Annotated in this window: 56 protein-coding genes and 1 pseudogene; 12 read left to right on the top strand and 45 right to left on the bottom strand. The window is 39.3% G+C overall.

Features of this window, described 5'->3' with window-relative positions; all coding sequences use genetic code 11:
* Positions 1-45 precede the first annotated feature (45 nt).
* Together FTV52_RS09240 and FTV52_RS09235 are read right to left on the bottom strand one after the other, a co-directional pair.
* Positions 46-402: a NirD/YgiW/YdeI family stress tolerance protein gene (locus FTV52_RS09240; protein ID WP_179988821.1), complete on the bottom strand. Its 357-nt coding sequence runs from the start codon at positions 400-402 to the stop codon at positions 46-48.
* A gap of 111 nt (positions 403-513) precedes the next feature.
* Positions 514-2,271, bottom strand: a complete 1,758-nt coding sequence (locus FTV52_RS09235; protein WP_179990673.1) for a GspE/PulE family protein — start codon at positions 2,269-2,271, stop codon at positions 514-516.
* A gap of 248 nt (positions 2,272-2,519) precedes the next feature.
* Here FTV52_RS09235 and FTV52_RS09230 point away from each other — a divergent pair, with 248 nt between their 5' ends.
* Complete coding sequence (locus tag FTV52_RS09230) at positions 2,520-3,722, top strand: DUF4010 domain-containing protein (RefSeq protein ID WP_179990682.1); 1,203 nt, start codon at positions 2,520-2,522, stop codon at positions 3,720-3,722.
* On the opposite strand, the gene tsaA is transcribed toward FTV52_RS09230, so the two are convergent.
* Positions 3,719-4,474: a tRNA (N6-threonylcarbamoyladenosine(37)-N6)-methyltransferase TrmO gene (tsaA, locus tag FTV52_RS09225; RefSeq protein ID WP_179990671.1), complete on the bottom strand. Its 756-nt coding sequence runs from the start codon at positions 4,472-4,474 to the stop codon at positions 3,719-3,721. The two genes, FTV52_RS09230 and tsaA, sit on opposite strands and share 4 nt — an antisense overlap.
* Positions 4,475-4,576: 102 nt before the next feature.
* On the opposite strand from tsaA, the gene FTV52_RS09220 reads away from it, so the two are divergent.
* A complete protein-coding gene (locus tag FTV52_RS09220; RefSeq protein WP_004972950.1) occupies positions 4,577-5,356 on the top strand; it encodes a ferredoxin--NADP reductase in 780 nt (259 codons plus the stop codon).
* 59 nt (positions 5,357-5,415) lie between these two features.
* Here FTV52_RS09220 and FTV52_RS09215 read toward each other — a convergent pair whose 3' ends face one another.
* The 3 genes from FTV52_RS09215 to FTV52_RS09205 all read right to left on the bottom strand — a co-directional run bounded on the left by FTV52_RS09215 (position 5,416) and on the right by FTV52_RS09205 (position 6,723).
* Positions 5,416-5,601: a hypothetical protein gene (locus FTV52_RS09215; protein ID WP_004972947.1), complete on the bottom strand. Its 186-nt coding sequence runs from the start codon at positions 5,599-5,601 to the stop codon at positions 5,416-5,418.
* Between the two features lie 20 nt (positions 5,602-5,621).
* Entirely contained in the window at positions 5,622-5,876 is a 255-nt protein-coding gene (locus FTV52_RS09210) for a hypothetical protein (RefSeq protein WP_004972946.1), read from the bottom strand.
* 226 nt (positions 5,877-6,102) lie between these two features.
* On the bottom strand, positions 6,103-6,723 hold the full coding sequence (locus tag FTV52_RS09205) for a cation transporter (protein WP_178318927.1): 621 nt from the start codon (positions 6,721-6,723) through the stop codon (positions 6,103-6,105).
* A gap of 75 nt (positions 6,724-6,798) precedes the next feature.
* Here FTV52_RS09205 and cadR point away from each other — a divergent pair, with 75 nt between their 5' ends.
* On the top strand, positions 6,799-7,200 hold the full coding sequence (gene cadR, locus FTV52_RS09200; RefSeq protein ID WP_179990669.1) for a Cd(II)/Pb(II)-responsive transcriptional regulator: 402 nt from the start codon (positions 6,799-6,801) through the stop codon (positions 7,198-7,200).
* 49 nt (positions 7,201-7,249) lie between these two features.
* Here cadR and arsH read toward each other — a convergent pair whose 3' ends face one another.
* From arsH to FTV52_RS09185, 3 genes are all read right to left on the bottom strand, one after another.
* Complete coding sequence (gene arsH / locus FTV52_RS09195; protein ID WP_004972939.1) at positions 7,250-7,954, bottom strand: arsenical resistance protein ArsH; 705 nt, start codon at positions 7,952-7,954, stop codon at positions 7,250-7,252.
* A 72-nt stretch (positions 7,955-8,026) separates the two neighbouring features.
* Positions 8,027-9,085: an ACR3 family arsenite efflux transporter gene (arsB, locus tag FTV52_RS09190; RefSeq protein WP_004972938.1), complete on the bottom strand. Its 1,059-nt coding sequence runs from the start codon at positions 9,083-9,085 to the stop codon at positions 8,027-8,029.
* A 4-nt stretch (positions 9,086-9,089) separates the two neighbouring features.
* Entirely contained in the window at positions 9,090-9,407 is a 318-nt protein-coding gene (locus FTV52_RS09185) for a metalloregulator ArsR/SmtB family transcription factor (protein WP_136144348.1), read from the bottom strand.
* A 98-nt stretch (positions 9,408-9,505) separates the two neighbouring features.
* Between FTV52_RS09185 and arsC the strand changes: the two genes are divergently transcribed.
* From arsC to FTV52_RS09170, 3 genes are all read left to right on the top strand, one after another.
* Complete coding sequence (gene arsC / locus FTV52_RS09180; RefSeq protein WP_179990667.1) at positions 9,506-9,934, top strand: arsenate reductase (glutaredoxin); 429 nt, start codon at positions 9,506-9,508, stop codon at positions 9,932-9,934.
* 224 nt (positions 9,935-10,158) lie between these two features.
* Positions 10,159-11,541 carry a tRNA 5-hydroxyuridine modification protein YegQ gene (gene yegQ / locus FTV52_RS09175; protein ID WP_131261785.1) on the top strand — a complete coding sequence of 461 codons (1,383 nt, stop codon included), beginning with the start codon at positions 10,159-10,161 and terminating at the stop codon, positions 11,539-11,541.
* Between the two features lie 27 nt (positions 11,542-11,568).
* Positions 11,569-11,838 carry a YfhL family 4Fe-4S dicluster ferredoxin gene (locus FTV52_RS09170; protein ID WP_004972931.1) on the top strand — a complete coding sequence of 90 codons (270 nt, stop codon included), beginning with the start codon at positions 11,569-11,571 and terminating at the stop codon, positions 11,836-11,838.
* A 236-nt stretch (positions 11,839-12,074) separates the two neighbouring features.
* On the opposite strand, the gene ahpF is transcribed toward FTV52_RS09170, so the two are convergent.
* The 8 genes and pseudogenes from ahpF to FTV52_RS09130 all read right to left on the bottom strand — a co-directional run bounded on the left by ahpF (position 12,075) and on the right by FTV52_RS09130 (position 21,449).
* On the bottom strand, positions 12,075-13,640 hold the full coding sequence (gene ahpF, locus FTV52_RS09165; protein ID WP_096901839.1) for an alkyl hydroperoxide reductase subunit F: 1,566 nt from the start codon (positions 13,638-13,640) through the stop codon (positions 12,075-12,077).
* Between the two features lie 216 nt (positions 13,641-13,856).
* Positions 13,857-14,774 carry a hypothetical protein gene (locus tag FTV52_RS09160; protein WP_131261786.1) on the bottom strand — a complete coding sequence of 306 codons (918 nt, stop codon included), beginning with the start codon at positions 14,772-14,774 and terminating at the stop codon, positions 13,857-13,859.
* A 56-nt stretch (positions 14,775-14,830) separates the two neighbouring features.
* A complete protein-coding gene (locus FTV52_RS09155; protein ID WP_104852204.1) occupies positions 14,831-15,958 on the bottom strand; it encodes a toxic anion resistance protein in 1,128 nt (375 codons plus the stop codon).
* A 30-nt stretch (positions 15,959-15,988) separates the two neighbouring features.
* Positions 15,989-16,780: a hypothetical protein gene (locus FTV52_RS09150; RefSeq protein WP_004972923.1), complete on the bottom strand. Its 792-nt coding sequence runs from the start codon at positions 16,778-16,780 to the stop codon at positions 15,989-15,991.
* A 172-nt stretch (positions 16,781-16,952) separates the two neighbouring features.
* On the bottom strand, positions 16,953-18,014 hold the full coding sequence (locus tag FTV52_RS09145; protein ID WP_179990665.1) for an RNA-guided endonuclease TnpB family protein: 1,062 nt from the start codon (positions 18,012-18,014) through the stop codon (positions 16,953-16,955).
* 174 nt (positions 18,015-18,188) lie between these two features.
* Positions 18,189-18,593, bottom strand: a complete 405-nt coding sequence (rnk, locus tag FTV52_RS09140; RefSeq protein WP_004972920.1) for a nucleoside diphosphate kinase regulator — start codon at positions 18,591-18,593, stop codon at positions 18,189-18,191.
* A gap of 163 nt (positions 18,594-18,756) precedes the next feature.
* Positions 18,757-20,010 (bottom strand): serine hydroxymethyltransferase, encoded by a 1,254-nt coding sequence (glyA, locus tag FTV52_RS09135; RefSeq protein ID WP_019836649.1) that lies wholly within the window; start codon positions 20,008-20,010, stop codon positions 18,757-18,759.
* 177 nt (positions 20,011-20,187) lie between these two features.
* Positions 20,188-21,449 (bottom strand): annotated as a pseudogene (locus FTV52_RS09130) (alpha/beta fold hydrolase).
* A 251-nt stretch (positions 21,450-21,700) separates the two neighbouring features.
* Between FTV52_RS09130 and FTV52_RS09125 the strand changes: the two are divergent.
* The 3 genes from FTV52_RS09125 to FTV52_RS09115 all read left to right on the top strand — a co-directional run bounded on the left by FTV52_RS09125 (position 21,701) and on the right by FTV52_RS09115 (position 23,823).
* The gene (locus FTV52_RS09125; protein WP_026438378.1) at positions 21,701-22,399 is read left to right on the top strand and encodes an exonuclease domain-containing protein; all 699 of its coding nucleotides are present in this window, start codon (positions 21,701-21,703) and stop codon (positions 22,397-22,399) included.
* Positions 22,400-22,508: 109 nt separating this feature from the next.
* A complete protein-coding gene (locus FTV52_RS09120) occupies positions 22,509-23,225 on the top strand; it encodes a hypothetical protein (RefSeq protein WP_179990663.1) in 717 nt (238 codons plus the stop codon).
* 229 nt (positions 23,226-23,454) lie between these two features.
* Positions 23,455-23,823: a hypothetical protein gene (locus tag FTV52_RS09115; RefSeq protein WP_371971679.1), complete on the top strand. Its 369-nt coding sequence runs from the start codon at positions 23,455-23,457 to the stop codon at positions 23,821-23,823.
* A gap of 114 nt (positions 23,824-23,937) precedes the next feature.
* Here the strand turns inward: FTV52_RS09115 and FTV52_RS09110 are convergent, their stop codons facing one another.
* Positions 23,938-24,156, bottom strand: a complete 219-nt coding sequence (locus tag FTV52_RS09110) for a hypothetical protein (protein ID WP_004972907.1) — start codon at positions 24,154-24,156, stop codon at positions 23,938-23,940.
* Between the two features lie 532 nt (positions 24,157-24,688).
* The gene (locus FTV52_RS09105) at positions 24,689-24,886 is read right to left on the bottom strand and encodes a hypothetical protein (protein WP_004972905.1); all 198 of its coding nucleotides are present in this window, start codon (positions 24,884-24,886) and stop codon (positions 24,689-24,691) included.
* Positions 24,887-25,378: 492 nt separating this feature from the next.
* Between FTV52_RS09105 and FTV52_RS09100 the strand changes: the two genes are divergently transcribed.
* Positions 25,379-26,128 carry a Fic family protein gene (locus FTV52_RS09100; RefSeq protein ID WP_179990661.1) on the top strand — a complete coding sequence of 250 codons (750 nt, stop codon included), beginning with the start codon at positions 25,379-25,381 and terminating at the stop codon, positions 26,126-26,128.
* Between the two features lie 98 nt (positions 26,129-26,226).
* On the opposite strand, the gene FTV52_RS09095 is transcribed toward FTV52_RS09100, so the two are convergent.
* From FTV52_RS09095 to FTV52_RS09000, 20 genes are all read right to left on the bottom strand, one after another.
* On the bottom strand, positions 26,227-27,852 hold the full coding sequence (locus FTV52_RS09095) for an IS66 family transposase (RefSeq protein ID WP_179990659.1): 1,626 nt from the start codon (positions 27,850-27,852) through the stop codon (positions 26,227-26,229).
* Positions 27,853-27,926: 74 nt separating this feature from the next.
* A complete protein-coding gene (tnpB, locus tag FTV52_RS09090) occupies positions 27,927-28,262 on the bottom strand; it encodes an IS66 family insertion sequence element accessory protein TnpB (protein ID WP_000619347.1) in 336 nt (111 codons plus the stop codon).
* Positions 28,259-28,642: a transposase gene (locus tag FTV52_RS09085; protein WP_019836977.1), complete on the bottom strand. Its 384-nt coding sequence runs from the start codon at positions 28,640-28,642 to the stop codon at positions 28,259-28,261. Before FTV52_RS09085 ends, tnpB begins: the two co-directional genes overlap by 4 nt.
* A 203-nt stretch (positions 28,643-28,845) precedes the next feature.
* A complete protein-coding gene (locus FTV52_RS09080) occupies positions 28,846-29,580 on the bottom strand; it encodes an SDR family NAD(P)-dependent oxidoreductase (protein WP_100357471.1) in 735 nt (244 codons plus the stop codon).
* Complete coding sequence (locus FTV52_RS09075; RefSeq protein WP_157799945.1) at positions 29,564-30,007, bottom strand: thioesterase family protein; 444 nt, start codon at positions 30,005-30,007, stop codon at positions 29,564-29,566. Before FTV52_RS09075 ends, FTV52_RS09080 begins: the two co-directional genes overlap by 17 nt.
* Positions 30,000-30,725, bottom strand: coding sequence for an SDR family NAD(P)-dependent oxidoreductase (locus FTV52_RS09070; RefSeq protein WP_158649859.1), 726 nt, complete (start codon positions 30,723-30,725; stop codon positions 30,000-30,002). The genes FTV52_RS09075 and FTV52_RS09070 overlap by 8 nt, the downstream gene beginning before the upstream one ends.
* A 56-nt stretch (positions 30,726-30,781) precedes the next feature.
* On the bottom strand, positions 30,782-32,050 hold the full coding sequence (locus FTV52_RS09065; RefSeq protein ID WP_104473350.1) for a DcaP family trimeric outer membrane transporter: 1,269 nt from the start codon (positions 32,048-32,050) through the stop codon (positions 30,782-30,784).
* Between the two features lie 85 nt (positions 32,051-32,135).
* Positions 32,136-33,500: an MFS transporter gene (locus tag FTV52_RS09060; protein WP_179990657.1), complete on the bottom strand. Its 1,365-nt coding sequence runs from the start codon at positions 33,498-33,500 to the stop codon at positions 32,136-32,138.
* Positions 33,501-33,524: 24 nt separating this feature from the next.
* On the bottom strand, positions 33,525-34,967 hold the full coding sequence (locus FTV52_RS09055; RefSeq protein ID WP_104473351.1) for an NAD-dependent succinate-semialdehyde dehydrogenase: 1,443 nt from the start codon (positions 34,965-34,967) through the stop codon (positions 33,525-33,527).
* Between the two features lie 31 nt (positions 34,968-34,998).
* Complete coding sequence (locus tag FTV52_RS09050; protein WP_228274519.1) at positions 34,999-36,384, bottom strand: sigma-54-dependent Fis family transcriptional regulator; 1,386 nt, start codon at positions 36,382-36,384, stop codon at positions 34,999-35,001.
* A 43-nt stretch (positions 36,385-36,427) separates the two neighbouring features.
* Positions 36,428-37,570 (bottom strand): iron-containing alcohol dehydrogenase family protein, encoded by a 1,143-nt coding sequence (locus FTV52_RS09045; protein WP_154320578.1) that lies wholly within the window; start codon positions 37,568-37,570, stop codon positions 36,428-36,430.
* A gap of 12 nt (positions 37,571-37,582) precedes the next feature.
* On the bottom strand, positions 37,583-38,521 hold the full coding sequence (locus FTV52_RS09040; protein WP_104473353.1) for an alpha/beta hydrolase: 939 nt from the start codon (positions 38,519-38,521) through the stop codon (positions 37,583-37,585).
* A complete protein-coding gene (locus tag FTV52_RS09035; RefSeq protein WP_179990655.1) occupies positions 38,518-39,996 on the bottom strand; it encodes an NAD(P)/FAD-dependent oxidoreductase in 1,479 nt (492 codons plus the stop codon). The genes FTV52_RS09040 and FTV52_RS09035 overlap by 4 nt, the downstream gene beginning before the upstream one ends.
* 579 nt (positions 39,997-40,575) lie before the next feature.
* A complete protein-coding gene (locus FTV52_RS09030; protein WP_016659432.1) occupies positions 40,576-42,378 on the bottom strand; it encodes a DUF262 domain-containing protein in 1,803 nt (600 codons plus the stop codon).
* A gap of 80 nt (positions 42,379-42,458) precedes the next feature.
* Positions 42,459-45,494 (bottom strand): type I restriction endonuclease subunit R, encoded by a 3,036-nt coding sequence (locus tag FTV52_RS09025; RefSeq protein WP_373683419.1) that lies wholly within the window; start codon positions 45,492-45,494, stop codon positions 42,459-42,461.
* A 56-nt stretch (positions 45,495-45,550) separates the two neighbouring features.
* Positions 45,551-46,810, bottom strand: coding sequence for a restriction endonuclease subunit S (locus FTV52_RS09020; RefSeq protein WP_179990651.1), 1,260 nt, complete (start codon positions 46,808-46,810; stop codon positions 45,551-45,553).
* An 11-nt stretch (positions 46,811-46,821) separates the two neighbouring features.
* The gene (locus FTV52_RS09015) at positions 46,822-49,182 is read right to left on the bottom strand and encodes a class I SAM-dependent DNA methyltransferase (protein WP_179990649.1); all 2,361 of its coding nucleotides are present in this window, start codon (positions 49,180-49,182) and stop codon (positions 46,822-46,824) included.
* A 163-nt stretch (positions 49,183-49,345) separates the two neighbouring features.
* A complete protein-coding gene (locus tag FTV52_RS09010; RefSeq protein ID WP_104470628.1) occupies positions 49,346-49,609 on the bottom strand; it encodes a hypothetical protein in 264 nt (87 codons plus the stop codon).
* A 12-nt stretch (positions 49,610-49,621) separates the two neighbouring features.
* Positions 49,622-50,869 (bottom strand): N-6 DNA methylase, encoded by a 1,248-nt coding sequence (locus FTV52_RS09005; protein ID WP_179990647.1) that lies wholly within the window; start codon positions 50,867-50,869, stop codon positions 49,622-49,624.
* Between the two features lie 12 nt (positions 50,870-50,881).
* Positions 50,882-51,526 carry a restriction endonuclease subunit S gene (locus FTV52_RS09000; protein ID WP_179990645.1) on the bottom strand — a complete coding sequence of 215 codons (645 nt, stop codon included), beginning with the start codon at positions 51,524-51,526 and terminating at the stop codon, positions 50,882-50,884.
* Between the two features lie 427 nt (positions 51,527-51,953).
* Between FTV52_RS09000 and FTV52_RS08995 the strand changes: the two genes are divergently transcribed.
* Both FTV52_RS08995 and FTV52_RS08990 read left to right on the top strand, forming a co-directional pair.
* Complete coding sequence (locus FTV52_RS08995; protein WP_179990643.1) at positions 51,954-52,124, top strand: YhfG family protein; 171 nt, start codon at positions 51,954-51,956, stop codon at positions 52,122-52,124.
* Between the two features lie 15 nt (positions 52,125-52,139).
* Entirely contained in the window at positions 52,140-52,736 is a 597-nt protein-coding gene (locus tag FTV52_RS08990; RefSeq protein ID WP_179990641.1) for a putative adenosine monophosphate-protein transferase Fic, read from the top strand.
* Positions 52,737-52,762: 26 nt separating this feature from the next.
* On the opposite strand, the gene FTV52_RS08985 is transcribed toward FTV52_RS08990, so the two are convergent.
* From FTV52_RS08985 to FTV52_RS08960, 6 genes are all read right to left on the bottom strand, one after another.
* Positions 52,763-52,993 carry an AlpA family transcriptional regulator gene (locus tag FTV52_RS08985; protein ID WP_092766047.1) on the bottom strand — a complete coding sequence of 77 codons (231 nt, stop codon included), beginning with the start codon at positions 52,991-52,993 and terminating at the stop codon, positions 52,763-52,765.
* Positions 52,994-53,072: 79 nt separating this feature from the next.
* Complete coding sequence (locus FTV52_RS08980) at positions 53,073-53,957, bottom strand: hydrolase or metal-binding protein (protein WP_179990639.1); 885 nt, start codon at positions 53,955-53,957, stop codon at positions 53,073-53,075.
* Positions 53,958-54,151: 194 nt separating this feature from the next.
* The gene (locus FTV52_RS08975; protein WP_179990637.1) at positions 54,152-55,210 is read right to left on the bottom strand and encodes a YqaJ viral recombinase family protein; all 1,059 of its coding nucleotides are present in this window, start codon (positions 55,208-55,210) and stop codon (positions 54,152-54,154) included.
* Between the two features lie 188 nt (positions 55,211-55,398).
* Positions 55,399-56,433: a DUF932 domain-containing protein gene (locus FTV52_RS08970; RefSeq protein ID WP_179990636.1), complete on the bottom strand. Its 1,035-nt coding sequence runs from the start codon at positions 56,431-56,433 to the stop codon at positions 55,399-55,401.
* 22 nt (positions 56,434-56,455) lie between these two features.
* The gene (locus FTV52_RS08965) at positions 56,456-56,734 is read right to left on the bottom strand and encodes a hypothetical protein (protein ID WP_179990634.1); all 279 of its coding nucleotides are present in this window, start codon (positions 56,732-56,734) and stop codon (positions 56,456-56,458) included.
* A 104-nt stretch (positions 56,735-56,838) separates the two neighbouring features.
* On the bottom strand, positions 56,839-57,558 hold the full coding sequence (locus FTV52_RS08960; RefSeq protein WP_373683418.1) for an inovirus-type Gp2 protein: 720 nt from the start codon (positions 57,556-57,558) through the stop codon (positions 56,839-56,841).
* Positions 57,559-57,671: the final 113 nt, after the last annotated feature.

Genomic DNA, 57,671 nt, shown 5'->3' with positions numbered 1-57,671 from the left:
AATCAGTTTTGTGTAGCAACTAATGCTGTTTTACACAGCGTAGATTTAGAAACGAACTTGATCCACATCTATTTCAATACGTTTTGTAGGCTTGTGATCAATATCCACTTCACCAATTAAGGTAACAGGCGTTTTGGCAGAAACTGCTTTGCCATTCCATAAGTCATCATCAATATCGACCGTAATAGTGCCTGTGTTATCACGGAACTGATATTTTTCATCACCAATAGATTTCACCACATAACCTTTTAACTGCACTTTGCTGTCATCTTTCAGGCTTAAAGCTTGTTTTACAGTTACATTTTGATGTAGTGCTTGGGTGTTAATGCTGTCGTTTGCCATGGTGATTGAAGCCATTGCCATTAAACCTGCCATCAACATTGCTTTCATTGTAAATTTCATTGCTTCACCTTTTTGTGTTGCTCATTTCGTTATGGTGATTAAAACAAAGCAAGATGAGCTGAATCTTAAGATTTCCATTTTTTAAAATTCATCGTAAAAAGTTTGAATCTGCTAATTTAATGGCACGACTCGCAACACTTCCTCTAAAGTGGTCATGCCTTCTAAAACTTTGCGTGCGCCTGCAATACGCAACGGTTCAATGCCCTCTTTTTTAGCTTGCTGACGTAATTCATTTAAATTGGCATTGGCGCTGATGAGCTGTTTGGTATCTAAACTTAACGGCATAAACTCATAAATTCCGACCCGACCTTTATAGCCCGTTTGACGGCATTCATCGCATCCAACAGGTTTAAACACTTGTGCAGGCATTTCCATAATGTAATCGAAGGTCAAATGTTCCCAATCTTTTTCATTTATTGAGCCTTCTTGCTTACAATGCGGACACAGTTTACGCACCAAACGCTGTGCCAAAACGCCTAAAATTGTGGCAGCTGTCAAAAATGGCTGTACGCCCAAATCATGCAAACGAGTCAAACTTGAAGGCGCATCATTGGTATGCAGTGTCGATAAAACCAAATGCCCCGTCAGTGCCGCTTGAATTGCCATATTTGCGGTATCCTGATCTCGAATTTCTCCGACCATAATAATGTCAGGGTCTTGACGCATTAAGGCACGCACACCATCGGCAAAACCTAAATCAATTGCAGTATTCACCTGCATTTGGTTAAAACTCGGTTCTAACATTTCAATCGGGTCTTCAATGGTGCAGACATTGACTTCATCGGTAGCCAATTGCTTTAGCGATGAATACAGCGTGGTGGTTTTACCCGAACCTGTAGGGCCTGTAACCAAAATAATGCCGTGACTATGTGCAGTCAGGGCATGCCATTCATTCAACAAACGACTATCAAAACCCAATTGCTGAAAACTGCGTACCAATACTTCTGGGTCAAAAATACGCATCACCAGTTTTTCGCCAAACGCCGTTGGTAAGGTCGATAAACGCAGTTCAGTTTCTTGTCCTTTTGGAGTTCGGGTTTTTAAACGTCCATCTTGCGGTTTACGTTTTTCGGCTACATTCATACGCCCTAAAATTTTAATCCGTGAGATGACTGCGGTAAGCGTATTGGCAGGCATGTTATAGATGGTGTGCAACACGCCATCAATACGAAAACGTACTTTGCCTGTGTCTTTACGTGGTTCGAGGTGAATATCGCTTGCGCCTTGTTCAAAGGCAAATTGCAGCACCCAATCGACCAACTTCACAATATGTTGATCATTGGCATCTGGGTTTTGGGTATCGCCCAATTGCAATAAAGCCTCGACCCCTTTATTTTCACGGTCGTGTGCAGAAGATTTTTGTGATGAATGTACTGCACGACTCACTTGGTAATATTCAATCAAATAGCGCTGTAATTGATCTGGGCTGAGTAAAACCCGCTGAATTTTTTTGGGCAATAAACTATGTTCTAAGTTGGCAACCCATTCTTTTTTATAAGGTTGATCTGTCGCAATTAATACCGCATCTGCAGTCACTTCCACCGCTAAAATACGGTTACGCAGCGCAAATTCCTGCGACATCACAGCAGTTAAAGCGGCAACATCGGCTTTTAACGGATCAATAATATAGAATGGCAAGCCTGATTTATCAGCCAGCCATTGGCATAAACGGTTTAAAGTTAAAGTGGTTTGGGGATGACTTTGATCGACCAAATTAAAGTTGGCAATCCATTGTAACGGATGCCATTTTAATTGATCACGTTGACGATGCGTGGTTTGTACCAAAGCCTGATCACGTTCGGTAATTTTACGATCTTTGACTAATTGTTCTAAGCACCAAGTACTGTCTATTTCAAAATTAAAATTCATTGTTATATGCCCCAAAATCTGGGTTTACTATAGCAGAGTTTGCTTTCAGGGCTGAATGACTTCTTTAATACAGTAATCTTGTATGGTTCGATTAAGCCATAATTTTAGAGTGAAAATAGATTCATAAATGGCGATAAACACAATTCAAATATATGATGTTTAAAATAACACCTTGTATTTGGAATGTTGCTGTGGATTTTCTGACTCCTCCATCTTTGGTTACAACCAATTTTCCCGAACTGCTCACCATGTTTGCAGCAGCACTTGGCTGTGGCTTACTGATTGGATTAGAGCGTGAACGCAGTAAAAAAAATGGACAACATCACCGTTTTGCAGGCGTACGTACCTTTGGAATTTGTGCATTATTAGGTGCCATTTGCTTCTTATTGGGCACGAGCATTGCCATTGTGGGTGCGTTGATTGTTGGGGGAATTGGCTTATATTCCCTCAAAAATCAAACGGAAGATGACCCCGGCGCTACCACCGAACTTGCCTTCGTGATGACCTATTTTATTGGTGCATTGTGTTTATGGAATATTCCATTGGCAGCAGGTTTATCGGTTATTTTGACAGGTTTACTCATGACCAAGCACACCATGCATGGCATTGTCAGTCAGTGGATTACCGAAGCTGAACTACGTGATGGCTTGTTTTTACTGGCTTTGGTGTTAATTGCCTTGCCACTGACGCCTAATACTGCACTATGGGGCAATGTGCTTAATCCTTATGTGATTTTAAAATTATTGATTTTAATTCTAAGTGTGCAGGCTTTGGCGCATATCGCCAAGCGTTTACTCTCAAGCAGCAACGCCCTCATATTATCTGCAATTGCTTCAGGTTTTGTATCAAGCACCGCAACCATTGCCAGTTTAGGCATGGAAGTACGCGCAGGTCGTGGCGACGCACGTGCCAATGCAGGTGCAGCGCTGATGTCTTGCGTGGCAACTTTAGCGCAAATGTTGATTATTGTGGCGGGTGTCAATCTGATTTGGTTTAAGTTATTAATTATTCCAAGTTTGGTCGGAATCGCGATTTTGGTTGTAGCGGGTGTCTGGTTGCTCAAAAAACATAAAAGTACGACAACAGCAAAACCTGAAGCCGACACCCGTATGTTTAGCCTTAAAGAAGCCGCTATTATTGTGGCGACCTTAACCGCAATTCAAGCGATGGTATACGGCTTGGAACAAACCCTTGGGGATGCAGGTTTAATCATTGGTACCCTGCTCGCCTCGTTATTTGAGGTTCATGCCGCAATTGCAACCGTGGTGATGCAAGGTCCACCGAGCCAGCAGGTACTTTTGTATGCCTTAATTTTAGGTGTGGTGGCACATGCGATTGCCAAATGCGTCAATGCCGCGCTCATTGGTGGTTTGCGCTTTGCACTGTATTTCGCCCCTGCCCAAATTCTGCACATGCTGGCGTTGGTGGCTATTTTATATATGCTGGTTTAATCGACAGCGATTAAAACAATTTTTAGGATATGCACTGCGTGCTGATCAACACGGAAACTGACATCAAAATCTGCAAAATTCATGGTGTAAATTCGTTCAGCATCATCCTGATATGCAGGTCGTGGATCTAAAGACAAGACCTGTTCCAATTCCTGCACAATTTGTGGTTGCAATACGCCTGAGCCGAGTAACTGATTTTTTTGCGCTTCTGCTGTGTCCATCCATAGCACTGTTTTTCTTATGGGTTCATCTTGCGCATAACCACTTTGTGCATCAGGCACAGCATCTGAATATTGGATATAAGGTTTAATATCCAAAATAGGCGTGCCATGCAGTAAATCTGCCCCTGTCACATAAACTCGCAGTGACTTACCCACTTTTTTGACCTGTTTAAATTGCACCACAGACAAACCAATGGGTGCAGGTCGATACATGCTGCGCGTCGCAAACACACCTATTTTTTGATTACCACCCAAACGTGGCGGACGCACTTGTGCACGAAAACAGGGGTTTTGCTGTTTCTGTACGGTTGGATGAGCATCGGTTTGGTTTTTATTGTCGTGAAATTGCCAGATTAACCATAAGTGACTAAACGCTTCGATCCCTTGAAATGCCAACACATCGTTATAAGGCGCTTGCATTTCAATATACGATTCGACCTGTACCAGATTTGGTTGACGAGGAATACCAAATTTTTCTCGGTAGGGAGAGTGCATAAATCCGATTATTGGCATTTTTAGATCAGTCTTCATCACTTTTTCTGATAAGCTCAATTAAATATATTCAGTTTATAGAGAATGATTTTAGATTAGAATAGCAAGCTGTTCTAATTTGATAATTTATTGAGACCTTTAATGGCTGCTTTCAACGTCGAAAAGATTACTCACGTACACCACTGGAATGACACTTTATTCAGTTTTAAAACGACTCGCGATACCGCACTACGTTTTAAAAACGGTCAATTTGTGATGATTGGTCTGGAAGTAAATGGCAAGCCTTTAATGCGCGCTTACTCGATTGCCAGTGCTAACTATGAAGAAGAGCTAGAATTCTTCTCAATTAAAGTACCTGATGGCCCTTTAACGTCTATTTTACAAAAAGTAAAAGTGGGCGATGAATTGCTGGTTTCTAAAAAACCTACAGGCACTTTGGTACTGGATGATTTAAATCCTGGTAAAAACCTATACTTACTTTCTTCAGGTACAGGTCTAGCTCCATTTTTGGCAACCATCCGCGACCCTGAAACTTATGAACGCTTTGAAAAAGTGATTGTGGTTCACGGTACACGTTTCATTTCTGAATTGGCTTATCAAGATTTAATTCTAAATGAATTACCAAATCACGAGTTTTTCCAAGAACTTGGTATTCGTGAAAAACTGGTATATTACCCAACCGTTACACGTGAAGAATATCCAAACCAAGGACGTGTGACCACGGCAATTGAATCGGGTGAAATCTTTGAAAAAATTGGTTTACCACGTTTTAACCCTGAAACTGACCGTGCCATGTTATGTGGTAGCCCTGCATTCTTAAAAGATGTTGCAGCATTACTTGACCAACATGGTTTAAAAGAATCACCACGTATGGGTGAATTGGGCGATTACGTGATTGAACGTGCTTTCGTTGAAAAATAAAAGCTGTTGAATCTAAAAAAACCGAGCTAAATAGCTCGGTTTTTTGTCATTAGCATCAATTAACGTACACTGCGACCTTCTTGGTTAGCACGTCCTTCACAGTGTGCACCACCACCAATTACAAACCCACGCTCTGCCTGACATGAACCAATCATACGACCACTCGAATCATAAGTTGTCACTTTTGAAGCACAACCTGTCATCAAAATAGCCGCTGTTAATGCGATTAAACTAGAAATTTTCATTGTATTACCCCTCTAAAAAATTAGTCTTGTTGCAGTGAAATCTGCGAATTATTTGGTATGGTTGGCAATAAACCCGTGCGCTCATCTACTTTAGAATAGTTAATGCCTTGTATGTTGGCACCACCATAACACACAGCTTTAGCCCCCAAAATAAAGCCCTGTGTAGCGACACATGAACCAATCACTTGCCCTGCAGTATCATAAGTCACTACTTTAGAACTACAGCCAGCCAAAGCAATCAGGCTTGCTATAGAAAATAATTTAATTAGTTTCATTTAACCCTCAATTTAAAAAAAATTAAATATTATTCATCGTGTAAATTATTTTTAAATACATCAATTTATTTTTAATTTTAGTTATATATTATTTTTTGTAAATAGCAATTTGGAATAACTTATCGTTATTTTTACTTCAAATTTTAAAATTATTGCGACTACAAAAAATTAAAAGCACTCCATCTAAATCACTCAAATCAGATGGAGTGCTTTTTACGTTTATTCTTTATTCTGGTACATTTATTCTTCGTTCAGCCAAAGCTTGCTGAATCACATGATACCCCGCTGTTAAGCCCAAACTCGCCATAATCACGGCTACCACAAGATCTGGAATCAAACTACCCGTACCAAATACACCCACTGCCGCCAAAATAACTGCGAAATTACCAATCGCATCATTACGGCTACATAACCACACCGATTTCATATTCGAATCACCATCTCGAAATGCATATAAAATCAATGCAGTAACCACATTGGCTAATAAGGCGATGATCCCAATAATACCCATGGTTATGGCTTCAGGTGGAATACCCTGTATATAGGCATAGATAACCTTGCCCATCACCACCACACCAAACAAGGCCATCGTGATGCCTTTGACCAAAGCCACAGTAGCACGCCAATACAAACTTGCACTTAACACCGCAAGTGAAATCCCGTAATTGACAGCATCTCCAAAGAAATCCAGTGAATCTGCCCATAGGGATGATGAATGGGCATAGGCACCACCTATCAACTCGATAAAAAACATGCTGAGATTGATCACCAATGCAATCCATAACGCGGTTCTAAATTTACTATTCGGTTTGATTGGCGCAGGTTCATGACTACACGTACATGCCATAGACACACCTTCTTTCAAAATGAAACTGTTTCGATTATGCTCATTTAAAACTATAGACTTAGTCCAAGGTCAAGCATGACACAATATTTAATTCATGAATTAGCTAAAAAAGTTGGAGTCAGCACAGATACAATTCGTTTTTATGAAAAGAAACACTTACTCACCCCAAGCTTTCGTGCCGAAAATAATTATCGCTATTACAATGATGAGGCACTCAAGCGTTTGATTTTTATTAAGCGTTGCCGTGCTTTAGATATGAACTTAAAAGAAATTGAAGCCTTAATTGAATTAGAAAAACAGCCGAAACAAAACTGCTGCGCTGTGAATGAATTGATTGATGAACATTTAAGGCATGTAGAAGATAAAATTGCCGAGTTGCAGCATTTTCAGCTACAACTTCAGCAACTTAGACAAGCCTGCACCACGCAAACAACCATTGATGATTGTCAGATTTTAAAGCGACTTGAAGCCGAATAATCGCTCTCTAAGCCTTTTGTAATGCAGTATTTACGTATCTAAAATTGGATTATAAACACTTCTGATTAACACGCTTCGATAGCTGCTCGGCAGTTTCCACACGTTCAGAATAACGATCTACCAAATATGCTGCTTGCCCGCGAGTCAGCAAAGTAAATTTATATAACTCTTCCATCACATCGACAATACGGTCGTAATAGCTAGACGCTTTCATGCGGCCATCTTCCTCAAACTCTAAAAAGGCTTTAGGAATAGAAGACTGATTGGGAATGGTGATCATCCGCATCCAACGTCCTAAAATACGCAATTGATTGACGCTGTTAAATGACTGCGACCCGCCACACACTTGCATTAAAGCAAGCGTTTTACCTTGTGTGGCACGAATTGCGCCCGCGGCAAGCGGAATCCAGTCAATTTGTGCTTTGAAAATCGAACTCATTGAACCATGACGTTCTGGGCTACACCAAACCATACCTTCTGCCCACGCCAACAATTCATGCAGCTCTTGAACTTTGGGATGTGAAGCATCGCCATCTTCAGGTAAAGGCAAACCTTTGGGATGGAAAATTTTTACCTCAGCGCCAAAGTGCTCCAAAATTCTGCCCGCTTCCTGTACCGCCAAACGACTATAAGAACGCTCACGGTTTGAACCGTACATCAATAAAATACGTGGCGGATGGTTCAACGGCTTTGCCTGCACCTGTTCAAAACTTGGTGTAGGCAATAAATCTAAATCAATATTGGGTAATACCATGCTGCATACTCTTAAAACTAAAATGGGCAACGCATGCCCATGTTTTTATCTTAAACCTCAAAATGAAGAAAATTACTTTGAACTGACAATCGACTCATTTTGATAAAACTTTTTACGCAGCCATAAAGACACACTCACCAAAGCAATCAACACAGGCACTTCAACCAAAGGGCCAATAATCGTGGTAAATGCAACGGGAGAAGCCAAGCCAAACGTTGCAATGGCAACAGCAAGTGCTAATTCAAAATTATTCCCTGCTGCGGTAAAGGAAATGGCGGTCGTCCGTGGATAATCATTGCCCATCCATTTGCTCATAAAGAAGCTAATAAAGAACATGGCAACGAAGTAAATAATCAATGGAATGGAAATGCGTAAAACATCCATCGGCAAGCTCAGTACTTCTGCGCCTTTTAGTGCGAACATCGCCACAATGGTAAATAGCAATGCCAACAGACTAAATGGGCTAATTTTGGGTAAAAAAGACGTTTGATACCAATCTAAGCCTTTGCTTTTCACTAAAATCAAGCGTGTTAAAAAGCCCATCAAAAAAGGAATACCCAAATAGATTAAAACAGCTTGGGTGATTGTCCAAAAACCAACATCAATCACTTGTCCTGCCACGCCAAAATACGGCGGCAAGAAACTCAGAAACAGCCATGCATAAGTACTAAAGAATACAATCTGAAAAATACTGTTAAACGCAACTAATGCAGCCACGTATTGGTTATCACCACAAGCCAAGTTGTTCCAGACCAAGACCATCGCGATACAGCGTGCCAGACCAATTAAAATCAAACCTGTCATATATTCAGGATAGTTTTGCAAGAAAATAATCGCCAAAGCGAACATCAAACACGGAGCAATCAACCAGTTTTGTACCAAAGACAACAACAAGGTTCGGCGGTCTTTAAACACTTCTGGCAAAGCTGCGTAATCGACTTTTGCCAATGGTGGATACATCATCAAAATCAAACCAATCGCAATGGGAAGATTGACTGTTCCCACACTCATTTGATCTAAGCTTGCCGATACTGCAGGAAATACCACGCCAATCGCAACACCTAGCCCCATGGCAATAAAAATCCATAAGGTCAGATTACGATCTAAAAAAGAAAGTTTGGACTGTGCCATGTGCTTACTCGCAATGTGTTGCAATTGTAGGGTTGATGTGCTTCATCGGGCTGACATCTTGCTGCGCGATAATATTTAAAACAGCAAACGCCCATTCGGGTAAATCTGGGTTCAAACGGTAATACACCCACTGCCCCTGACGTTGATCTAGCAAAATAGATAAATTCCGTAACAACGCCAAATGACGTGATATTTTCGGTTGATTTAACTGCAATTGTTCTGTCAATTCGCATACACAAATATTGTGTTGAGCCATCACCAATTTCAGAATGTCCAGTCGGGTTGGGTCTGACAAACATTTAAAAAAATCAGTTTGATTCATTTTTTATCTGCACTTCAATATTAACTATTGCGAATATACGCATATCCATATATAAATGCAATATTGAAATTTTATCGACCTAAAACGAGTCACTACGCATGAGCAACACCATCAAAATTTTTCATAACCCTGCCTGTGGAACGTCACGCAATACTTTAGAATTAATTCGTAATACAGGACAAGAACCTGAAATTATTGAATATTTAAAAACCCCACCTACACAAGCTGAACTTACTAGCATGATTCAACAAGCAGGTTTAAGCGTGCGCGATGCAATCCGCAAAAATGTAGAACCATACGAACAGTTGCAACTTGAAGGTAGCTCACACAGCGATGCGGAATTAATTGCATTGATGGTCGAGCATCCGATTTTAATTAATCGTCCATTTGTCGTGACCGAGTTAGGTGTGAAACTGTGCCGCCCTTCTGAACTGGTCTTAGACTTGCTCACTCAACCACAATTAAAAAGCTTCGGCAAAGAAGATGGTGAAGTGGTGATTGATAAACATGGGCAACGTGTACGTTAACACGCTTTCATCCATCAGAAATTGATTATAAGCAATCTGTCAAATTGGTATTGAAAGTACCTTCTCGTGCGTTTTGTATAGCTCAGGATGAGGAACTTTCTATATCAAGATTAGCCCCAGCGTTTCAGCACAAGTTTTCTTCTGAATCCCGAGCTATTTACTAGGTTGAATCCTAAATTTAGATTCATACAATAAAGCCATATTTCTGCTATTGCTTTTTGATCATGACCATTTCCCACGTCACCGAACTTCTCTCTCCTGCTGGTTCTTTAAAAAACATGCGCTATGCCTTTGCTTATGGTGCAGATGCAGTCTATGCAGGTCAGCCGCGTTACAGTTTGCGCGTGCGTAATAACGAATTTGATCATGAAAACTTAGCAATTGGTATTCAAGAAGCACATGAATTAGGCAAAAAGTTTTATGTGGTGGTGAACATCCAACCGCATAACAGCAAACTCAAAAACTTTATTCGTGACCTAGAACCTGTGGTTGCCATGCAACCCGATGCGCTGATCATGTCTGACCCAGGTCTGATTATGATGGTGCGTGAAAATTTCCCCGACATGCCTGTACATTTATCGGTACAAGCCAATGCGGTGAACTGGGCAACGGTGAAATTCTGGCAAAATATGGGTTTAACCCGTGTCATTCTTTCGCGTGAATTGTCGATTGATGAAATTGAAGAAATTAAAAACAACGTGCCTGGCATGGAAATTGAAGTATTTGTGCATGGTGCGCTGTGCATGGCCTATTCAGGTCGTTGCATGCTTTCAGGCTATATGAATAAACGTGATGCCAACCAAGGCGCATGTACCAATGCCTGCCGTTGGGAATATAAAATTCACGATGCAAAAGAAGATGAAACAGGTGACGTAATTCCTGTCAAAAATCTTTCTGAAACTGCCGATGCAGATGAACAACACATGCAGGCACAGCATCAATTTAACGAGCCTGTGTTATTACAACGTAATGACGAAGATATGTTTGCTGCCGAAGAAGATGAACACGGCACTTACTTTATGAATTCTAAAGATTTACGTGCAGTGCAGCACGTTGACCGTTTAACTAAAATGGGCATCCATTCACTAAAAATTGAAGGTCGCACCAAATCTTATTTCTACTGCGCACGTACTGCACAAATTTACCGTAAAGCCATTGATGATGCACTTGCAGGCAAACCATTTGACCCTGCATTAATGACTCAATTAGAAGGCCTAGCTAACCGTGGTTATACCGAAGGTTTCTTGCGTCGTCATGTGCACAGCGAATACCAAAACTACGAAACAGGTTCATCAAGTTTTGATCATCAGCAATTTTGTGGTGAAGTCTTAGAACGTAATGGTGACTACATTAAAATTGATGTAAAAAACCGTTTTGTAGTGGGCGATTCTCTAGAATTGATGACGCCACAAGGCAATATCTATTTCACTTTAACTGAAATTAAAGATAAAAAAGGCAATCTGATTGAAGATGCCAAAGGTTCAGGGCATATTGTAGAAATCCCTATACCTGCAGATGTCGATATGCGTTATGCCCTGCTGATTCGCAACTTACCAAATTCGACTGCAGATATTTCTGCCTCATCGTTGGCTTATCAAGCCAACTAAGTGGCAATAAACTAAGCGAGTATTGCGATGGCACTCCTGATTACCGACCAATGCATCAATTGCGATATGTGCTTACCCGAATGCCCGAATGAAGCAATTTATGAGGGTGAAAAGGTGTATGAAATTGATGTGGCGCGTTGCACAGAATGTGTTGGGTTTTATGACTATCAAACCTGCGTTTCAGTCTGCCCAATTGAATGTATTATTCCGCATCCTGAGCATGTCGAAACCAAAGAGCAGCTACAGGAAAAGTTTAATCAGTTGAATTTATTTGGACAAAATAATAAGGCTAATTAGACTGAAATGAATCTAACTGCTGTAAATCAAACTGGATGTTAAAAATAAAAAAAGAACTGAGTTGTTAGCCGACTCAGTTCTTAAAACCAAAAATAGAATAAATAAACTTTTAATACTGTGCGATAACGCACTTTACTGAACATAGCGCCTGAGTATTGGGGAACTCAGGCGCTATCTTTTTAGCGAATACAATTTAAGGATGGTTAATCCGCGTATTCAGATGTATTCGTTCAGACTTATTGACCTGAACGGATGATGTAATCAAATGCTGAAAGTGATGCTTTCGCGCCTTCACCTGTTGCAATGATGATTTGCTTGTACGGTACAGTTGTACAGTCACCTGCCGCAAATACACCTTTTACATTGGTTTCATTGCGCTCATTTATCACAATCTCACCACGATTCGTCAGCTCTACTTTTGACTCTTTTAAGAAGTCCGTATTTGGTAATAAACCAATTTGTACGAAAATTCCTGCAAGTTCAACAGTATGCTCAACATCTGTCGCACGGTCTTTATATTTCAATGCAGTCACTTGTGCGCCATCACCAATCACCTCAGTCGATAATGCATTGGTAATTACAGTAGTATTTGGCAAGCTGTTCAATTTGTTTTGCAAGACTTGGTCTGCACGTAATTTAGTATCAAACTCTACCAAAGTCACATGCTCTACAATCCCTGCAAGGTCAATCGCTGCTTCTACACCTGAGTTACCACCACCAATCACTGCAACACGTTTGCCTTTAAACAACGGGCCATCACAGTGTGGGCAGTATGCCACGCCGCGGGTACGGTATTCTGCTTCACCAGGTACATTCATCTCTCTCCAACGTGCACCTGTAGACAAGATCACCGTTTTCGATTCAAGTGTTGCGCCATTTTCCAAAGTCACTTCGACCAAACCATTGGCAGTTTCATCAGCACCTTTAATGGCAGATACTTTTTGTAGATTCATAATATCGACATCGTATTCACGCACATGCGCTTCCATTTCTGCCGCAAACTTTGGACCTTGTGTTTTTTGGATAGAAGTGAAGTTTTCAATATCCATGGTATCCATCACCTGACCGCCCATCCGCTCAGCCACAATACCTGTACGAATACCTTTACGTGCTGCATAGATTGCAGATGTATTCCCTGCAGGGCCGCCACCAATTACCAAGACATCAAACGCCTCTTTGGCATTCAGTTTCGCTGCATCTTTGCTCGCAGAATCTGTATCTAATTTAGCTACAATTTCTTCCAAAGTCATACGACCTTGACCAATGTGGTTGCCATCTTGGAATACCATCGGCACAGCCATAATTTTGCGCTGCTCAACTTCTTCTTGGAAGAATGCACCATCAATCATGGTTGCTGTTGTGCCAGGGTTGTAAATCGCAATGAGGTTCAAAGCTTGTACTACATCTGGACAGTTGTGGCAGCTCAACGATACAAACACATCAAAGTGAGATGAAAGATTCAATTCTTTGATTTGCGTTAATACTTCATCCGATACTTTTGGTGCATAACCAGAAGTTTGCAATAAAGCCAAAATTAATGAAGTGAACTCGTGCCCCATTGGTAAACCTGCGAAGAATACGCGCGGTTGCTCACCTACTTTTGCAATCCCAAAACTTGGTGCACGTGCGTTGTTACCGTCAAAACGTGCAGTAACTTGTGGCGAAAGTGCTGCAATTTCTTCAACCAATTCTTTAATTTTGGCAGATTTATCAGAACCATCTAAAGTCGCGACAAGCTCGATTGGGCTTTCAAGACGTTCTAATAAAGTTTTAAGTTGTGTAGAAGTATTTTGGTCTAACATGGCTAACGTCTCCAAGGGAGTAAATTTATTTGTTGATGTCATCTTACGAAAAATAGTTACATAGGGGAAACGGTTTATTTTTATATTTATGATCGTTTTTTTAAATGATAGTGAGTTTCAAGCTTACTATTTCATTTAAAATACCTAAAGCTATTCAATTTAGACATTAACATAAAAACTGAATGTCTGCCTTAAGCAATTGAGCCTAATCATTTTTTATTCAAGTTGTTGTTGAATCCGCAGAATACGCTGCTGTAAATGTCGCGATAAAAACCAGAGTACCGCAGACAGTATTAACATAAGCGCCATAACCGCGAGATTCATATAATAAACCAGCGTATTTAATTGCTGTGCTTGCTGCACTTGCTTATGTACGCTTTGCGCCATAGGCGTTAAAGCTTTGCCATAAACTTGCTGCTGCATCGTCCATAATTGTTCAGGTTTAAATCCATAATGTAAAAATTGCGGATCTTGCTGCTCTGCTTTGACCAAGGTCAACACTTGCGGAATGGCTGCATCTTTATCTGCGGGATGATGCATCAATGCCGTTTGCGCCAACAAATAGGCTTTAACAGGCGCTGCCATTTCTGCATTTTGTAAATAACGCGCCAATTCACTTTCTTGAATGTGCTTTTCATAATGCACAATTTTGGCATATACCTGCTGCGTATCATCTTGTCGGTCATGCTGAACATAACTCAATGCCGACCAAAGTAAAATAAAACTCAGCAACCAAGCTACAAATTTCAAGACAAAGGACTGAAAGCGAATATAAAAAAAACGAATTTTCTTGAGTAGATGAACTAGAACGAATGCACCAATAAATGACACCGACAGTTTTAAAATCAACCAACCCAACCAGTTCAACAAACTGAAAAAATAATCAGGTTGCTGCCCTAAATTTGCCAAAGTCGCATCGACACTTGCAGGCATGTGTAATTGCTGAACTTCAGTGCTTAAACCAAAGAAGCTATAAATCACATCTTGCTGAATAAAAAAGCCAATTGCCGATATAAGCACCACCGTCATAGACAGCACAGCCAAAAAACTGAGCTTTTTTTGACGCTGCTGTAATGCCACAACACCTGTTTTTAGCTGCTGTGGCTGAATGGCATATTCATCAAGTGGGGGCAAATCCGACTCCTTATCAGGTAAATTTCAGATTAAATGAAGTCATTGTCAAAATGCATTTATTGACCAGACTGTTGACTTGAACCAATCACCAATTGATTCAGATTCTCCTGTAAGGCTCGCAAACGCGTAGTCGCTTCTGCACGTTTTTGCATGCCTTCTTTTTGTACCTGGATCACATCGTTCACTGTTTTAATGAGGGTATTTTGTACGTGTTCAAGGGTTTCAATATCAATCACCGAACGCTGATTGGCTTTGGCAGTATCAACCGAGTTTTGATGCAATAAATCTGCATTACGGCGCAGCAATTCATTGGTGGCATCATCAATACTGTTGGCCAGTTGCACACTGTTTTTCTGCTCATTTAAAGAAATCGCCAAACTAATCTGGTTTTTCCACGCAGGTAAGGTAATGTTTTTAATCGCATAAAATTTATCGACCAACATTAAATTATTGGACTGGATAATCCGAATCATCGGCAAAGTTTGCATGGCAGATTGTTGCAACACCTGCAAATCACTCACCCGCTTTTCTAAATTATTAGCAAGATGATTGAGATCATAAATTTTTTGAGTCGTGGTCTGATCCTGCGGCTGCGCGGAAAATTCAGAAATTTGCTGCTGAATTTCCTGCTGTTTTAACTTACCTGCTGCAATATAAATCCCCAATTGTTTATATTCATCTTGCACACCATGAAACATTTTATCCAGTGTATCTACACGGTTTTTTAAACCATTTTGTGAGCTTTCAATTTCTGTGACCAGACTATCAATTTGCGCTTTGGTGCTGTTAAAGTTTTGATCAAAACTTTGTTTAGCGCCTTTTAACTTATTGAATAAACCACCCAAAAAGCCACTGCTTTTGTTTGGATTTAAAATACTGTTGGTATTTAACTGCTGTGCAACCTGCACCACCTGATTCAGCTTTTGCCCTGTGACATCCAAATCCTTATTTTGCACCAAACCTAAAAGCTCATCGGTATAACTTGACGTTTTAGTGGCGATATTTTTGCCATATTCTGCAACCGAATGATGGCTAAGATCGCTTAATTCTTTACGCGCAGCCAGCACCTCCTGAAAGTCATCAGGCTGTAAGCCAATTTCCTGCAAATTGAGTTGCTGAAATTGTTGCTGAGTCTGTTCATCACTCACTTGCACAGCGACGTTGCGTTGTTCAGAAGTTGTCATATTTCGCCTCTATCTAATCAAAACCATGCCTTATGATTGCGCAGGTTTTTCTAAGGATTTTCTTAATGTCTTAATTAAATGCTCACGACTTTGATCCAGCTTTTCTAGCTGACTGTGTGAGCCACTTTGCTGACTTTGTTTGACATGATATTGCCATGCAGGAATGAGTACCTGCTGCGCTTCTTTAAAGCGATCTAACAAACTAAAAGAGAGTTGCTGTGAAAGTTGCATTTGAGTAATCGCAATATCATTACTACTTTGCAAAGTCTTTAAACTATAAATTTTCTTGGCCAGTCGTTCGCTAAAATTATCCAAAGGATGCTGATTGCGCACAAATCGTGGATATTCCACTAAAAACTCATCGGCAGCTTGAATGTATTTCGCCATTTGCTCACGCAAACCAACCAACTGCTGAAAACGTGATTGTGATTTCTGAATTTCGATTTGCAGCTTTTGGCTTAAACGATCTGCTTGTCCTAATAAATGATCTAGGTTTTTATAATATTGCACTTGCCCCGCGCCATATTCCAAATCTATGCCTAGCCACTTTTGTAGTGCATTAAACTTACGTTGCTTTAACACTTTTTTAGATTTGCCAAGCGCCTGAATCAACTGCTCAATGGTCACACTCAATTGCTGAGTTAAATGTGGATCCACCCCATCCAATAAAACTGACTGCGCTTGAATCACCTGATCTGCATAATGATTTAGACGATATTGATCATTCAACAACGGAACTAAATCATTGCGTTGAATCGCCAAAAGCTCTGCACGATCCACCGTAATCTCTTGCAAAGGCAGTAACACTTCAAACTGAGCCATAGACCATCACAACCCTCTTTACATGATTTTATAGTACGTGTTTTTCGGCTAAGGTCATGTAATATTTTGCAATTTTTTATTTCGATCTGCTTAAATGCTTTTTTATAGATTCGCATAACATCAGTCACAAGATGCCTGATTCAAAACACCAGTGCTTGACATCCTCCCCCCCTTAAAAGAGGGTGATTCCTACAGCTAGACGCTTATGCCCAAGCGCAAGAATGTTTAGAGCTGAGTTTATATCTCGATCATGAGCTGTACCACAGCTCATGCACTCCCATTCTCTTATTCCAAGATCTGTACTACCTTTGGGACTACTTGAGGTGATCTCACCGCAGCACGAACAGATTTGGGTGGTATAGGCTTCTTGGACTTCTTCAAACAATACGCCTGCGTTCTCGCATTTATACTTGAGCATTGTTTTTAGTGCCGAAAATCCTGTATCCAAAACAGATTTTGCCATTTTGGTTTTTACTAATTTTTTAGCACTCAAGTCACCTACAATAATCAATGCATTTTCATTCACAAGCTTGGTGCTTGCTTTATGCAAATGATCTTTTCGACTATTTGCAATCTTGGCGTGTAATGCACGAACACGCTTCTTATTCCTGGCTCTCTGAGCAATACATAATTTCTGCTCATATTTTCGATAGAATTTTGGATTTGAAATTACAGTGCCATCAGAACAGGTGGCAATATCTTTTAAGCCTAGATCAATACCAATCGCTTTGGTTGCTGTCGATTTATCTTGCTTAGGCGATTCAACAACAAGACATACATACCAACGCCCACGGCTATCCTCTACAAATGAACCTGTTTTTAACGTGTATTTGCTTAAACCGTAGCTATCCCAAAGCTTAAATTGGTGTTTTCCATACTGGACATATCCATTGGCATATTTGATAGCCAACTTTTTAAAGGGAACCCATCCCAAAGAGCGCCTTGCTGATTTTTTATTGCTGACACGCCATTTCAGCTTTGCCTTTTTAAATTGCTTTCTTCGGGTGACTAATTCTTCAGTTACAGCCTGAATGGTTTGACTATGTAAATTACATTCTTTGGATGTGCCTTTCGTATATTTGGCAATATCAAAAGCAGAGAGAAATTCACCTTTCCGCTTCAAATGCCTAAACCCTAAATCATTGACATAATTCCAGACGAAGTTCACTTCTGATGCTAGTTGGTCTAACACCTTGCAATGTTTGTCTTTTATACGTAATTTAAGGGTTTTCATGTACTTATATTAACAATCAAAACTCAAGGAAAATAGTCCTTAGTTAAATCAAACGACACTTCATGTCGTGTCGCTTATATCTCTGACCTGAAGGACTGAGTTTTACGCTCCATTTGATAAAAAAGCCATGATCAACATGGCTTTCAATGTTCCTAACGCAGGATGATAAACAGATTATAAATAATCGCCTTCACGCTCTGGCTGATACAAAATCTTCTCAATTTTGACTTTCATCATATGACCATCGGGCTGTGGCCATTCAATTTCCTGACCTTCAGCTAAACCTAAAATGGCAGTCCCGACAGGTGCAACCACATTCACCTGCCCTTTCTCACCTTTAAAGTCATGCGGATAAACCAAGGTAATTTCAGTCGGTTCTTTTGCAGGTGCAATGGTAATCAATGCGCGGGCATTCATGCTCACCACATTATTCGGTACATCTTGTGGCGCAACCACTTCAGCACGTGCCAATTCATCTTCTAGATGTTGCATCGTTGGCGTCAATTTAGGTTGATGCTCAAGCATCGTTTCCAAACGGTGCAAATCTTGTTCTGAAATAATAATCTTTGGTCTAATCATTTACTTTTATTCCTGTCATTCCGACAATACTGTCATCATCAGCTTGCCTACAATCATATTCAATACGCTTAAGTTATAACAGAAATTCAGCTTATTGAACGAAAAATCAATTTTTTACATCCATAAAAAAAGCCCCCTTGAGGGGCTTTTCTCAAGGCTGTGCTTATTTTGCGTAAACTGGGAATTTCGCGCAAACAGCTTCAACTTTTGCTTTTACAGTATTAATTACAGCTTCGTCACCTTTGCTGTCAAGAATGTCTGCAATCCAACCTGCAAGATCACGTACTTCTGCTTCACCAAAACCACGTGTAGTTACCGCTGGAGTACCGATACGGATACCAGAAGTTACAAATGGAGAACGTGGATCGTTCGGTACAGAGTTTTTGTTTACAGTAATGTGCGCAGCACCTAACCATGCATCTGCATCTTTACCTGTAATATCTTGCTTGATTAAAGAAAGCAAGAACAAGTGGTTTTTCGTACCACCAGATACTACATCATAACCACGTTCAATAAGAACTTCAGCCATCGCTTGCGCATTTTTAACAACTTGTTGTTGATACGCTTTGTATTCAGGCGCCATTGCTTCTTTAAAACAAATTGCTTTTGCTGCAACTGCGTGTACCAATGGACCACCTTGGTTACCAGGGAACACAGCAGATTGTAATTTTTTCTCGATCTCTTCGTTTGCTTTCGCAAGAATTAGACCAGAACGTGGACCACGCAATGTTTTGTGTGTAGTAGTAGTCGTTACGTCAGCAATTTGCACAGGGTTCGGATATACACCAGCAGCCACTAGACCTGCTACGTGTGCCATATCTACAAATAAATAAGCACCAACTTTGTCTGCGATGTCGCGGAAACGCTGCCAATCTACAATTTGGCTATACGCAGAGAAACCCGCAACAATCATGCGTGGTTTGTGTTCAAGCGCTAAACGCTCAACTTCTTCGTAATCAATTTCGCCAGTTTCTGGGTTTAAACCATATTGGATAGCGTTATATGTTTTACCTGAGAAGCTTACTTTTGCACCATGAGTCAAGTGACCACCATGTGCCAAGCTCATACCTAACACAGTGTCGCCTGGGTTAAGTAAAGCTAAGTAAACTGCAGAGTTTGCTTGTGAACCAGCGTGTGGTTGAACGTTAGCATAATCTGCACCAAAGAGTTCTTTAGCACGGTCAATCGCCAATTGTTCAATAATATCTACGTATTCGCAACCGCCGTAGTAGCGTTTGCCTGGGTAGCCTTCTGCATATTTATTGGTAAGTTTTGAACCTTGAGCTTCCATTACTGCAGGTGAGCAGTAGTTTTCAGAAGCAATTAACTCAATATGAGCTTCTTGGCGCGCATCTTCATTGGTGATCGCTTGAGCTAATTCTGGATCAAATTCGGCAATAGAAATATTGGCAAACATTAGCGAGGTCCTATTAATTTAGGGCTTTTAAGCCGTGCTAAGATTGGCGCGTATTGTAGCATAAAGTTTGTGAACTGAGAGAATGAACTTTGCTCAGTTTTACATAAAAATAGCTCATGTTTCAGATAAAACACGAGCTATTTTAGGTCAAATCAATCTTTATCGTAATTCAACAACTTATTGAATAGGCATTAGTGATTGAACATCTTTGACAATCTCATCCATATTATTCACATACACAGTACCATGGTTCCATTTTTGCTCTACAGGTAAATCCTGATCAGTGACGTAATGAATTTTAGTTCCCATCCCTTGAGCTGACTGAACCAAGTAATCCGTGACTTGTTTCGGTACAGTTGGGTCAGCCGTTCCTTGATAAATAAATATAGGCGTACTGATTTTCACTTTTAATGGCTGTGAATCATTGGTTAAGAAATCTTTAACTTCAGGGATGGTCGTCATGAAATTTGGTTGAGTACGTGGATAACCATCCAATGTTCCATACGTCTTTACATGCGTTAGCATTGACTGAGCCATACTCTCACCTAATGCCTCATAACAGATAGACTCTGCCTGAGCAGCAAGTTGATCTGTTGGTCACACAAATATTTCAGAATATTGCAAGGTTGGAGCAGTATTTCTTAGCCCCGCAGCAATTAGAGCAGTAAACGTATCTAGTGGCACAAGTGTCTGTGCTTTCTTTATTACATCTGGCTCTTGAGCCGCTTTTTGTTCACCACCCGCCAATACCAACGCTAAATTTGATGCAGGTGCGATAGCTATGGCACCCTTATAATTTAACTGCGCCCGCGATGCATACTGTGCTGCACCTAAAGCCGCATGTCCACCCTGTGAATGTCCAACTACACTCCATCGCGTTTCTGCAGTATTACCCAAAAGCTTGCTTGCAGCGACAACAGCATCTGTAATCGAATAAGCTGCACTTTTTAAATTCAAGAATGGATGTAATTCTTTACCACTCGGTTCGCCTAAACCTTCGTAGTCGGGTGCAACAACGGCATAACCTGCTGCCAATAGTTTAGCAATGAAGTACTCATTTCCATTTAAACCTTGACGACTTGGTGCACACGCATCTGCCACGCCTGTTGTGCCATGTGCCCAAACTACAAGTGGCCATCCGCCCGTAGGTTTAACTGTTTGAGGGGTAAAACAAGTGCAGTTGCTTGAGTTTCCCGTCCATTTACACCTAACATTTTATATGTCATCAATGTTTTAGATGAACTCACTGCATTTAAAAGATTATTCGCATTTTCACCCTGATCCCGATAAAGCTCTGTTTTCACGACTGGGGCACTAAAATTATATTTCGGAATACCATCCTCAACAACCACAACACTCGTATCGTCATGATCATCATTACAGGCGGTTAAAAACAAACTGCTGCTGGCCAAAGCCACGCTTAACCATATTTTTTTCATTTGCTTACCCTTGTCTTCATATTCTTATTAATTGCATCCTTCGCAATCTTTATTTGTACGCTTTTTTATCGTATCAGGCAAGATTTCAACAATTAATATGCAAGTGTATTTTATTTAAAATTAAACACTTACGGTAAAAATCAGTAAATTGATCACATATACAAGTGCCTATTAAATTTCAATTCAATTTGTCATACGCAGCGGCTAATGTTAGATTGCTTTTTTATTGAATGACGCAAGCGAATCAGGACATGCAGGCAATTATTCTCGACACAGAAACCCATACTTTAAATGGACAACCCATTGAGATTGCCTACGCCCCCATTCAAATTCAAGATGGCAAAATCAGTCTAGATAAAAGTCAAATTTTCGATCAGTTATATCAAGTCGATGAGCCAATTTCATTCGCAGCGATGGCGGTACATCATATTTTAGAATCAGATTTAATTGATCAACCGCATTACAGTAGTTTCGAATTACCTGCCGAAACCACCTATATTATTGGGCATAATATTGATTACGATATTCGCGCTTTAGAAAAATGTGGTGTGGATACTTCTAAAATTAAAGCCATTTGCACTTTAGCACTTGCACGTCGTGTATGGCCGAATGCTGAAGCACACAATATTTCAGCTTTAATTTATATGATTACCAAAGGCAGCGAAAAAGCGCGTGATATGATTAAAAAAGCGCATCGTGCCGATATGGATATTATTTTAACGGCCAATATTTTGATGCACGAAGTTCATCAATTACAAATTCAAAGTATTGAAGAACTCTACACTGCCTCAGAAGAAGCACGTATTCCACAAATTATCAATTTTGGTAAACATCGTGGTACGGCAATTGCTGACCTTCCTGCCGATTATGTGCAATGGTTATTAAGACAAGAAGATTTAGATCCTTACTTACGCAAGGCGCTCGAAAATACCAGTATTTTGACTTTATAAATGTTTCAAGTGAATCTTATTGCATTTACCTGTCATAAATTATTCATATTATTGTAATTTTCAAAGTCTATGCTTTGCCTTAATTTATTGGGGAAATAAATTAAGGCTCATGTTTAATTATCAAAAAACTCAACTCGGTCTAGATGCATTACAACAGCGCACACGTGATTTAAATGCACGTCAACGTCGTTTATTGGTACTGATTGGTACTGAAGATTTTGATTTACTCGGAGATCAGTTCAAGCAACGTCTTGCACCACCTGAATTGATTGAACAGCTATTAGATATGCACCTGATTGCCCCTGCTGCGCTTGAGCAAGACACTTTGCAACACCAAGAGCAAACGGCTGAGATTTTGCTGCAACAAGCGCCAGAGGCATCATCTACCACTTTACACACAGAAATTCATAGCCAACTTGCAAGCAGCACCCCGCAAGCGCATGCTGAAAGTTTGGCAGAACCAATCCACACCCAACATCTTCAAGTAAATTCAGTTCCTGCATATTTAGAAGCACGTGTTGCAGCTGCCATCAATACAGAACAGCCCGCTGAACAACCTGAACCCCAAGCAGAAATACAGCCTGAAATTACCGCTTTGAGTTTTGAAGATGTAAAATTTCTCATGATGGATACTTTGCAGCGTCATTGTGGATTAATGGCAAAACAACTGATTCAGCGAATTTTACAAGCTCAGGATATTCGCAGCTTAAAACTCTGCCAAATGCAATGGATTACCTCTTTGCAAGAAACTCGTTTACCACCGAAAGTACTCAATCAGATTTTGCAGCAAATCAACCACTCTCTGCAAAAGCTTAATCCGACTTAAAGCTTAGATTTTTTTACTTAGTTTTAAGTCTTTTTAACAATTAAAACCATGCTCAGGGACATATGGATTAATTTATTTTTATTACTTTTCAACACCTTAAAAACACATATAAATCCACATCTAAACCTTAGATTCATTATCCCTATAAAAGCTAAGACTTTAGCGGCATAGCCCCGACTCATAAAAATCAGCGATATAGTATTTTCCAGAATTGTTGAGGCACAGGGTCATGATGAATCATGCATTTTTTTTAGCGTTTGATGCTTATGACAATCCAATGCAACTCAGTAAAGTTGGCAATTGGGTGATTACCTTTTTAAGCCCAAAAGATCAGGAAAGCCAAATACAGTTAGCGATTACCAATGTGTTGCCGCGTCAAATTTCAGCACATTTACAACCGCGACGCATAGTGATTCAACAAAGTACAGATGCCCAGCTCTGGCAAATCTTGCAAATTGAATGTTTTGATAGTCAAACCAATCAAGAGTTGAGTTTTCAACCCGATGATGACATTGGGCAAGCGGTCATTCAAAAAATTATTCAAGAGTTTGATAAATACGATGTAAATATCCAACTTGTAGAAGATCAGACGGTTTAAAGCGATATGTTTTACACTTAATGAGCACTTTATTTACGTGTGCTTTAAAAATCCTGCGCACAAAAAAGCTCATCGAAATGAGCTTTTCTAAAAATAAAGTAGTCTCACAAATATTTACTCCAACACACGGAAAATACTATCAGACTCGCGGCTTTCAAACAAAAGTTCGATGCTTGGTAAAATCACTTCACCTTCCACAATAATGTGTTCAATTTTGTGAAATAGTGCCAAACCCGCTGCCAATGAAGTTTCTGGGATATTACGTAGCAATGCTTTTGCTTCGTAAATATGGCTAAACTGGTCTTTAACTTTAATATCGATGATTTGCGTCATTGTTGTTCCCTTTTTCTTGACGGAAATTTTTTATACCATAGCTTATAAATTTTTTAAAAAAGTGAGTTGTTAGATTGTTTGACAATGTAGTATTTTTTTAAACTAAATTTAAATTATCTAATAAATTCAAACACATATTTTTTAAAATTTTATTTACAACTTACAAAACCACAGTAAATTTGCTTGTTTTTCATTCTAGCACAGAAAAAACTCGCATTGCTGCGAGTTTTTTTATGTTGGAAGGCTAGTGCTGATTTTATTGTTTGAACAAGAGTTACAAACTCAACGAGCTGTCATTGATCCGTCCAACTGCATCGTAGCGTCTATTACATTGAATGACCTACTGTAGTTTTAATATAGTGAAACTTATTTTTTGCTGCAATAGCCCACTACATTTCAACACATTCACACAGCAAAATTTCAATTGATTTAATTTTCAGTTACGGCATAATTTTATGCGGTTAAAAGCTCCAGCTTTGCGATTAGCTTCTGCATAACTTGGCGATACTTTCAAATAATAAGAAGTCGACGATTATTCAATTAACTCAATTTCATAATCAACATCTTGCAGCATATCTTTATTGTATAGCTTTACCATTGCTGTTGCTTCAGCATAATCGTAGAACAAACCTTCTGCGACGGCTTTACTGCGAAATTCCGTGGTACCAATTTCATTATCATGCGGAACAAAATATAAGTTTTCTGGAATGAGTTTAACGATATAGCCCACGAAGCTGCCCTCAGATTTTTCAGTTTTAAAATATGTGAGTTTTATATGCTGAAAAACGTGATCAGGCTATGGCAAATAAGATCGAATGTTTATCTTAATTTTTTATATACTTTTCAACTATTTTTTATATTACAGTTCAATGCTTATATACTAATTTGGTGCGCTCAGCGCGCACAAGAAATAGTTTTTATCTCTTTGTTTTATATTAATAAAAAAACAAACTTCCACAGTTTATACCGCAAAAAATACCGTATAAATACTATTCCCTTCTCAAATTAATAATTTGAAATTTAGTGACGTAATTTTGACCTACATAAAATTCAGTATATTGAATCAGTTTGAGATGTCATTCAAATCTTCAATTAGCATTTAAAATGGTATATGGGTGCCAACATCCTTACAACCCAATAAAATCATTACGTTATAACATCATCTTTTTTGTATTTGTATTTTTCATGTATCATTCAAGAGTACAACTTCAGGGGTTAGGATATGTTTGAAAATATTGATGCTTTAAAGAAAAAATTAGATGAGCATCGTCCTCTTTCCCCTGCAATTGTAAAAAATCTACAAGAAGATCTTATTGTTCGTTGGACATATCACTCAAATGCAATCGAAGGCAATACACTTACATTGCTAGAAACCAAAGTTGTTTTAGAAGGCATAACTGTTGGTGGAAAAGCATTACGAGAACATTTCGAGGCAATCAATCATAGAAATGCCATCTACTATGTTGAAGACATTATTCGCAAAGAAGAGCCTTTTTCTGAATGGCAAATTCGAAATATCCATCAGCTCATTCTAAAAAATATTGATGATGAGAATGCAGGTCGCTATCGTCAGCAAAACGTATTAATTTCAGGGGCTACGAATACACCGCCAGACTATACATTGCTAAATGACAAAATGGCTCAATTAGTCGATTGGTACCATTCAGAAGCACATAAACTTCCAGAAGCACATAAACTTCATCCAATTGAACGTGCTGCTAAAGTACATGCAGATTTTGTTGGTATTCATCCATTTATTGATGGTAATGGACGAACATCACGTCTTTTGATGAATCTTGAATTATTAAAAGCTGGTTATCCGCCTTGTGTGATTACAGTAGAAAATCGATTGGCTTACTATGAAGCTTTGGATCAGTGGATGGCATATGGGAAGACCGAAGCTTTTATTCAGTTGGTTTCCAAAGCTGTATTAGAGGGATTTAAACCATATAAGCTTGTTTTAGGGATTTAAGATAAAAGAATAGTTTCTATGCTCTATCAAAAATAGAAATATGGACAAGCCTTTACTTTAGTTAACTGTAAGCGTCCGCTGAATCCCATACCTATTTTTTAATTCGATTTAGGTTTCCAGCAGTGCGGCAGCAATTCTTCAATCTGGGTCACTTTATGTGTCGGCAGCCTTTTCAGCACATCACTTAAATAGGCATACGGATCCAAGCCATTCAGCTTTGCTGACTGGATTAACGTCATGATGTTTGCCGCTCGCTGACCACTGCGCAGCGAACCTGCAAACAGCCAGTTCTTGCGCCCCAACGCCCAGGGACGCATCTGATTCTCGACCCAATTATTGCAAATCGGTAGATTGCCATCATCCAGATAGCGGCTTAAAGCTGGCCAACGCTTCAGAGCGTAATTGATGGCCTTGGCGGTGGGAGAACTCGATGGCACTGTCAGATGATGTTGGTTGAGCCATTCATATAGTTGTTGCATCACTGGTTGACTATGCTGTTGTCGGTATTCGCGGCGGTCTTCCGCTGTACCATCGGTCTTTTTCCTGAGCTCTGCTTCTATCGCATACAGTTTCTGAATCAGCACTAATGCCTGTTCAGCGACCTGACTTTTCCCAGTTACATGCAGTTCATGGAATTTACGACGTGCATGGGCCATGCAGCCCACCTCTATGACCTGGCCTGATTTAAAACGTGCTTTATAACCACTGTAATCATCACAGACTAGATAGCCCTGCCAGCCTTTCAAGAACTCTTCAGCATGCTGGCCTGAACGACTATCCTGAAAGTCATAGATCACCGCCTGAACTGGATTGTACTGTGTGGTGGCATAGGCCCAGACATAACCTTTCTTCGGTTTTTTATTATTCTCACCCATCCGCATGATGGTGACCGGTGTTTCATCTGCATGCAGCACCCGCTGTTGCAGCACCACCTCTTTTAAGGCATTGGCCAGAGGTTCCAGTTCTACACCGCAGCGACCTATCCAGTCAGATAAAGTTGATCTAGAAAGTTCGATTCCCGCCCGCTGATAGATCAGACGTTGACGGTACAGCGGCAAATGATCGGCATACTTCGATACCAGCACATGGCTGAGCAATTCAGGTGAAGCAATGCCTTTATCAATCACATAGGCGGGCATCGCTTGCTGAGTCAGAGTGTCACACTGATCACAGACCCATTTACCACGCACATGCTGTTCCTTATAGAACTGTGCCGGTCTGAAATGCAGTTTTTCACTGACATCTTCGCCGATACGACGGAGTTGGCAGCCACAAGCACATTGGGTTGATGCAGGTTCATGCTCAATACGGATGGTGTGTAGATGATCTGGCAGTGGTCGACGTTTAGGTTTATTGGTTTTGGCGTTGTGTGTCACTGCATCGGTTTTATCTGCATTTAGCCGTTCCAGTTCTAGATCAACCGCGGCAATATCTTCTTCAACCGCTTCATCCCACAGGTGGATTTGTTTTGCAGTGAGATGTTCGTTTTTACTGCCGAATTTGTGCTGTTTAAATAGTGCGAGTTCATGCTCGTATTTTTGATTGAGAATAGAAAGATGTTGAACTTTAGAATCTAATTGCTGATTGGTGACTTCAAGATGTTGAACTCTGGCATCTAATTGCTGGTTTGATTGTGCTAGAGACTGATGCTGCATCGCCAACTGTCTGGTGAATTCCAGCAGTTGTTCATGGGTCAGTTGGCTTAAGTCAGGCAGCGTATTCATGACCGCAGTATGCCTGAGGTCATGAAGAGAATGAAATAGAACGTTTGGAGGATGGCAGAATGGTCGAGCTTGGTTTAGAGCATATTCACCACTTGCTGCAATCCAATTCTCTGCCAGGGCAAACCTTGGATTAATGCCTGTAACTGTTCCGGGCTGAGGGCCACGGTTTCACCTTGGTGAACTTGAGCCCAGTGAAATTTACCCTGTTCCAAACGCCGGGCACACAGCCAGATGCCCAGTCCATCATGTACCAACACTTTCATACGATGACCACGTTTATTACAGAACAGGTAGGCGCAATGCGGTTTGATGTAGCCAAAGGCTCTCACCACCTGAGCCATGACAGTATCCATTCCTGCTCGCATATCCATGGGCTGGGTAGAGAGCCAAATTTCATTGATACGGATCATGTTGCCAGTGCCTTGAGTAATTCTGCCAAGGCAGGTATTTCTGATGTCTGCCATTTTAGCTGAATATCATTATTCGTATGAGGCACGGTGATACACAACGTGATCCTCTCATCAATAGGTTGGCTGATTGCAGCAGTGTAAGGCAAAGCAATAAATGCAGGATTCACATGAGTAGGATCCTGCACGGCACCATCATGATGGCTGAAGATCCTGATCCAACGACTGACAAGGTTGGCATTAATACTATGTTGCAGTGCGACCGAAGCGATCGAGGTATTAGGATTTTTACAGGCATTGACAATACTGAGTTTGAATTCTTTGCTGTATGTTCTGCGTTTTTTAGCAACAGGAGGTGTTGCTGAATATATATCCATGTTCATGGATTAAGTCCCCACTTGTTTTTAGGTGGGAACTAAATTAAGGCTTATAGGATCGCTTGGTAAGGCTGTGTTAGCCGGATGCTTACAGTTAACTCAAATTATTTTTTGATAAATCAGCAACCAAAGTGCATGCTGATTCTTTGGGTTTAAATCTATTTGGATAGATACCGTCTAAATCAGCATCGTATAAGATTTTGATATTTCTATTGAATAGAGTAACCGCCATCAATTACATACTGTGAACCTGTAATAAATTTAGCCTCATCTGAAAATAAGAAACTTACCAAAGCTGCGACCTCTTCCGCCTTACCTAAACGGCCTATAGGGTGTTTTTTTACCAATGTTTCATGATCAATATGATCAATTAACGGTGTTAGGATATATCCTGGATGGACAGAGTTGATTCGTATATTTTGATCCGCATAATCTAGTGCAACTGCTTTACTCATGCCTGTGACCGCATGTTTGCTTGTCACATACGGTGCACGATTTTTAGTTGCAATTAGTCCTAACATCGAAGACATATTCACAATTGCACCGCCATCATTTTTCAGCATCAATGGAATTTGGTAATGCATACAGTAATACAGGCTATTGACATTAATATCCATGACTCTATGCCATTCCTCAATTGCAATATCTGCAACAGGATTAGCATCAGTAGTGACACCAGCATTGTTTAAAGCTAAGTCTAAACGTCCGAAATTATGCTCGATCTCTTGTAATACATACTGAATAAAAAGATGATCTGCAACATCACCTGTATAAATTAATACTGAAGTCAACATAGATAACTCTTTTTCAAGCCTCTCTAATTGAACTACGTTTAAATCTACAAGGCACAATCGACAACCTTCATGAGCAAGACGTATAGCTACCTCACGACCAATACCTGATGCAGCGCCAGTAATCATAGCAACTTTATTCTGCTTGTTCATTGAGTCCCCCATAAGGAAATTGAATCATATATGCCTGTATACTTTCTTTGATCTGAATTGGTATCGGTTGTTTCGAAAAATTTTTCTGATCCACAATCACGATTACACTGTTTCCAACTGCAATCACTTTTTGCTGTGCCTCACTATATATTTCATAGCACATACTAAAACTTGTATTGCCAACATGCGTAACATAGGACCGTGTAACTAACTGATCAGGATATAAAACAGGTGCTTTATATTCACATTCATTTTTCAAAATGACGCTATACAAAGATTCTTTAAAAAACTGGAATTGATCCAAAAAATCAATCCGAGCATCTTCCATATAACGAAAATAATGTACATTATTTAGGTGACCAAATAAGTCCATTTCTCCCCATGAAATTGGACGAGTAACTTGAGAAAACTTCACCTGATTATTCACGATATAGGCCACCATTTACATGGATGTTTTCACCTGTAATGTAAGATGCACCTGAACTACATAAAAATTTAATGACCTGTGCAATTTCTTCTGGCTGACCCAAACGTTTTAGTGGCGTGCTGTTAATCATCGCATTACGTTTTTCATCACTCATACCTTGCATCATCGCAGTATCAATTAAACCTGGAGAAATCGTGTTAATGCGGGTTTTCGGTGCCAGTTCAATCGCCAAACTTTTCGTCAATGCAAGTACACCGCCTTTTGCTGTAGCATAAGCGGTATGTGCAATACTCCCCTGATGCCCAGCGATAGAAGACATATTAACGATGGCACTCTGCTCTGCCAAAAGTGGTAAGAAGCTTTTAATTAAATAATAGTTAGCATTTAAATTAATACTGATTTGACGATTCCATTCTTCGTAGCTTAAATCTTCAAGTTCAATATGTTGATATAGACCAGCTGCATGAATCAGAAAATCGACTGTTTTAAATCGTGCTTCTACTTCACCTTTTACTTGATCAATGGCATCTGAACATGAAAGATCACATTTAAAATATGTATATGGACTTTTTAAAGTAGATAAAAATTTTGAATCTTCCCCAACAACATCCATCAAAATGAAGTTCACATTGTGTTCGTCAAAAGCTTTTATCGTCGCTTTAGCAATTCCACCTAGTGCACCTGTCATCACTACAGTTTTTTGTGTTAATCCATTCATATTGAAGTCCTTAAAAACTGAAGGGTGCATTACACCCTTCATATATCTATCCAATTTTAGAATTTGTATGCCGTGACAAAGTTTAAACGGGATACATCAAACTCTTTACCATCAAACTGTTCACGTTTGCCTTGATGATATTCAAGACCGACGTCCACGCTTGGAACTGGTGTATAGAAAAGGTTAGCAGCTAAATCTGACACACGCTTATTGGCTGCCGTATTGTTTTTGGCATAAGCAGTTGAATCATCAAAATCTAATAAAGAAGCAACTAAGTTAGTTCGCCACTGATCTGACAGTTTGTGTGAATAACCTAAAACATAAGTATTCACTTTATTTTGATCCAAATCGTTTTGGTTTGCATTAACACTAAAGTCACCCTTGCTTGGGTAACCATTTAATATTCCTGCATTTTGTGCTGTATAAGAAACGAATTTTTCATCACCTTCAACATGATAAAAATGACCTTGAATCGAGCTCTGGTCAGTCGGTTTAAATTTTAGACCTGCACCTATACCCCACGCTAATTTATCCAGATCTTTCTCATCACCGTTCACTGTAACCGTTGCACGCTTTTCATGGACAAAACCTTGTGCCACAGCAGTCACATTACTTTGGTTAAACACATATTTTGCAGTCAAAGCAGGAAGCTCGGATGAGCGAGAATCAACATATTCCGCAGCAATTTTTAAATTATGTTGGGGTGCTAAATTAAAGTTATAACGAACTTGCGGTGTACGTGTCCATGAATACCCCATAAACAAGGTGTAATCGACACTCTCAGTATTGGTTTCAATATTTGCCATACCTGAAGACGTTTGACCTAAAAGCCAATTATTAAAATCAACATAGGCATGACGAATACGTAATTTACCATTGCCCTCAGCGCCATCCCAAAAGTCCATTTCAATTTTGGCTTTGACATCTGTATCTTTTACCACTTTAGAGATATCCATACCTAAACGTGTGGCAGTCAATGTCACAGCTGAACGGTTACCTGCTGACGATTTGTTCACATCAGGCGTTTGGTTTTGTACAAATTGATTTGAGGCTGTATCTTTAAAATCAACAGCACCATCCATACGCACAATCCCATAAAATTTAAGATTGGTATCACTCAGCGTGATTGATGGTTGCTTCGTGAATTGGGTGGCAATTTGTGTATTTTTTGCTTCGGCTGCTTTAGCATCAGCAGCTCTCAATTCTTTAAGCTGATTCAGTTCAGTCTCAAGCGCTGCAATTCGGTTTTCCATAGTGTTAGCGAAAGCACTGCTACTGGCTACACATGCAATAGATAGAACAATTGTTTTTAATTTGAATTTCATTGTGAAGTCCTTTTTTAAACGCGAGTTTCCTGATTCCACTCAAGAAGTATGAGTGGAATGGTCTAAGTCATTTAGATGTGATGTATTAAGAAAATTTCTTTTGGTCTTCGTGGTCTACTTCATGCAGTGAACGGCCACGTGTTTCTTTAAGCATAAAAATTGCAAATACAGACAGTGCAATCACTGACATAATGTAAATTGTAATCGGTGTCGTGCTGTCATAAGCTTTCCATAACATCGTTGCAATCATCGGCGCAATAGAACCTGCCAAAATTGCACTGATTTGGTAGCAAAATGAAGAACCTGAATAACGCATACGTGTCGGGAAAATTTCAGCCAGTACAGCGCCTTGACCTGCATAGCACATTGCTTGGAAATATAAACCTACGCACATAGATAACAATACAATGTAGAACTGAGCCGTATCTAAACCGACGAAATAGAATGGCAACCACACAACTAAACCAGCATAACCAATATACATAGTTAATTTACGGCCAATCTTGTCAGATAAATAACCTGAGAAAATCATCGCAAAGAACTGGAATGCATTTGCACACAATAAAAGTAATAAGATTGTAGTGTATTCAAATTTCAATTGAATAGACATATAAGCAATTGAAAATACAACAATAATATAATACGTAGAGTTTTCACCTACACGCATTAACATACCAAATAATGCTTGTTTCGGATATTGAACTAGCACTTCTTTTAGGCCAGCAGCAGCTTTTTGGTTCTCTTCTTGACGCTTAATCTGCTCTTTGAAAACATCTGACTCTTCTACATTTTTACGAATATAGTAGCCAATGAATACGATAATCGCAGACAACCAGAATGCAATACGCCAGCCCCAAGATAAGAAATCTTCTGGAACTAAAGAGAAAGAGAGTCCTAATAAAACGAGACTTGCCAAGACGTTACCCGCACATGCAGCCGCTTGAGGAAAGCTCGTCCAAAAACCACGTTGGTTTTCAGGACTATGCTCGCCTACCAACAACATTGCACCGCCCCATTCACCGCCTACAGCAAAGCCTTGGATAAAACGAAGTAATACTAAAATTGCGGGTGCTGCATAGCCAATACTTTCGTACGATGGAATACATCCCATCAAGAATGTTGCAACCCCAACCATAATTAGACTGATCTGCAAAAGCTTTTTACGGCCGTATATATCACCATAATGTCCAAAGACTAAACCACCTAATGGACGTGCAATAAAACCAACTGCATAGGTCGCGAAGGCCGCAATGATACCCATCAATAGACTACCATCCCCCATTGCAGGGAAAAATAGCTTAGAAAATACTAAAGTACTTGCAATACCATAAATAAAAAACTCATACCACTCTGCAATAGTTCCTGCCATTGCTGCGCCAACTACTTTCTTAATTGACGATTTTTCTGCGGGCACATCAACTGCCCCAACATTATTTTCTACAGCTTCCATGTGAACTTCCTTTTAATCCTTAACTTAATTAATGTTGCCTAAACATACATATTTAATTTCTAAATATTCATCCATACCGTATTTAGAGCCTTCACGGCCAATTCCTGATGATTTCACTCCTCCAAAAGGCGCAGCAGCATTAGAAATAAGACCGGTATTTACTCCCACCATGCCGTACTCTAAACCACGCGAAACACGTATAAATTGATTAATATCTTGAGTAAAAACATAAGATGCCAAACCGAACTCAGTGTCATTTGACATTGCAATTGCATCTTGTTCTTGTTCAAATTTAAAAATAGGTGCAAATGGACCAAATGTTTCTTCTTTAGCGCAAAGCATGTCTTGTGTCACATCTTTAACTAAGGTCGGAATACACCAGTTACCATCAGTATTTTCAGTCTGACCAGTAACCAAGCTTGCCCCTTTAGACAAAGCATCCTTTATATGCTCTTCAACTTTTTGAATGGCTTTACGATTAATGAGAGGCCCAATATCTGTATCAGCATCTAGACCATTCCCGACTTTCAGTGCATCTACTTTAACTTTCAGTTTGGCAACGAATTCATCATAGATGGCACTTTGTACATAAATACGGTTAGCACAAACACAGGTTTGTCCTGCATTACGGAATTTTGTATCCATTACCCCTTGTACAGCTTGGTCTAAGTTGGCGCTGTTAAAGACTAATACAGGTGCATTACCACCAAGCTCCAGTGAAAGTTTTTTCACTGTGGGTGCACTTTGCGCCATCAGTTTGGCCCCAATTTCAGTCGAACCTGTAAAACTGAGTTTTTTAACAATTGGGCTTTCAGTAAAAATCTTGCCAATCTTGGTCGATGAACCTGTAATGACATTAAATACACCAGCAGGAATGCCAGCATTTTCAGCCAGTTTTGCAATTGCCAAAGCAGTTAAAGGTGTTTCAGATGCTGGCTTAACTAAAATTGTGCAGCCTGCTGCCAATGCAGGAGCAACCTTGCGGGTGATCATTGCTGCTGGGAAATTCCAAGGCGTGATTGCGGCACAAACACCAATTGCTTCTTTAAAGACTAAAATTTCACTTGAAGGAACAGTTGGAATAATGTCGCCATAACTACGTTTAGCCTCTTCACTAAACCATTCTACATAGCTGGCAGCATAAGCGATTTCACCCTTTGCTTCTCTTAAAGGTTTGCCTTGTTCTACCGTCATAATTGCAGCAAGTTCGTCCTGATGTTGCATCAGCAAATCAAACCAGTTTCTTAGTAAACGACTACGCTCATTCGGCGCCACATTTTTCCAAGATTTTTGTGCAATTTCAGCATCCGTTAAAGCTTGCAATACAACTTCATCTGACAATACAGGGACTTCTGTAATCACAGAATTATCCAGTGGATTTTTAACTTCTAAAGTTTCTTCAGAGCTGATCCACACTCCATTGACCCAGCATTTATTTTCAAATACTGACAAACGGGTGATATCCATATAGTAAGTTTCCTAAATCAATTTTTAACTGTTACTGTTTAAATCGTGCGATTTTCTTAACGAGTGTCGATTGCTCAACCCCGAGGGCTTCAGCTGTTGCACGTGTAGAGCCATGAATATTTAAGGCATTCAGGATCAAATCACGTTCAAAAGCGAGCACTTTATCTTTCAAATTCAGTTCTGCTGTTTCAGCATTAACTTCATGCCGTAGATAATCAGGTAAGTCATGTATGGTGATTTCCGTGTGCATAGTGCTGACCATCAAACGCTCAAGCACGTTTACCAACTGACGAATATTTCCAGGCCATTTATACTGTGATAAGGACTCAATAACTTCTGGACTAAACTGCTTATCCAGAGCATATTTTTCATTAAAACTTTTCTGATATTGCTGAACCAAAGGTAAGATTTCAGAGCTGCGCGCTCTTAATGGTGGCAGTTCTAGTTCCACTACATTAATGCGGTAAAATAAGTCTTCTCGGAATTCACCGTTTGATACCATTTCTTCTAAATTGCGGTGCGTAGCAGACATAATTCGAATATCTACTTCTTTAAACTCAGTTGCACCAACTGGTAAAAAACGATTTTCCTCAATAACTTTTAACAGCTTTACTTGCATGCTTAATGGTAAGTCACCAATTTCATCGAGAAACAATGTTCCTTGATGAGCAATTTCAAGCAGCCCTTTTTTGCCTTTAGTGGCTGCACCTGTAAAAGCACCTGACACATAACCAAACAATTCAATTTCCAGGAGATTGTCTGGGATACCCGAACAGTTAAGTTCCAAAAATGCATATTCTGCACGTGGACTAATGCTGTGAATGTAACGTGCCAGCTTACTTTTACCTGTACCTGTTTCACCACGAAGTAAAACTTTGCTATTAAACTTCGCAACATTGGTCGCTAAATCGAAAAGCTTTTGTGTTTCACGGGAAATAATCAAATCATTAGAAGCACAGGAAATTTTATACTGTGACTGACTACGGAATAAATTTTCCAATTGCTCCTGTGCATGTTTGGCACGCAACAACTCGGTAATATCTCGCACACTTGTCACGACACAAATCAGCTGTTTTTTTTCATCAAATACTGGGCTACCTGTAACCAAAATCTTCTGCGTACCATTGATGGTTTGCACAAGTGTCACGACTTCCTGACGCTTTAACACCTCAAGAGATGCAGAATTCGACAGATAGCCCAGTTTGACTAAATCACCCATATAACGACCAATCAGAATATTTCTGTTCAGTCCTGTAATGCGTTGATATGCGCTATTCACAGCAATGGTGATTGCATTTGCATCAGTGATATAAATACCATCTTGAATAGCATCAATAATTGAACGGATTGGCTCTACATCAAATATAGAATGGCCATCTTGAGCTTGAAGCGTGAAATGTCCCTTACTCGTTTTCATGAAAGAAATAACTTCATCTATACTCATGTCTTCACCTACCCGATCAATATGCTTCAAAATAAATTGCTTCAATATCCGTAATGGAAAGTTGACGTGGATTATTTTTCAGTAAACGCTCTACTTTGATTGCTTCTGCTGCTAGTGCAGGAATGTCACTCTCATGAATACCAAAAGAGCGTAAACCTGCTGGGATATTGAGCTGCTCAGAAAACTTATGTAAAAACTCCACCAAGCTTTCAGCATTTTCCTGATGATTTTGCCCTTTATTCAGCTTCAAAATCGTGGCGATATGACTCAGACGTTCAGCACAGCCAATCACGTTCCATTTCAAGACATGCGGTAGCATTAAGGCATTACTGACACCATGCGGCATTTTGTATTTACCCCCTAGCGGATAAGCCAAGGCATGTACAGCTCCCACACCTGCGTTACCAAAAGCCAAACCTGCCATTAAACTTGCGGTCGCCATTTTTTCACGAGCAACAAGGTTATTGGGCAAGGCATAGGCTTGCGGTAAGTACTCCACAATAAGTTCAATGGCCTGTACAGCTAACGCATCCGTAATATCAGAGTGATTTACCGAAATATAGGCCTCAAGCGCATGCACTAAAGCATCTACACCACTGGCAGCGGTTACAGAAGCTGGACAACTCACTGACATTATTGGTGATACAATTGCAACATCAGGTAGCAGAAAATCACTGACAATACCTTGTTTCATTTGGTTTGCAGTGTCAGATAAAATCGCAATATTCGTGACTTCTGACCCTGTACCTGAAGTCGTAGGAATAACAATCAAAGGAATATCACGACCTTTGATCTTATCTGTACCAACGAATTCAAGAATGTCACCCACTTGACCCGCTAGAGCAGCGACACACTTAGCAATATCCAAGGCACTCCCACCGCCTACCGCCAATACTGCATCACATTGCTGAGCATGGTAGACATCAATACATTCTTGTACTTGCTCTAATTCAGGCTCTGGTTTAACTGCATCAAAAATTGAATATTCAACAGTGAGTAAATCTAGGACATACTGAATCGTGCCCGACTTCACTACGCCCTGATCCGTCACAATTAAAGGCTTCTGAACTTTAAATTGCTCAATCGCTTGTACTAAATATTGCAAGGCTGATTGACCAGTGATTAATTTATTTGCACTTTTAAAAGTAGAAAAACTCATTCACGTTCCTGTTTAAATTTTGCTTGCGATATATTTACCAATTTGGACTAAATATTGCTCTGCAACTGGCAACTTCCCTGCCAGTGTGAAAATCCCGTGCATCAAGCCTTTTAAGTGGTGATATTCCACATTTAGTCCACTCTGAATAGCTTTCTGTAAATACAGTAAAGCCTCATCACACAAAGGATCGTGCTCAAGCGTTAATAAGAAAATGTCGCCATTTTTAGCATCAAATGGCTGTTTCAATAGAGATATAGCATCTCGGTCTTGTCCTTCAGCAAACAATTGCGCAAAGAACCAATGCATCGTACTTTCTACAAGTGGTAGACCATCTTGATAGCGTTGATAGCTGTTTAATTCGGGGAAATGTCCAATGACTGGATACAGCAACACTTGGGCTTTTAATTCGACACCATAGTTTTGGTAAAAATTTTGACCTAAATGTGCTGCTAAATTTGCACCTGCACTGTCACCTGCAAAGACCATGCGTCTTATATCCACATTTAAATCATCCGCATGCGCCATGATGTACTGCAAAGCACGCTGACAATCTTCAAATGGTATTGGAAACTTTGCTTCCGGCGACAAGCGATAATCCACAGCAATAACTCTGACATTTGCTATTGCTGAGATTTTTCGACAGATCGAATCATGTGTATTTAAGTTACCAATAACCCAACCACCACCATGAATAAACAACACTGTTGGACGTTTCTCAGCCTGTTCTATATTCGTGTCATAAACACGTAAATTAACAGGTTGTTCAGAAACTAGAGCAAAGATGTCTTGGCTTTGAATATGCTCTAAACCCTGCATGGCAGCCAAAGCACAATTGCCTTCATAAGTTGTTCTTAAAGCTGGGATCTCGCCCATTTTCTCAAATGATTTACCACCATTGGCAATAAAGGCGTCGATTATGGGCTGAGCCTCTGGATGCAGTACCAGACTCATACTGGCTCACCGTGAGCTGTAACTACATGTACCACATAATCTTCAGCATTAAACTGCGTATAGTTACGGTAAGACTCTACATTCAGTGGCCAGTTATTAATGACTTTACCTGCGGCATTTTTATACCAGCTTGAGCAATCAGAAGCAAAAGCTGAACTCGCCATCTTCACTTGAATATCGTCATTATAGGCAGTGAAAATTGGTGCTTTAACATCTAAAGAGACTTGGTTCTGTAAGATGTATTTCGTCGCATCAACAATATACTGATGCTGAATTTCAAGCATAGTCACAATCGAGTTATGGTTTAAGTTAGTGTTTGGACCATAAACGATAAACATGTTATTGAATGCAGGAACAGTTAAACCCAAATAGGCTTCTGCTCCCTCTGCCCATACTTCTGATAACGGTGTTGATTGCTGACCAATAATATCTAAATCACCATTGAAATTTTGGCTGGCAAAACCTGTACCATAAATAATTACATCCGCCTCAATAACTTCACCAGTAGTTGTAATTACGGCATTTTCTGTAATTTCAGCCACACCATCTGTTACCAAAGATACGTTTTCACGATTTAAAGCTGGGTAATAATCATCGGTACGTAAAATACGCTTACAGCCAAATTCATAATCAGGTGTGAGTTTTTGACGAAGGTCAGGGTCATCAATATTTTTTTCTAAGAACTCGAGAGCAATACGCATGCCTTCTTTTTGTGAATCAGATCCATGCTGTGTGCGGTTAAAACCATCTTCACGCATTTGATGAATATGATTACGACTGGCAAAGAATGTTTCTGGATTTGCTTCAAACTCATCTAACTCTTCAGCGCTAAAGATTTGTTGATCACGCGGCATGATCCAGTTAGCGCTACGTTGGAACACTGTTAATTGCGCTGCTACTTTTGCAACTTCAGGAATATACTGAACAGCACTTGCAGCATTTCCGATACTAATTACTTTTTTTCCAGCCAGTTCAACAGAATAGTCCCATTCGGCTGAATGGAAAGCAGCACCTTTAAAGCATTCTGCTCCTTTAAATTTAGGTATAACTGCTTTATTCAATTGACCCCAAGCAGGTACAAAGACTTTGGCTTTCACAGGTGCTGAGTTTTTAATTTCTAAATCCCAAAGCTGTTCTGCATCATTCCATACCGCCTTTGTAATTTCAGAATCGTACTGAATATGAGAATCAAGCTCAAAATGCTGTGCTAGTCGTTGTAAATAATTCAGTAACTCTTGTTGTCCTGCATACATGCGGCTAACACGAAGGTTAGGAAAATAATCAAAGCAATAAATATGTGACTGTGTATCACAAGCTGCGCCAGGATAAATATTGTCGCGCCAAACACCACCTAAAGCCGATGCTTTCTCAAAAATTCGAAAGTTTGTTATGTTATTTCTTTTCAATTGGGCTGCCATTCCCAGACCACCATAACCTGAACCCAAAATTGCTACATCAATAACTTTACTGTTCACTTGTTAATCCTTTACCAAATTTCCAAAAATAATGAAAAAAATCATCACACCAAATAAGTTACAATAATCATGCCAATATAAAGAAAATAAGCATCCATTTGTTTTTTAATATATTTTAAAAAAACAACTTTAGATAAACGATGAATACTTTCTCATTATTTAGTTTTTTCGATGAAAAAATTACTCTAACATTTAATATTCAATAATTATTATTTTTTTACACGAAATATTTTGTGAATTTTTTCTTAGACTTTGGTCGAAAGTGAAATTTATAGGTATATTTAATTTGAAGAATAGTCAAAGTGTCTTAGCTATAATTTTCAATAAAGTGAAGTGATTGCACCTAAAATAAAGGCTTTTGAGCAAATAAATATTTATATTCTAATTTTTGATGAATTTATTCTTATTAATAAAGTTTTATGTTTTTTGGAGATGGTGACAAAACAACTCATATTGAAAATTTAATTTAAACATGAAGTTAAAACAATATTACCCACTATCTATTACCCATATTTACCCATCAACCTCAGAAAGAGAATAGGCTGTGCATGAAGCACAGCCTGTAACCATCTATAAGAATTATAGACCTTTATAGAATTCCTTAATTTTTTGTGCCATGAGCTTACGACGCTCATTCAAAAATTCAGTATATTGATCAGCATCTAACTGGTTTAAATTACTTGGTATGCAATGAGTCTGTAAATTCAGGTCTAAACCTTCAATACTTTTCAGAGAAGTTATTTCATTCTTATCCAACTTAATATCATTTTGGATTTTTTCCATATACACTTTTGGAGAAGCGTTTCCTAGTTTAATATTGATTGCTTGCTCTGTATAAACATAATTAGCTACTTGATTATATTCACTTTTCTTAAACCCATTTTTAGCTAAATAGTCTTTTGGAAAAACGTGATGTACATCCCCTCTTTGCTCTATTAAGCTTCGTACAGTTAAACTACCAGACAGGAAGGATTGCTCATTTGATTTGCATTGTGCTGCTAGATAACACAAGTATGCATTATTAACAGTACTTGAAGAATCCAGCTCATTTACCAAACGGTAATTCCAGAACCCATCATCTAAATCTGCTTGCTCGATTTGAGCTAAGTATCCTTCAATACCTTTTTCTAAGATTTGTTTACTATCACGCTCAATCGCTGATTCTGAAGATCCAGAATAACGCCCTGTCAGTAATGAAACCACATACCAGCGTTTTACAAGATTTTGAATTTGTGGCTCAGGCATTTTTGATGCTCTAAGCTGCAAATAAAGCGCATAAGCAAAATTCAAGCTAGTCTTTGAGCTAATAAGTTTTTTGTCAATAAATCCCGCTGATTGGATGATCGTTAGAAAACGTTGGTAATTTGTCTGGTTGAAGAAGTCTTCTAAACCTTGACGTAACTTGTGATAACTTTCTTCAGCAATACTTTGTATATTACGTCTATTTTCAAAATCGCGGCCAGAAAGTAACGCCACAAGATCACTAAATTTTCCACGATTAAATTGGCACGTGTATGCCACACGTAAAACATCTATATAGTTAGGTTGATACAAATCATCTTTGATATCAGCTATCCAACTAATTTTTTTATAGTCCTCCGTATCTGCAAAATTTTTATCATTTTGTTTAATGATTTTATTAAAACTACCATCTTTCAAAAGATGGCAAAAGTAATCAATCATTTTACGTAATCGATTTCCACCAAATTGCTCATCTGATGCAATCTTTGACATAACAAAGTCTGCATTACTGAGTACTACACCCTTTTGATTGATTCGTATAAAAATTTCAGTAACCGTGTCGATATCCAGAGATGAATCTAGTTCAATGATACCAATCTGACGATTTTTGATTGCTTTTAACTGCTCAAGCTTATCTTCAATGAAATCTTCATTTGCATCTGGATTCAATCCCATATATGCACGTCTAGCCTGAGATATTGAAATATCCCCATTTAAAATTGGGGCGATATTATTGACCCAGATTGGATTACGCTCGATAGCTGTGTTACATACTTCAAATAAGGGCTCATCATCTTTAGCAGTTGGGTTATACGCTATTCGAATATTAGTTTCTTTATAGTCCTTATCTAACACCAACTGCCCAACAACAGCAGCAGTCAATGCAGTAATACGTTGCTGTCCATCAATAAGTACCTTTTTTCCTGCGGATAAGGTTCCATCTTTAAGACGAATATCCGGGTTACGCCATGTGATGATATAGCCGACAGGATAACCTTTATATAGCGAATCCATTAGATCCCGCACTTTACTACTCGACCAAACGAAAGGTCGCTGGATTTCAGGAATTGCGATTTCACCTGATTTTATCCAAGAGAGTAATGTATCAATTGGATGCTGATGTACTGAATATTTCGCCATTAAGACGCCCCTCAAAATAACTAAAACATACAAAATAAAAGGTCATTGGGTACTGATACCCAATGACCAAATTTAGAAAATCAAACTTCTTCCATATCAATCAAGTTTTCTAAGGTCTGACTAAACGTATCTTGGAATGCAGAATCTTTACGGTAGAGGTTGTACAAATCCACCATATTTTTACGCTGCACTACCATAATTTCATCCAGCATCTTTTTAAACACAAGTGCTCTGTTTTGTGAATCTTGCGTCTGCTTATACTTTTTCATGAAGTTTTGATGCTGCTGAATACGCTTCACCAAATCAATGATAATCACCCGTTGATCTTGTGGTGTTGCGCTCCAATCCTGAAACCATTTTTCATTAAACTTAGAAATAATAACATCTAAGGTTTCATCATCATTTTCTTCGCTTGGATTATGAGGATTTGGATTTTGTGGATCTAAAACCGTTTCTTCTGCATCAAGCGTAATGGTTTTGTTGATATGCTCACGCTTTAAAGCATAAGTGCTTAAATCAACTGACTCCAACAGATCATCAATACCATTTAAGCGTCCATCTTGTACATTCAATTTTGGAATAAGGAACTTTAAGAACCAATACAGTTGTTCCCATTCCTTTTTATTGAACTGCATGATCGAAGAGACTTGGGCATAAATTTTAACAAACTGTTTTGCCTTCACCTTAAAATCGACACGTTGCTCATGTTCCCATGATCCTTTTCTATCTACATCAAAACGGGCTGCCACTGTATCAATGATAGGGCTTAGGTCACTGCCAGAAGCATTACTAAAGAACAGTTCATTGAACTTCACCACTTCATGTAATTCATAAATGCCTGTGTCGTCCAATGCCGTTTTGATATCATTCAACACATTGACATCAGTCGCATTCGACAATGAAGTAGAAGTATAGAAATCATCAAAGGCTTTTTTAATGTCATCAACGTCGTTATAAAAATCTAAGATAAATAAGTCTTCCGTGCGTTTATTATATTTTGGCGCAGCACGGTTTAAACGTGACAATGCTTGTACACATAGCACCCCTGTCAGTTTTTTATCAACATACATCGTGGTCAGTTTTGGTTGGTCAAAACCTGTCAGGTATTTGTTTGCCACCACCAAAATTCGGTTTTCATCTAAATCAAACTTTTCTTTGGTTTTGGTATCATTAAAGCCATTCAGCGATTCTTCAGTATAGGTTTTACCATCAACCTCTTTCTCACCTGAGAACGCAATCATGATATTAAATGGGTTATTTTTTTGATCTAGCAATTTTTTGAGTGATAAGTAATAGCGGATTGCAGCTTCAATGCTTTGTGTCACCACCATGCCCTTTGCGACGCCTTTGAGCTTTTTCTTATTGACCACGTTATCAATGAAGTGCTCAAGCATAATGCTGGCTTTGGCATCAATGGATTGTTGTGATGCTTCCACATAGGCTCTTAAAATACGTTGTGCTTTTTTCGATTCAAACATTGGATTATCTTCAATCGACTTTTGAATCTCATAAAAGCTCTTATAGGTCGTATAGTTTGCCAACACATCTAAAATAAAGCCTTCTTCAATGGCTTGTTTCATACTGTATAGATGGAATGGTACATATTTGCCTGTCGCAACATCTAGTTGACCAAACTTTTCTAAAGTGGTGTTTTTAGGCGTTGCAGTAAAAGCAAAGTACGATACATTTTCACGCTTTTTACGTGTGGTCATCATTGCCACAAGCATGTCCTGAACATCATCAGCAGTTTTTAACGCTTCATTGCCCATAGCTCTGTTCATGCTGTTATGCGCTTCGCCTGACTGTGAGCTGTGTGCTTCATCAATAATGATGGCAAAGTTTTTATCACTTAAATCTGTCACGCTATCCCAAATGATGCGGAACTTTTGAATAGTGGTGATAATAATCTTTTTACCCGTTTCTAAAGCACTTTTTAATTCAGCACTACTCAGTGCAGGCGCAATAATATTTTTGATTTCCGAGAAATCTTTAATATTGTCCCGTAGTTGTTTATCCAAGATTTTACGATCCGTGACCACAATCACCGAGTCAAACAAAGGCTGATGCAATGCTCGTTTGCCTGCTGCCAGCGCATTGCTTGGATAGGCTTCGATTAGCTGAAAAGCAGCCCAAGTAATCGAGTTAGATTTACCCGAACCTGCGGAGTGCTGAATGAGATATGGTTTACCTACGCCATGTTGTGATACATCACTGATGATTTTACGTACCACATCAAGCTGATGATAACGTGGGAAAAATAAGGTGCGTTTGCTGAGTTGATCTGAATCTTTACCGTCTAAACGGACAAAGTGTTGAACAATATTGACCAAGCTTTCTTTGGCAAAGATTTCTTCCCACAGGTATGCTGTTTTATAACCGTTTGGATTAACAGGATTACCTTGTCCACCTGAAGCTGTACCTTTGTTAAATGGCAAAAAGTAAGTCTTTTTACCTTCTAGTTTGGTGGTCATATAGACTTCATCGGTATCGACAGCAAAATGCACCAAGCAACGTGCAGGTGTAAGCAATGGCTGTGTTGGATCACGATCTTCACGATATTGTTTTTGACCGTGATAACGTGCTGTTTGATTTGTCCATGCGTTTTTAAGTTCCATCGTCACCAATGGCAAACCATTGAGGAAAATAACCATATCAATTTCTTCACGACGGTTTTTCAGTGAATACTGTACTTGTCGTGTCACGCTAAAGATATTAGACGCGAAATTTTGTTTAACCGATTGGCTACTGCTTGCCAATGGGCATGGATACATAAAATGAAAATGTTGCTCATCGAGTGCCATCCCTTTTTTAAGCATATAGGCAATGCCATGTTTTTTAATCAGCTTGTCAAAACGCCCTAGAATTTTTTGTTTCCAGTCGTTTTTGTTATAGGCTTTGTAGGCATCTAAGCTATCTTTTTGAGTGCTTTCTAAAAATTGAAAAAATAGTTTTTCATCAATGGCATAGTCTGTATTAAAGTCAGACACTTGCCCGATGACATAGCCCAAACCCGTATGGGCTTGAGCGATGCCTTGAGCAAGGTCTTCTTTACAGATACCGACCAATGCACGTTCGATATTTTTTTCTAAAGCCAATTCGTTTAAATTTTTGTTCACAGTTACCCCTCTTGCATGCATTGGTAATTTATATTTTTTAAAAGCTAGATAAATAATTAAGCCACTTTAATTTTGCCTGTCACCGCATCATTAATGAGCGTGGTTTTATATTCTTTTAGCTTTTCGATTTGCTCAGAGTAATTTTTCACAGCTTCATCAAACCTAAAAGATTGTTCTTCAATATGTTTTAGAATAGCCATTTGTTCGTCTTTAGGAGGTATACCAATTTTTAAATCGAAAAGTTCCGTCGTATAAAGGCGAATTAGACCTTCTACAATACCACTTGATCTCAAAATAAACTGTTTGATATACAAAGGATTTCTAAACAACAATTCTAAGAATTTAGTATTTTCAATATAATTTACACAGTCGTAAACAGCATAGTCGGGACTTACACACCCTGCAAAATCATGAACACTAGAAAAAAAGACACCTAAATGAGCTTTAAGTTTATTAAAAACAAGGTCATTTTTATAAACAAGCTTATTACCAACCGTAGTAGCTGCTACTTCAGTTTTTTCGCTATATTCAGATCTAACGACTAGCCCATGTACTTGGCTCATCATTAATAAAGGTTCTAAACCATCTTTTGAACGCTCTGATCTTTCTTTTAAAACATACTTAAGTTTTTTGACAATCCAATGCTGAGGAATTTGACCAATCCATTCCACACCCGAATCTTTCATCGGTACATTTGGATTTAAACCTTGCGTCACTGCTTTTTGAATCACAATTTGCTTACGTTCATTCAGTAAAGCAATTTGCTGTTCTTTAATGGCTATGGCTTGGTCAATTTCAGATGTTTTTTGATCTAGAAATTCTGCTATATTTTTCTGCTCAAGCATGCTTGGGTAAGGTAATAGACTATTAGCTATATGATTAAAACTAATAGTCTGACGGACACCTGACCCTAATAATTTCATATATGCGACATCATAACGATGCAGTAAATATTTAAAATATTCCTTATAGACAAGATTATTTGCTAAAAGAACTATGTAGCCTGCGCTCACCACTACATTAATTTTTGATAAAGCTATCCGTAAACTAATTAAATCGTAATTTAAGTTTAGAGGATTTAATAAAAACTCCCCTTTCAAAACCTCTTGATAAGAAGCTTTTGTAGCTTCTGTAATTTTTTCGTCATCTTTATAAACAACATCTCCAAAGCTGATTGAACCTGAACTCAATGACATATTTTTTTTATGCTTTTTCTCAGTGAATAAATGCTTTAACTTAACAACTTCCCAGTGATTAGGTATTAAGCCAATCCAACCTTCACAAGAATCTTTATAAGCATCATATTTATTAAACATTCAGCCTCTCCTTAAAGACCCAAAATCTGTGCAATTAAACCATCCGCTTGCTTCTCAAGACTTAAAATATCCTGAGCCACCGCTTCAAGCGAACGTAACGGCTTATGTTGGTAGAAATACTTATTGAAACTGATCTCATAACCAATTTTTACAGAATCCAAATTAATCCATGCTTCATCCACATGCGGTTTTACTTCATCTAAAAAGTATTGGTGAATACGCTGATTTAACGGCACAGACTCACTGTCACGAATATCAGCATTAGTTTCATAGGTGATGTACTCACCTTTTTTGCCTGTTGCAAAATAACCAAAGTCGGCTAAATCAGACTCTTCACAGCCTAAATGTTCAAGTAGCTCCGCTAACTTATCGCCATTGAGTTTCACCACTTTTTTCAGCACTTTCTCAGCCGTTTCGTCATACCAGCTTACGGCATTTAAAATGCTGTTCTTTTCAGATGCAGATAGCTTTAAACCAAGGGATTTAATTGCTTTATCTACGTTGTCTTTAAACACATTAAAGTCACTTGATTCCGCTTCACCCACTTGCGCCATAATTGCTTGAGCAGATTCAAACAACGTCTTGAGTGATGTCCAATGCTTAATATCAAACAGCTTGGCTTTTGCTTTGGTATTTAAGCTGATCTCTTGCTTCTCACACCAATCTAAAACGTCTTTTTCCACTTCTTTGAGCTTGCCTGCTTGGTACAGCGCATCGCCATATTCAGCAAACATATATTCCATTGGCTCAAGCAAGGATTTATCAAAACGTAATGGCTGTAAACGCTCCAAACTAAACTGCGCTTTACGACGATCAGGACGTTCGATATTGACTTTATAATAGCCAAAATCACTATTATTAAAGACCTTAGAGGCTAATCCAATTGGATCATTATTGGCATCTAAACCACGCTCAACATCTTGCCCATTGAGGTACACATTTAAAATTTCCTCAAGATGCTCAGGTGCAAACTCACAGTTCTTTTGTCCTAAGTTTTTACGTAACTTACGGTAAAGCAAACTTGCATCAATCAGTTGTACTTTGCCTTTACGTGACTCAGGCTTGTTATTGGATAACAACCAAATATAAGTGGTAATACCCGTGTTATAGAACAAGTTGTTTGGCAATTGAATGATGGCATTCAGCAAATCATTTTCGATGATATAACGACGAATGTTGGATTCGCCGCCACCTGCATCACCTGTAAATAAACTTGAACCATTATGGACAGAAGCAATACGGCTACCAATACCATTTTGCTCAGGCGAGCTCATCTTACTGACCATTTCCATGAGGAATAAAAGCTGACCATCGCTCGAACGTGGCGTTGCATCTTCTTCTTTCAGCTCGCCCCAATAGTTTTTAAGCTCGACTCTAAAACGTGGGTCGATGACTTTTTTATCTTCGACAATGTATTTTTGATCTGATGCCCAGCTTTTACCATACGGAGGATTTGACAACATAAAGTCAAAACGTTTTGAGGCAAACTCATCACTTGCCAAGGTCGAACCCACACGTATGTTTTCAGGGTTATTGCCCTTAATCATCATGTCCGATTTACAAATCGCATAGGTTTCATCGTTAATTTCTTTACCGTAGAGGAAGATGTCACGATCTTCATCGCTATAACGCTCTTCAATAAAGTTTTGCGCTTCGGTGAGCATACCGCCACTACCGCACGCTGGGTCATACACAGACAAGGCATACGGAATACGGTCTTTGATTGGGTCAAAGACTAAGTGCGTCATCAGGTCAATTACTTCACGTGGGGTAAAGTGTTCACCTGCCTCTTCGTTATTTTCTTCGTTAAATTTACGAATCAGCTCTTCAAAGACATAACCCATACCAAGGTTAGACAAGCCACCGAGCTTATAGCCATTCGGATCTTGTGTTTCGAATGGGCTGAGGTTGATGTATGGCGATACAAATTTTTCCAGTACATCTAGCAAAACATCTTTGTTTGCCATGTGGCGAATTTGGGCAAATAAATTAAAGCAGTCGATGATCTCTTTAACGTTATCGCTAAAACCACGTAGGTAGTCTTCAAAGTTTGCTAGTAGAATTTGCTGATTATTGGTTGCTGTTTCGAATAGGCTTTTGAGCGTCCATTGCGAAGTGTTATAAAACACATATCCTGAAATATGACGTAGTGGTAAATCATCCAATTCTACAAAATCAGGCTCGGCTTGTTGGTCTTGGACTTCAGCTAAGATCTCAGCTTTGGTTGGTTCTAATAAGGTATCTAAACGACGTAATACCACCATCGGCAAAATGATGTCACGGTACTTACCACGTACATACACGTCACGTAGGCAGTCGTCTGCAATTGACCAGATAAAAGAAACTAATTTATTGTGTACTGAGTGATCCATGTTTTAACCTAAAAATATAAATTTTGTAATAACTTGCATTTATCTAACCCTATTCTATATTTGAAGAGTCGTTAGAAAATGACGATTTTTCTACTTAGCGACATTTATTGTCGCTAAGCATTGATCTGAAATCTTTTTGAACCTAATATTCTTGAACTGAACCTTAATACGCCATCTTACGGCTATCGAAATCATAGGTCGTGAGCAAAGCTTCTCCATCTGCGACCACAACTACACCACCTTTATCTCTAAGTCGCTTGGCAACTTTCAATTGTGCTTCAAGTTCATGAATTGTCTCATTCAATAACTTACGATTCAGGAACCATCGATCGCCTTGGATGACACCATGATCTAAAGTAAAGTTGATCATGTCTTTGGTAATGCCACGCTGTTGTGCTCGTTTCTGAACATGCTTGGTATCGTACATGACATCTCTCCCTTAAATTTGGCTCAGCAACTGAGTGAGCTTTGCTTGAGTGATTGAATATTCATTTTGCAAAGCACTCAATGCTTTCAATTCCTCATCCAAATTAAGTTCTGCTAGCTTTAATTCATGCTCAAAATACTCGGAACAGTGCAAGCTATACTTCTTAGATCGAACCTCTTGAATCGAAACATCTTTCACCAAATTCGACTCGGTATCACATCCATTAATTAAATTGACGATGTGTTGAGTTTCTTCATCAGTGAGTACAAGTTTGCCTCGTTTTTTGACACCTAAATTTCGACCATCAACCAAGCGAATGTCATAGGAGTCTTTCGCCTTATTCAGAACTAATAAGCTCATTTCTACCGCTGAATTTAAAAGCGTACCAGCAGGTAAAAGCGTTACAGATTCAACCAAATTTTTTTCAACTAGCTTTTCACGTAGTTCAGCATCATACCCCCCTCGGAATAACCAACCCGGGATAATAAGTAAATATGCTTTTCCTTGATCATTGAGCTGATAAAGTGCTTGTTGAATCCATAAACTCTCTGATGCACTTGATGGAATTTTTGCCTGAATGAATTGCTCTTTCAGGTACTCATTACCTGACACTAATTGCGATTGTACTCGTAGACCAATAGGCGGATTACTTACAACAAGATCAACACCATGTGAGGCTTCATTTTCAACCAATGAATCAGACCGTTTAATATTAACTTCAATTCCAGCTAAATTCGCTAAGATAGAAGCAATACCTATAGCAGTGGTATTAATATCTCGTAAAATTGTTTTCTCAGCTTGCAATGCTATCGGAGTAAGCGCAAGCCCACAGGCTCCGTCATATAAGATTTTGTCCTTACATGAACCCACCAACTTATTAAATATATTGGTAACCACCTCAGAGTCTATATTTTCTAACTTTAGAGAAAGATATAGATTAGTCAGCATCGTTAAAACTTGAATCTCATAATCTAGGTTAGAATGACGAAGTTCTACAAAAAACTGAATAATTTCTTGTAATTGTGTGCTGCCAACTGTAAATAAATTCGAATTAAACCAGTGCAATCTTTCATCTGATGCTATCTTTAATTTCAGTTGTTCAACAGTGTCTTGTTTATTTAAGCGTAATAAATTACTGATACCATCTATATCATTTTTTACCATGAAAGCGATGACGGAAAACAGCTGCACTGAATCCTGTACAGGCATATCACCACGTAGTAAATCTACATATTTAAAAATATCTTTTGAAATATTCATTGTCATAGCCTCCTAAGCAATCAGCTTCTGGATTGTTGCTTCCATCACTTTTAAGTGCGATTTTTTCATCTCTTCCAATAACATCAATGCCCGATGATGTTGGTAAAATGCTTGCGCAATAATTTCTTGCTTAGAAAACTCTGGTAAATTGATCTCAATATCCTTTAAACCACTGACAGGGATATTCATAATTACTGTGCCTTTATTTAGGCTAGTGAGTACCGCTTGACCATATTCACTATTCAAGAACACAGTTAAAAATTCGGGTAATACAAGGCTGGTATTAACCTTGATTACTAAACAGGTTGCAGGAGCAAATAAATTTAATTGTTCCTGTTCAGGTGTCACAATAGCTGCACGTAAATTTGTTCCTTTTGCTAAGAAGACAATATCACCTGCTTTTAGCTTCTTTTTTTCGATCAGGTCTTGATCAACAAATACTGTTTTTGTTGTATCAGTATTTACATGAAGAAAACCGTTGTCATTCAGGCTCTGCCCTGTCAGCAAAGATGCCTCGACAAAATTTTCAGCTTCGGTATCATTAAACTTATTGATACCAACAATAATACTCGAGCATAATTCATTTAGTTTCATAGCTACCTCAAAATTGTTTTCAATAAAACTATTTTTAAATCCATGATCAGATAGTAACTTCACCAAACAAACATGTCAATTGTTTTTGTAAAACCATTTATATTTTTTTATAAAAACCTATCAAATAAAGAAAATAAATATTAACGGAAACTACTTTTCTTTCACGACAAAGTCAAATCAACATAATGTTTTTATTAATTTTTAAAATTAATGCTATTTTTAACATCTTATACATAAGCCTATTTCTCTGCTTTACGTGAACACTCCTTATCCGTGAAAAAACAAAATATTCTATTGGAAACAAAAAAGAGCGCAAAAGCACCTATTACTCTCTACTATTTATACATTTACATAGCTTGAAGTATCTAAGTCAAAATATTTAATACCAATTCCCCCAATCACTATGACTGTACCATCAAAGGTACAATCTGCTCTGATTGGCTATTCTTTGCTATACTCATTCTAGTGATTAAATTAATGGAGCCTCACAATGCTGAAGACCTCTGAACAAAAAAAAATATATATTCAAAAGACACGTCTGAAAAACTATCAAGCTAGTCTCAAACTTGAAGGAATCATTGCATCTACTAGTAATGCGACTCAACTGAGCAAAGCCCAGATTCTGCAAAAATATAAACAATATGCACAGCCTGAAAGCTGATCAAGAATTTTGCCTATGGATAAATATGGGGAACTAGGAGATAGCTTATATTGCTATTCTGGTACAAGCATTTTAAAAAATAAGCTAAACATTCATGATGAGCAGATTTTAGAGCAAGCAGAACTTGAGCTGACAACCTTCTCAAGTAGCTTGATTGAATATTCAGAACCACCCTATGATTTAGCCTACCTACAATCTATTCACCAACAACTATTTAGTGATGTGTACGAATGGGCAGGACAACTTCGGCAAATTGATATTTCTAAAGGCAATACTCGATTTTGTACATTTTCCCGTATTGACGCTGAAACTCATAAATTACTGAAACCGCTCCAAGAACAGCATTACTTTCAAGATTTAGAATTTCAACAACTCATACCGAAACTTGCTGATTTATACTGTGAACTCAATGTCATTCACCCATTTCGTGAAGGTAATGGGCGTACCCAACGTATTTTCTTTGAACATCTGATTGCTCACTGCGGCTATGGTATTGATTGGTCAGAAATCAACTCAAAAGATCAGTGGGTAGAGGCAAATATTGAAGGCTTCTATGGTAATTTACAGCCTCTCATTCAAATATTTAAATCTTGTATTACCCTACCCGACTAAAAAATAAGGGAGCAAAAGCTCCCTTTCTATTCACGGCTCGCCAACTTATTTTCAATCCATTGATGGATCTCATACGCTGACCAACCGATACGGTTTTGTGTGATTTTGACTTTCTTTGGAAATGTCGGATCGTAGTAGGGTGAATTCTCATCCATCATTTCATAGATAGTTGAACGTCCAACGCCAACTAACTCTACGACCTGCTTGATACTAATCAGCTGGTTCATCTGGAATGTTTGTCCTACAAATGTACTCATGGTGTTTACTCCGATCTCATGATTTCGAGCAACTCGCTCATGAGATACGGCAATCCCGTAAGGTTTTACCCTGTCCGATTCAATTCAACGCAGTCACTGAGCCTTTTAAACCCTGTTGAATATTAAAAGACTCATTTTGAACAACTGACTGCTGTTGCTCCTCTGTCTGATAAAACTCCTCTACTACATCCAATCCTTCCTCTAGATCCATTTCAAACTTCGCATTAGCAAAGCCCTGTCGTGCCATCTGATCAAGCGCCTCTTGATTAAATCCTGCCTGCTTACTTTGCTGATCTATCTCACGTGCAGTATGAATAGCAGACTGCAAATCAATCCCCTCTCTTAATGTTAAATCCACATAATACACAGGCTGACGATAGCTTTGAGTCGTACTTTTACCTCGTAATGTCAGTTGCAGTGGCAAGCACGAAAGCAAACCATTCGATGCTGCATGGTAATAGCTCAAACGAGCTGCCAAAGTCCGAATACTGTTAAAGCCTGTCGTTCTAAAAATGAATGTGCCAAATTCATCCGACTCATCTAAGTTCACGTGCAAACGTCCATAAGGCTTGCAATGCCCGCCCTGAGCTAATGGACACAAATCAGGTGAAGGACACGGGTGCTGTTCAACGCCTTGGTTGGTTAAACGCTGACAAGTTTGACCATCTCCTACACAGATAGGTCGTCCAGTCTGACGATCAAATAAGGTGTACTCTGCCCGTAAATTCAAATCAGGATCATTAAAGATCATCCTGACAGGGATCGAGCGAAGTTTCTGATTCGGTGCATTGGCTCGAAGCTGTTCATCTAAGGGATGTTTAACCCATCCATCTTTATTTTGAATTTGTGAGGTAATAGTGAATTGGTCATCTTTTTCAGGTAGACGTTTGCCACTCTTTTCCACGACTCGTCCAATGCTGATACGCCCTAGTGTAGGCGGTGTGATTGCTAGACCTTTGATCATGGTGATACTCCCATATTTAATTCCTTACAGATTTGGGTGCTTCTATGTAGGTCAGAACACGGACTAAATAAGTTACCCAAATGTTGAAAAGCTGAGTTTTAGCTGCAAAGATCGCGACCGATTTGCTCTCTACACATGATGTAGAGAGCGGGGAGCGATTTTTGTGCATTTTTGATGAAGTGAATGAGATGGGCTTAATCGATATAGATGTTGAAGCGACGACTGCCCTGTCTTTTTAGTGGATATTGTTCAATGAGATCAGGCTGATGCTTGAGCAATGCTTTGGTATCCAAGCTGACACTGTCATTGGCTTTCTTCCAAACCACCGAACCACGACTAAACGTGGCACGCTCTGCATCCTTCATCATCATTTGGATTTGATGCTTCAGCTCATCGAAGCGTTCTTGCTTATGCTGAATCTCTTCTTTGAGTTTGATCAGCTTATCGAACATGAGATTAGCTGTTTCATTCTGTGATAGATCTTCAACTGTCAGTGGAACATGGACTGGATACAACTGCTGTATTGCTTTGGCTGCTGATTCACTGGCATCAACCGATGGTGGTGTATCCGTTTCAACACACTGCCAGAAGTAACGCTCTGCATTGATAATGTGTTCAATAACGGATTCAGAACGGTTCACCTTGAAGATCTTTGTTTCATGCCCACAGAGCAACACGCAAACATGGGCTGCCTGTTTTCCTGTCACAGCCAATTGGTGCTGTACCTGACAAAGTACATAGAGTGGTACACCATCACGCCAAAGCTTTGCCCCATGTTCCCCTGCTGTTTTACATTCAAGGATCTGAACTTCATCACCTCCAACAACGGAGTAATCTAAGTTTGCTAACATGAAATGCTTATCAGGATCGGGGTGCTGTAACACAGCATTGACTCGACGTACCTTATTATTAGTGTGCATGCTGTAATACTCAGCCACCAATGGTTCAAGCTGTTTGCCCCAGTACAGTGGTGCAACACCTGTGCTTTCATCTTCAATGGAGTGAGTTTGTCGACCTGTTTTAATCAGCCACAGTTCTAGCATCGACATATATGGATTTAAGCCACAGGCTGTCGCTGCATCACTACTGCCAATGCCTTGTTTACGGACTTCAAGCCAATCTTGATATGCCATATCTTTGGTGTTGACCAAGCGTTTTGCAGCACTTGCTCGTTTGGTTGTGGTTAATGGATTTAATGCTGTTTGTACACCTGTCTGTACAGTCTGATTTGAAATCGGTGCAATTTGATTCATGGTTCTATCCTTATAAATTTCAGTTTTTGTAAAAAAGAAGCGCGTAAAAAAGCCATACCCGACACGAGGTCGGGTATGGCGATATTCATGCTGATTTAGATTGTTGATTGTGAGTTGAAAGTAGAGAGCGTTACGTGTGTACTGTACTCAGCGATTGTTGAGACTTGCGGGGTTAGGGTTTCATGAGCTTAGGCTATCAAAGATAAAGCCTGTTCTAGTCCACGTTGTTTAAGACCTGCACCTGCACCAAACCATGCTGAATCGAGACGATGATCTGTACTCATGGCACGACGTTCATGATCAACGAATTCCGTGATCGAACACAGTAAGCCATAAGCCGTACCTTTAGCAGATGAAAGATCTGCCCCTCGCCCTTGACCATTAAACATGTCGAGTGCTTTGGTCATAGCTCTTCCATTGGGTTCAGTTTTATTTTGCTGTGGTGGGTTACTTGCCACCTGACGGTAGAACTGAATGATGTTCTCTTCAGGATCAGAAATTGACATGGTGCTATTGTTGAATACAGCATGAAAGTAAGCCTTCGCTTCCTGTTGACTGACTTTACGCTGCGAGAGCTGTTTCATTTCATACATGTGTTCATCCCATGCACGCACTGAAATACCCAATTGCTGTTTCACTTTCTCTGCATCGAACTTGGTGCTATGCGGTACTTTCACTACGCCTGAACTTGCAGTTGCACCTTTCAGAGCAATCGCAAGCGTGTTGTTACACACAACTCGAATACTCGTAAATTGTGCTGTGGTTGCTAAAGTGCCATCACACGCAGAAGCCAGCAGAATATAACCATTGCTGACATCCTTGCCCTTCAATGCTGTGCTTTGTCCTGTACGTGCTAAAGCCCAGAACTTCTTACCGCCTTTCAACACGCCTGCAGTTTCAAGCTCAAAGCCTGATTGTTCTGTCAGATCACGGTAGAACTCCAAAATCTCTTTCGGTTGTACTTCCTGATAACGCTGACTGACCACAGATAAGGGTGCATGTGTATCTGAGCGATACAGGACACGCTGTTCTTCAAACGGCATGATGATGCTTTGACCACGTTCATTCTGAGCCATGTAACTAACATCAGATGATTCGATACGCCAATCCATCCCTGCTTGTTGTGCCCAAACTTCAAGGGGTTGATTAGGACTGAGTTGATTCCCTAAGCCATGCCAAGGGGTTTCGCCAACATAGGCGATTTGTTCGATTTGATGTGCCATCGTTCTTATCTCCTATGATGATTCAACGAAAATTCTGCTGACAGTGATTGCAGTGATAGTAGGTCAGGGTGATTGGCTTTTTCGACTCATCAAACATGCTACTAAATAGGCCACCAATGACTGCACCTGCAATACCACCAATGAATGGAGATACAGGCAGTGGCAAACCCTTTGAAATGGATGCACCGATGGTGGCAAACGATGCAGATGCGGCTAGACCTGTAGAATCAGAACCATTCACTTGTTGATTCACCACTTGGATGACTTGATCAGATAGGCAGTAAGGACAAATTAAACTCATAATATACATCTCCAGAAATGACAAAGGCTTACCGATTGGCAAGCCTTGCAAAGTTAAAAAACTCGTTTTCATCTAGATGATGTATATCTGAGATTTTTTTCAAATCATTGGAATGTCCGCATTTTTGGACTGAGCTTCACTCTTAAATGTTGGGCTTCTTTCTCAGGGTTTACTAGATAAGCACCTGCATTACGAAGGTTACGAACTTCCACTGGATTATCCCGATGTATTCTACCGATACCAAGAATACCAAGCTCTCTATACTTGGCTATTTGCTCTGGATCATGACAGTTGAAATAACAACCCTCATCATTAGTAATCTGCTTCCACAACTTCCCGACCTTATCCGCTATAGCCCATCCTTTTTGACGTTGATGTCCATTAAAGATCAACAGCAAATGGCAATGATAACCTTTGGTTTCACCCTGCTCTAAAGCCCATGCAAAATCTACTAAGTCATGAAACGGATCTTTACGCTTAGATATCGCTTTACGCAATTCCTCTAAATCTTGGTAGAACATTTGGATATCAACGATACTGTGACAGCTCTGCAAATATGCAATATCTATTCTCACTACTTCTGACTTTGAATACCGACTAAGAGCTCTACCTAATTTTTTCGATAAAGATTCTAGATTACGTTTTTCGTTCTCACGATGCCTACGGAGATCTTTCAGCTGTCTACTCTGATACCCCTTAAAGTAATCTTGATAGTAATCAAATGATTCACATTTCAACTCATCGACGACTTCATCAAAATCTAAATCATCAATATCATACTCATCTAACCAATCACACCATGCATTGATAAGAGGTGGTTCCACTTGTTTGAACAACTAAAAGCGTATTTATAAGTGATATTCCGCTCTAGTTAAGCCACCTTGTTTTGTTGGGGTAGCTGATCATAGTAAAACTCATTTGGTGTCATTTTGTCTAG

It is taken from the genome of Acinetobacter sp. YH1901141 (assembly GCF_013416935.1).
Lineage (GTDB): Bacteria > Pseudomonadota > Gammaproteobacteria > Pseudomonadales > Moraxellaceae > Acinetobacter > Acinetobacter towneri.
This window is presented reverse-complemented; position numbering and strand designations above follow the sequence as displayed.

Bases quoted from the DNA above. Each gene is read 5' to 3' on its own strand.
- FTV52_RS09045 (WP_154320578.1), bottom strand. From the start codon at position 37,570: ATGAGTTTTTCTACTTTTAAAAGTGCAAATAAATTAATCACTGGTCAA.
- FTV52_RS09185 (WP_136144348.1), bottom strand. From the start codon at position 9,407: ATGAATCAAACTGATTTTTTTAAATGTTTGTCAGACCCAACCCGACTG.
- FTV52_RS09050 (WP_228274519.1), bottom strand. From the start codon at position 36,384: ATGAAAACGAGTAAGGGACATTTCACGCTTCAAGCTCAAGATGGCCAT.
- FTV52_RS08970 (WP_179990636.1), bottom strand. From the start codon at position 56,433: ATGGCACATCAAATCGAACAAATCGCCTATGTTGGCGAAACCCCTTGG.
- FTV52_RS09060 (WP_179990657.1), bottom strand. From the start codon at position 33,500: ATGGAAGCTGTAGAAAATAATGTTGGGGCAGTTGATGTGCCCGCAGAA.
- arsH (WP_004972939.1), bottom strand. From the start codon at position 7,954: ATGGTATTACCCAATATTGATTTAGATTTATTGCCTACACCAAGTTTT.
- FTV52_RS09020 (WP_179990651.1), bottom strand. From the start codon at position 46,810: ATGTTTAATAAATATGATGCTTATAAAGATTCTTGTGAAGGTTGGATT.
- FTV52_RS09005 (WP_179990647.1), bottom strand. From the start codon at position 50,869: ATGAATATTTCAAAAGATATTTTTAAATATGTAGATTTACTACGTGGT.
- FTV52_RS09055 (WP_104473351.1), bottom strand. From the start codon at position 34,967: ATGGATATCACCCGTTTGTCAGTATTTGAAAATAAATGCTGGGTCAAT.
- FTV52_RS09110 (WP_004972907.1), bottom strand. From the start codon at position 24,156: ATGACGCAAATCATCGATATTAAAGTTAAAGACCAGTTTAGCCATATT.
- FTV52_RS08980 (WP_179990639.1), bottom strand. From the start codon at position 53,957: ATGATCAAAGGTCTAGCAATCACACCGCCTACACTAGGGCGTATCAGC.
- FTV52_RS09240 (WP_179988821.1), bottom strand. From the start codon at position 402: ATGAAATTTACAATGAAAGCAATGTTGATGGCAGGTTTAATGGCAATG.
- FTV52_RS09150 (WP_004972923.1), bottom strand. From the start codon at position 16,780: ATGGCTCAGTTTGAAGTGTTACTGCCTTTGCAAGAGATTACGGTGGAT.
- FTV52_RS09070 (WP_158649859.1), bottom strand. From the start codon at position 30,725: ATGAATGGATTAACACAAAAAACTGTAGTGATGACAGGTGCACTAGGT.
- yegQ (WP_131261785.1), top strand. From the start codon at position 10,159: ATGACCATTTCCCACGTCACCGAACTTCTCTCTCCTGCTGGTTCTTTA.
- FTV52_RS09040 (WP_104473353.1), bottom strand. From the start codon at position 38,521: ATGAGTCTGGTACTGCATCCAGAGGCTCAGCCCATAATCGACGCCTTT.
- arsB (WP_004972938.1), bottom strand. From the start codon at position 9,085: ATGGCACAGTCCAAACTTTCTTTTTTAGATCGTAATCTGACCTTATGG.
- cadR (WP_179990669.1), top strand. From the start codon at position 6,799: ATGACACAATATTTAATTCATGAATTAGCTAAAAAAGTTGGAGTCAGC.
- FTV52_RS09125 (WP_026438378.1), top strand. From the start codon at position 21,701: ATGCAGGCAATTATTCTCGACACAGAAACCCATACTTTAAATGGACAA.
- tnpB (WP_000619347.1), bottom strand. From the start codon at position 28,262: ATGATCCGTATCAATGAAATTTGGCTCTCTACCCAGCCCATGGATATG.
- FTV52_RS09145 (WP_179990665.1), bottom strand. From the start codon at position 18,014: ATGAAAACCCTTAAATTACGTATAAAAGACAAACATTGCAAGGTGTTA.
- FTV52_RS08965 (WP_179990634.1), bottom strand. From the start codon at position 56,734: ATGAGTTTAATTTGTCCTTACTGCCTATCTGATCAAGTCATCCAAGTG.
- FTV52_RS09215 (WP_004972947.1), bottom strand. From the start codon at position 5,601: ATGAAAATTTCTAGTTTAATCGCATTAACAGCGGCTATTTTGATGACA.
- tsaA (WP_179990671.1), bottom strand. From the start codon at position 4,474: ATGAAGACTGATCTAAAAATGCCAATAATCGGATTTATGCACTCTCCC.
- ahpF (WP_096901839.1), bottom strand. From the start codon at position 13,640: ATGTTAGACCAAAATACTTCTACACAACTTAAAACTTTATTAGAACGT.
- FTV52_RS09095 (WP_179990659.1), bottom strand. From the start codon at position 27,852: ATGAATACGCTGCCTGACTTAAGCCAACTGACCCATGAACAACTGCTG.
- FTV52_RS09170 (WP_004972931.1), top strand. From the start codon at position 11,569: ATGGCACTCCTGATTACCGACCAATGCATCAATTGCGATATGTGCTTA.
- rnk (WP_004972920.1), bottom strand. From the start codon at position 18,593: ATGATTAGACCAAAGATTATTATTTCAGAACAAGATTTGCACCGTTTG.
- FTV52_RS09155 (WP_104852204.1), bottom strand. From the start codon at position 15,958: ATGACAACTTCTGAACAACGCAACGTCGCTGTGCAAGTGAGTGATGAA.
- FTV52_RS09065 (WP_104473350.1), bottom strand. From the start codon at position 32,050: ATGAAATTCAAATTAAAAACAATTGTTCTATCTATTGCATGTGTAGCC.
- glyA (WP_019836649.1), bottom strand. From the start codon at position 20,010: ATGTTTGCCAATATTTCTATTGCCGAATTTGATCCAGAATTAGCTCAA.
- FTV52_RS08975 (WP_179990637.1), bottom strand. From the start codon at position 55,210: ATGAATCAAATTGCACCGATTTCAAATCAGACTGTACAGACAGGTGTA.
- arsC (WP_179990667.1), top strand. From the start codon at position 9,506: ATGAGCAACACCATCAAAATTTTTCATAACCCTGCCTGTGGAACGTCA.
- FTV52_RS09210 (WP_004972946.1), bottom strand. From the start codon at position 5,876: ATGAAACTAATTAAATTATTTTCTATAGCAAGCCTGATTGCTTTGGCT.
- FTV52_RS09205 (WP_178318927.1), bottom strand. From the start codon at position 6,723: ATGGCATGTACGTGTAGTCATGAACCTGCGCCAATCAAACCGAATAGT.
- FTV52_RS09030 (WP_016659432.1), bottom strand. From the start codon at position 42,378: ATGGCGAAATATTCAGTACATCAGCATCCAATTGATACATTACTCTCT.
- FTV52_RS09220 (WP_004972950.1), top strand. From the start codon at position 4,577: ATGGCTGCTTTCAACGTCGAAAAGATTACTCACGTACACCACTGGAAT.
- FTV52_RS08995 (WP_179990643.1), top strand. From the start codon at position 51,954: ATGCTGAAGACCTCTGAACAAAAAAAAATATATATTCAAAAGACACGT.
- FTV52_RS09115 (WP_371971679.1), top strand. From the start codon at position 23,455: ATGATGAATCATGCATTTTTTTTAGCGTTTGATGCTTATGACAATCCA.
- FTV52_RS08990 (WP_179990641.1), top strand. From the start codon at position 52,140: ATGGATAAATATGGGGAACTAGGAGATAGCTTATATTGCTATTCTGGT.
- FTV52_RS09230 (WP_179990682.1), top strand. From the start codon at position 2,520: ATGTTTGCAGCAGCACTTGGCTGTGGCTTACTGATTGGATTAGAGCGT.
- FTV52_RS09235 (WP_179990673.1), bottom strand. From the start codon at position 2,271: ATGAATTTTAATTTTGAAATAGACAGTACTTGGTGCTTAGAACAATTA.
- FTV52_RS08985 (WP_092766047.1), bottom strand. From the start codon at position 52,993: ATGAGTACATTTGTAGGACAAACATTCCAGATGAACCAGCTGATTAGT.
- FTV52_RS09085 (WP_019836977.1), bottom strand. From the start codon at position 28,642: ATGAACATGGATATATATTCAGCAACACCTCCTGTTGCTAAAAAACGC.
- FTV52_RS09080 (WP_100357471.1), bottom strand. From the start codon at position 29,580: ATGAACAAGCAGAATAAAGTTGCTATGATTACTGGCGCTGCATCAGGT.
- FTV52_RS09010 (WP_104470628.1), bottom strand. From the start codon at position 49,609: ATGTACGATACCAAGCATGTTCAGAAACGAGCACAACAGCGTGGCATT.
- FTV52_RS09015 (WP_179990649.1), bottom strand. From the start codon at position 49,182: ATGGATCACTCAGTACACAATAAATTAGTTTCTTTTATCTGGTCAATT.
- FTV52_RS09100 (WP_179990661.1), top strand. From the start codon at position 25,379: ATGTTTGAAAATATTGATGCTTTAAAGAAAAAATTAGATGAGCATCGT.
- FTV52_RS09120 (WP_179990663.1), top strand. From the start codon at position 22,509: ATGTTTAATTATCAAAAAACTCAACTCGGTCTAGATGCATTACAACAG.